General features: G+C 64.1%; 46 protein-coding genes (1 of these 46 running past the window's edge). 27 read left to right on the top strand and 19 right to left on the bottom strand.

Going from position 1 to position 57,671, the window contains the following annotated elements; genetic code table 11:
- Positions 1-130: 130 nt before the first annotated feature.
- The 15 genes from ENJ37_04895 to ENJ37_04965 all read right to left on the bottom strand — a co-directional run bounded on the left by ENJ37_04895 (position 131) and on the right by ENJ37_04965 (position 13,340).
- On the bottom strand, positions 131-343 hold the full coding sequence (locus ENJ37_04895) for a type II toxin-antitoxin system HicB family antitoxin (protein HHL39821.1): 213 nt from the start codon (positions 341-343) through the stop codon (positions 131-133).
- Positions 343-597, bottom strand: coding sequence for a type II toxin-antitoxin system HicA family toxin (locus tag ENJ37_04900; protein ID HHL39822.1), 255 nt, complete (start codon positions 595-597; stop codon positions 343-345). Before ENJ37_04900 ends, ENJ37_04895 begins: the two co-directional genes overlap by 1 nt.
- A gap of 961 nt (positions 598-1,558) precedes the next feature.
- The gene (locus ENJ37_04905) at positions 1,559-2,386 is read right to left on the bottom strand and encodes a hypothetical protein (protein ID HHL39823.1); all 828 of its coding nucleotides are present in this window, start codon (positions 2,384-2,386) and stop codon (positions 1,559-1,561) included.
- A 313-nt stretch (positions 2,387-2,699) separates the two neighbouring features.
- Positions 2,700-3,212, bottom strand: coding sequence for a DUF2127 domain-containing protein (locus ENJ37_04910; GenBank protein HHL39824.1), 513 nt, complete (start codon positions 3,210-3,212; stop codon positions 2,700-2,702).
- A complete protein-coding gene (hisF, locus tag ENJ37_04915) occupies positions 3,209-4,000 on the bottom strand; it encodes an imidazole glycerol phosphate synthase subunit HisF (protein ID HHL39825.1) in 792 nt (263 codons plus the stop codon). The genes ENJ37_04910 and hisF overlap by 4 nt, the downstream gene beginning before the upstream one ends.
- A gap of 4 nt (positions 4,001-4,004) precedes the next feature.
- Positions 4,005-4,727, bottom strand: coding sequence for a 1-(5-phosphoribosyl)-5-[(5-phosphoribosylamino)methylideneamino]imidazole-4-carboxamide isomerase (gene hisA / locus ENJ37_04920; GenBank protein ID HHL39826.1), 723 nt, complete (start codon positions 4,725-4,727; stop codon positions 4,005-4,007).
- A 103-nt stretch (positions 4,728-4,830) separates the two neighbouring features.
- The gene (gene hisH, locus ENJ37_04925; GenBank protein ID HHL39827.1) at positions 4,831-5,454 is read right to left on the bottom strand and encodes an imidazole glycerol phosphate synthase subunit HisH; all 624 of its coding nucleotides are present in this window, start codon (positions 5,452-5,454) and stop codon (positions 4,831-4,833) included.
- 1 nt (position 5,455) lies between these two features.
- The gene (hisB, locus tag ENJ37_04930; GenBank protein ID HHL39828.1) at positions 5,456-6,037 is read right to left on the bottom strand and encodes an imidazoleglycerol-phosphate dehydratase HisB; all 582 of its coding nucleotides are present in this window, start codon (positions 6,035-6,037) and stop codon (positions 5,456-5,458) included.
- A gap of 93 nt (positions 6,038-6,130) precedes the next feature.
- Complete coding sequence (gene hisD, locus ENJ37_04935) at positions 6,131-7,423, bottom strand: histidinol dehydrogenase (GenBank protein HHL39829.1); 1,293 nt, start codon at positions 7,421-7,423, stop codon at positions 6,131-6,133.
- 402 nt (positions 7,424-7,825) lie between these two features.
- The gene (locus ENJ37_04940) at positions 7,826-8,695 is read right to left on the bottom strand and encodes a hypothetical protein (protein HHL39830.1); all 870 of its coding nucleotides are present in this window, start codon (positions 8,693-8,695) and stop codon (positions 7,826-7,828) included.
- 358 nt (positions 8,696-9,053) lie between these two features.
- Positions 9,054-9,713, bottom strand: coding sequence for an ATP phosphoribosyltransferase (locus ENJ37_04945; GenBank protein HHL39831.1), 660 nt, complete (start codon positions 9,711-9,713; stop codon positions 9,054-9,056).
- A 265-nt stretch (positions 9,714-9,978) separates the two neighbouring features.
- A complete protein-coding gene (gene murA, locus ENJ37_04950; protein ID HHL39832.1) occupies positions 9,979-11,256 on the bottom strand; it encodes a UDP-N-acetylglucosamine 1-carboxyvinyltransferase in 1,278 nt (425 codons plus the stop codon).
- Positions 11,257-11,264: 8 nt separating this feature from the next.
- A complete protein-coding gene (gene prfA / locus ENJ37_04955) occupies positions 11,265-12,338 on the bottom strand; it encodes a peptide chain release factor 1 (protein ID HHL39833.1) in 1,074 nt (357 codons plus the stop codon).
- A 72-nt stretch (positions 12,339-12,410) separates the two neighbouring features.
- Entirely contained in the window at positions 12,411-13,115 is a 705-nt protein-coding gene (locus ENJ37_04960; GenBank protein ID HHL39834.1) for an FAD-dependent thymidylate synthase, read from the bottom strand.
- Positions 13,116-13,130: 15 nt separating this feature from the next.
- The gene (locus tag ENJ37_04965) at positions 13,131-13,340 is read right to left on the bottom strand and encodes a 50S ribosomal protein L31 (GenBank protein ID HHL39835.1); all 210 of its coding nucleotides are present in this window, start codon (positions 13,338-13,340) and stop codon (positions 13,131-13,133) included.
- A 473-nt stretch (positions 13,341-13,813) separates the two neighbouring features.
- On the opposite strand from ENJ37_04965, the gene ENJ37_04970 reads away from it, so the two are divergent.
- From ENJ37_04970 to ENJ37_05030, 13 genes are all read left to right on the top strand, one after another.
- Positions 13,814-14,572: an ABC transporter permease gene (locus ENJ37_04970; protein HHL39836.1), complete on the top strand. Its 759-nt coding sequence runs from the start codon at positions 13,814-13,816 to the stop codon at positions 14,570-14,572.
- Positions 14,569-15,339, top strand: coding sequence for an ABC transporter ATP-binding protein (locus ENJ37_04975; protein HHL39837.1), 771 nt, complete (start codon positions 14,569-14,571; stop codon positions 15,337-15,339). Before ENJ37_04970 ends, ENJ37_04975 begins: the two co-directional genes overlap by 4 nt.
- Positions 15,320-17,476, top strand: coding sequence for a glycosyltransferase (locus ENJ37_04980; protein ID HHL39838.1), 2,157 nt, complete (start codon positions 15,320-15,322; stop codon positions 17,474-17,476). Before ENJ37_04975 ends, ENJ37_04980 begins: the two co-directional genes overlap by 20 nt.
- Positions 17,458-19,182 carry a glycosyltransferase gene (locus tag ENJ37_04985; GenBank protein HHL39839.1) on the top strand — a complete coding sequence of 575 codons (1,725 nt, stop codon included), beginning with the start codon at positions 17,458-17,460 and terminating at the stop codon, positions 19,180-19,182. Before ENJ37_04980 ends, ENJ37_04985 begins: the two co-directional genes overlap by 19 nt.
- Positions 19,166-20,176: a glycosyltransferase gene (locus ENJ37_04990; GenBank protein HHL39840.1), complete on the top strand. Its 1,011-nt coding sequence runs from the start codon at positions 19,166-19,168 to the stop codon at positions 20,174-20,176. The genes ENJ37_04985 and ENJ37_04990 overlap by 17 nt, the downstream gene beginning before the upstream one ends.
- The gene (locus tag ENJ37_04995; GenBank protein ID HHL39841.1) at positions 20,170-24,267 is read left to right on the top strand and encodes a hypothetical protein; all 4,098 of its coding nucleotides are present in this window, start codon (positions 20,170-20,172) and stop codon (positions 24,265-24,267) included. The genes ENJ37_04990 and ENJ37_04995 overlap by 7 nt, the downstream gene beginning before the upstream one ends.
- On the top strand, positions 24,264-25,586 hold the full coding sequence (locus tag ENJ37_05000; GenBank protein ID HHL39842.1) for a class I SAM-dependent methyltransferase: 1,323 nt from the start codon (positions 24,264-24,266) through the stop codon (positions 25,584-25,586). Before ENJ37_04995 ends, ENJ37_05000 begins: the two co-directional genes overlap by 4 nt.
- Positions 25,587-25,625: 39 nt before the next feature.
- Positions 25,626-26,675, top strand: coding sequence for a hypothetical protein (locus ENJ37_05005; GenBank protein ID HHL39843.1), 1,050 nt, complete (start codon positions 25,626-25,628; stop codon positions 26,673-26,675).
- A 16-nt stretch (positions 26,676-26,691) separates the two neighbouring features.
- The gene (locus tag ENJ37_05010; protein ID HHL39844.1) at positions 26,692-27,738 is read left to right on the top strand and encodes a hypothetical protein; all 1,047 of its coding nucleotides are present in this window, start codon (positions 26,692-26,694) and stop codon (positions 27,736-27,738) included.
- 3 nt (positions 27,739-27,741) lie between these two features.
- Complete coding sequence (locus ENJ37_05015; protein HHL39845.1) at positions 27,742-29,334, top strand: hypothetical protein; 1,593 nt, start codon at positions 27,742-27,744, stop codon at positions 29,332-29,334.
- Positions 29,331-30,482, top strand: coding sequence for a glycosyltransferase family 1 protein (locus ENJ37_05020; GenBank protein HHL39846.1), 1,152 nt, complete (start codon positions 29,331-29,333; stop codon positions 30,480-30,482). The genes ENJ37_05015 and ENJ37_05020 overlap by 4 nt, the downstream gene beginning before the upstream one ends.
- A 399-nt stretch (positions 30,483-30,881) precedes the next feature.
- Positions 30,882-32,045 (top strand): glycosyltransferase family 4 protein, encoded by a 1,164-nt coding sequence (locus ENJ37_05025; GenBank protein HHL39847.1) that lies wholly within the window; start codon positions 30,882-30,884, stop codon positions 32,043-32,045.
- Entirely contained in the window at positions 31,891-33,453 is a 1,563-nt protein-coding gene (locus tag ENJ37_05030; GenBank protein ID HHL39848.1) for a sugar transferase, read from the top strand. Before ENJ37_05025 ends, ENJ37_05030 begins: the two co-directional genes overlap by 155 nt.
- 187 nt (positions 33,454-33,640) lie before the next feature.
- Here the strand turns inward: ENJ37_05030 and ENJ37_05035 are convergent, their stop codons facing one another.
- Genes ENJ37_05035 through ENJ37_05050 form a run of 4 tightly spaced genes read right to left on the bottom strand, consistent with a single transcriptional unit; the run spans position 33,641 to position 38,175 of the window.
- Positions 33,641-34,498 (bottom strand): class I SAM-dependent methyltransferase, encoded by an 858-nt coding sequence (locus tag ENJ37_05035; protein ID HHL39849.1) that lies wholly within the window; start codon positions 34,496-34,498, stop codon positions 33,641-33,643.
- Positions 34,499-34,512: 14 nt separating this feature from the next.
- Positions 34,513-35,175, bottom strand: a complete 663-nt coding sequence (locus ENJ37_05040; protein ID HHL39850.1) for a hypothetical protein — start codon at positions 35,173-35,175, stop codon at positions 34,513-34,515.
- Positions 35,172-36,125, bottom strand: coding sequence for a glycosyltransferase (locus ENJ37_05045; protein ID HHL39851.1), 954 nt, complete (start codon positions 36,123-36,125; stop codon positions 35,172-35,174). The genes ENJ37_05040 and ENJ37_05045 overlap by 4 nt, the downstream gene beginning before the upstream one ends.
- A gap of 43 nt (positions 36,126-36,168) precedes the next feature.
- Complete coding sequence (locus ENJ37_05050; protein ID HHL39852.1) at positions 36,169-38,175, bottom strand: hypothetical protein; 2,007 nt, start codon at positions 38,173-38,175, stop codon at positions 36,169-36,171.
- A gap of 301 nt (positions 38,176-38,476) precedes the next feature.
- On the opposite strand from ENJ37_05050, the gene ENJ37_05055 reads away from it, so the two are divergent.
- The 14 genes from ENJ37_05055 to ENJ37_05120 form a co-directional block, all read left to right on the top strand.
- Positions 38,477-39,523 carry a radical SAM protein gene (locus tag ENJ37_05055; GenBank protein HHL39853.1) on the top strand — a complete coding sequence of 349 codons (1,047 nt, stop codon included), beginning with the start codon at positions 38,477-38,479 and terminating at the stop codon, positions 39,521-39,523.
- A 53-nt stretch (positions 39,524-39,576) separates the two neighbouring features.
- Entirely contained in the window at positions 39,577-40,614 is a 1,038-nt protein-coding gene (locus ENJ37_05060) for a radical SAM protein (GenBank protein HHL39854.1), read from the top strand.
- Positions 40,506-41,657: a radical SAM protein gene (locus tag ENJ37_05065; GenBank protein ID HHL39855.1), complete on the top strand. Its 1,152-nt coding sequence runs from the start codon at positions 40,506-40,508 to the stop codon at positions 41,655-41,657. The genes ENJ37_05060 and ENJ37_05065 overlap by 109 nt, the downstream gene beginning before the upstream one ends.
- Before the next feature lie 6 nt (positions 41,658-41,663).
- Positions 41,664-42,698 carry a glycosyltransferase gene (locus ENJ37_05070; protein ID HHL39856.1) on the top strand — a complete coding sequence of 345 codons (1,035 nt, stop codon included), beginning with the start codon at positions 41,664-41,666 and terminating at the stop codon, positions 42,696-42,698.
- Positions 42,610-43,620, top strand: a complete 1,011-nt coding sequence (locus ENJ37_05075) for a glycosyltransferase (GenBank protein ID HHL39857.1) — start codon at positions 42,610-42,612, stop codon at positions 43,618-43,620. The genes ENJ37_05070 and ENJ37_05075 overlap by 89 nt, the downstream gene beginning before the upstream one ends.
- 10 nt (positions 43,621-43,630) lie before the next feature.
- On the top strand, positions 43,631-45,148 hold the full coding sequence (locus ENJ37_05080; protein ID HHL39858.1) for a radical SAM protein: 1,518 nt from the start codon (positions 43,631-43,633) through the stop codon (positions 45,146-45,148).
- A gap of 15 nt (positions 45,149-45,163) precedes the next feature.
- On the top strand, positions 45,164-47,593 hold the full coding sequence (locus ENJ37_05085; GenBank protein ID HHL39859.1) for a hypothetical protein: 2,430 nt from the start codon (positions 45,164-45,166) through the stop codon (positions 47,591-47,593).
- 316 nt (positions 47,594-47,909) lie between these two features.
- A complete protein-coding gene (locus ENJ37_05090; GenBank protein HHL39860.1) occupies positions 47,910-49,856 on the top strand; it encodes a PKD domain-containing protein in 1,947 nt (648 codons plus the stop codon).
- Positions 49,857-50,307: 451 nt separating this feature from the next.
- Positions 50,308-51,099, top strand: a complete 792-nt coding sequence (locus ENJ37_05095; protein HHL39861.1) for a hypothetical protein — start codon at positions 50,308-50,310, stop codon at positions 51,097-51,099.
- Between the two features lie 38 nt (positions 51,100-51,137).
- On the top strand, positions 51,138-53,318 hold the full coding sequence (locus ENJ37_05100; protein ID HHL39862.1) for a polysaccharide biosynthesis tyrosine autokinase: 2,181 nt from the start codon (positions 51,138-51,140) through the stop codon (positions 53,316-53,318).
- Between the two features lie 27 nt (positions 53,319-53,345).
- Positions 53,346-54,128: a glycosyltransferase family 2 protein gene (locus ENJ37_05105; GenBank protein ID HHL39863.1), complete on the top strand. Its 783-nt coding sequence runs from the start codon at positions 53,346-53,348 to the stop codon at positions 54,126-54,128.
- Between the two features lie 29 nt (positions 54,129-54,157).
- Positions 54,158-55,810, top strand: a complete 1,653-nt coding sequence (locus ENJ37_05110; protein ID HHL39864.1) for a hypothetical protein — start codon at positions 54,158-54,160, stop codon at positions 55,808-55,810.
- Positions 55,800-57,179, top strand: coding sequence for an O-antigen ligase domain-containing protein (locus tag ENJ37_05115; protein ID HHL39865.1), 1,380 nt, complete (start codon positions 55,800-55,802; stop codon positions 57,177-57,179). The genes ENJ37_05110 and ENJ37_05115 overlap by 11 nt, the downstream gene beginning before the upstream one ends.
- Positions 57,127-57,671: the start of a hypothetical protein gene (locus ENJ37_05120; GenBank protein HHL39866.1), read on the top strand. The gene runs 1,045 nt beyond the window's last position; the window shows 545 of its 1,590 coding nt (coding positions 1-545); it begins with the start codon at positions 57,127-57,129; the stop codon falls past the right edge of the window. Before ENJ37_05115 ends, ENJ37_05120 begins: the two co-directional genes overlap by 53 nt.

Raw genomic sequence — 57,671 nt, forward strand, 5'->3', positions numbered from 1 at the left:
CCAAGCAAAACAGGGGGAAACCAAGTCGCATTAAAAGTTTTTGGAGGGAGTCTGAGGGAACCTTTTTACAAAAAGGTTCCCTCAGTGCAATAAATCAGAGTTTCCTTAGGTATTGTGTCCCCAAAATTCTTCAGGCCAGCATGAGCCGTTGCCCTTTAGCTTCTGGTACTGGGTCGCCGAATTCCTTCGCCGTATCGATCCATAGTTGGATCGCTTCGTTGACATTCTTAAGTGCGACTTCCTGCGTGTTGCCATGGGCGATACACCCAGGCAATTCAGGGACTTCAGCTATGAACACCTGGTCCTCTTGGCTCCAGTAGATAATGATCTCATACTTATGCATTATCCCTCCCCTCCTAATTGGTATTTCAAGATCACATGACGTACTTGACGGACCTGGTAAACCTTGGCCTTATCGTCATCACGCTGAAGGTTGACCTTCTCTTCCACTCCCTGTTTCCTGAAGATGTGATGGCTGCCACGTATGCGTTCAGCAAACCCTAAGTGTCGCAGCAACTGACATAGGTCATCAAAGCGGATATTGGCATCGGATCTGCCCCGGAGTATCCGCTCCAAGAGTTTGTCACACCGACCCATGATGATAGTTTACCACATGTTGACGGAATATCCCACGGCCTAACTTATTATTCTACCCAAAATCTCCCTTTGCCCCGTTCCCAAACAAAAAATACGCCCAAATAACAACCTCACAAGAAGTCAACGAAACTTGGCTTTCACCGTCCATAACACTGATATTCCATGCTTCTGGAGATTTGTTTTCTATATGTACAGCTAATGAAAACGGTTTAAGCGGATACCCCCCAGGGGGCGGGACTGTCAGGTGAATACTATCTGTACAGCTAATCTTCTTCCGAAACAAGGAGAAAGGCGTTAAGATGGGACGGTTGGGACGGAGCGGAGGCGAAGCCGTAGCGGAGTTCTAACCGTCCCATCTTAACGCCTTTCTCCTTGTTTCGGAAGAAGATTAGCTGTACACACTAAGAGACGGCTGCTTGAGTTTTTCGTCCTTGGCGTACCTGTCTACAGGATGCGGTTTCGTGTAAAGGCTTCCAGGGCGTCCGTTGAAAGATTCTTCCGTCTCATAAGGGCAGTGCTCGCTCTTGAGGAAGAGTGCAGAGAGCCCTTTGATTCACCACTCTTTATGCTTTCCGAATCGTAGTAAATATATTTACCGGACAAAAACTGAGAAATGTGTTCCGCTTGGCGCTGGGCTATGGTATTAGAGCTGATACCAACATAATTCACCCAGTAACAATTCCTAAGGAAGCTCTGATTTATTACAGTGGGGGAAACTTTCTGTAGAAAGTTTCCCTCAGGGTAATTAATCAGAGTTTCCCTAAAGAAGAAAGTCCATAGATATACACCGGGAGACCACGACCGTTCATCTTCAAACAGTGAGGTGCCACTAGAAAAGAATGGGTGAAGGTCGTAGGGACCAATAAATTCCAGATTCAATTTCCTATCCTTATGGGTCTAACGACCAAGCTGTGCGGCGCAAACGGAGTGCAGCGTAGTTTGCGTCCGAACGAGCGCCTTGTTAGCGATTATATATGTGTGCCAAGTCGCTTGGGCCAAAGTGCCATTTATCGGCTATCTCTTTGCCAACCACATCAGCATTGAAAACTTTAGAAGCTGGCTCAAATAAAGCTGAATAAGTGAACGAGAAATGCGCCATTATTACTACACCAACACCTAAAGCAAATTGTGATAATTCTTGTTGTTCTTTTATATCTTGAGCTTGCCCTACTTGCAAAGCACTGATGTAGCTTGAATGAGAATACCCACACAGATAGCTATAAATATTATTGAAGTATGTTTCATGGAAGCCGGCATCCACTCCAAGGCTTGACCACCCGTTACCAATCTTCCAATTTCCATCAAGCAGTTGTTTGCGTTGTTTATTAGTAAAATATTTTATGTATGGCGATGCCTCTATTTCTGACTGCAATTTGTATATTTGTTGCTTTTCTTGGCTTAGTTTTTCTTTGTGTTCTTCGATTGTAGTATGCATTTTTTGACGGTCTTTTAATCCGCCTAACACCCACGTTTTATGCCTGAATTTTGATAACTCTTTATCACTTTGGCCATAGATATAGAAAAATACAAGATATGTTTCAAGGGCAGCTCTTGCAATCACTTTAATTGACGCATGATCAATGAACCATATTACAGGTTTTCCATCATGCTCTACTGTGGCACCACCTGAGCATGTTTGCATTGAAATAAGATGCCTGAGTAATTTTATTGATAATGTTTGCGCATCATTTAGCCATGCGTCCTCATTACAGATTTTCTGTCCCGCCGGAGAACCAACAAGACGTATCATCAGATCCAGTAATATTTGATAGTCTTTGCTGTAGGTCATTTTTATTCGCTAACTTATTATTCTACCCAAAATCTCCCTCTGCCCTCGTTCCCAAACAAAAGCACGCCAAAATTATACAACAACCTCACAAGAAGTCAACGAAACACGGCTTTCACCGTCCATAACACTGGTATTCCATGCTTCTGGAGACTTGTTTTCTATATAAGCCTGCAATTTGGATATTCGGGTCTCCTGGCGGCCGCTTGGCCACGGCCAGCCCGCGGGTGGCCGATGTGGTGTAATCTCGTATGTTTTGCTTTCAGCCCATGGCTCCCTCATTGGATTACGAAAGGACCGGCGCCGGGGAGCCGTCTTACAGCCTTGATGCTTCATCCCGCTCATCGACTCTTTTGCCCCCGTCCCCCCAGCTCCCCTCGCCGAAGAGCTCCTTGTGTCTGGCCAGGTAGTAGACGATGGCCGAGTTTATGAGCAGCACCGCAAGCTTCAGGAGCGTCGGTCTTCGCACGAGCTCGTAGAGCTCGTAGGGTATGAAGGCTCCGGTGGCCGCGACGGTGAGCCATTCGGCCCAGCGCCGACGCAGATGGAGCCCCCAGGCCTCGATGACGTTGAGAGAGCCGATGACGAGCACCGCCGCCGAGACGGCCATTATCGTGCCGTTTCCGAGCTTGGCGGCCTCCTCTATGAGGTAGGCCGCCACGGGACCGTCGATGTCGAGGTAGAGGGCCCTGGCCGCCGTGGTGGCGACGGCCCCGAGGTCGCGGTCCATGAGTTCGAGGAGAAGGACCGAGCCTATTATCTCGGCCGAGCCGAGTATGGACTTGTACAGGATTATGAGCTTGAGATAGGGTTGTCTCGGGGGTTTCATTGGGCGGGGTGGAAGGGGGGTCTGACGCTCACCCCCCGCTCTCTGAGGTAGTGCTTTACCTCCTCCATCGTGAACTCGCCGAAGTGGAAGATCGAGGCAGCGAGGGCCGCGTCGGCCCGTCCCGCGGTGAGGGCCTCGTAGATATGAGCGAGAGCGCCAGCGCCTCCCGAGGCTATGACGGGGACGCCCACCCTGTCGGCCACGGCCCTGGTGAGCTCTATGTCGTAGCCGTCCTTCGTGCCGTCGCGGTCCATGCTCGTAAGCAGTATCTCGCCTGCGCCGAGCTCCTCTACCCTTGCGGCCCACTCGACGGCGTCGAGCCCCGTCGGCCTGCGGCCGCCGTGGGTGTAGACCTCCCACGCCGGCGCCGTACCTTGCGGCGCCGGCCTTCGCTTGGCGTCCACGGCCACGACGATGCACTGGCTCCCGAAGCGCTCCGAGGCCCGGCGCACGAGGTCCGGGTCGCGCACGGCGGCCGTGTTGATCGACACCTTGTCGGCTCCGGCAAGCAGTATCTCGCGCATGTCCTCGAGCGTTGAGACGCCGCCGCCCACCGTCAGGGGCATGAAGACTTCCGAGGCCGTGCGCTCCACCACGTCCACTATGGTCTTTCGCGCCTCGTGGGAGGCCGTTATGTCGAGAAAGACGAGCTCGTCGGCGCCCTGGCCCTCGTAGGCCACGGCGCACTCCACCGGGTCGCCGGCGTCACGGAGGTCCACGAAGCTCACCCCCTTCACCACCCGGCCGTCCTTCACGTCGAGGCACGGTATTATGCGCTTTGCGAACATGGCTTCAGCCCCGGGCCGCCGCGGCCACGGCGTCGGCGAGCCTCACGTCGCCCGTGTAGAGGGCCTTCCCTATTATTATACCCTCGACGCCGACGCCGCGGTAGCTCTCGATGTCGGCGAGCGACGAGATGCCGCCCGATGCCACGACCGGTATGTCCACGGCCTCGACGATGCCGCGCGTGGCCTCCACGTTGGGCCCGCCGAGCATGCCGTCGCGCGCGATGTCGGTATAGATGATGCAGGCCGCGCCGGCGCCGTCGAGCCGGCGGGCGAGCTCGACGGCGCTCGTCCCGGTCACCTCGACCCACCCCTTCACGGCCACGCGCCCGTCCTTTGCGTCGATGCCCACGGCTATGCGGCCAGGATGCGCCCTTGCAAGCTCCTCGACGAAGCCGGGACGCTCGAGCGCCGCCGTGCCGATGATGATGCGCCCTACGCCGTCCAGCGAGAGGTAACGTTCGGCCGCGGCCCGGTCCCGTATCCCCCCGCCCACCTGCACGGGTATGTCCACGGCCTTCACTATGGCCTCTATGGTCTCGAAATTCCTCGCCCCGCCCTCGACGGCGCCGTCGAGGTCCACGATGTGGAGCATGGCGCCGCCCTCGCGCCGCCAGCGCAGGGCCACCTCCACGGGGTCGTCGGAGTAGACCGTCTCGGCGTCCATGCGACCCTGCACGAGCCTGACGCACCTGCCGCCCTTTATGTCTATGGCCGGATATATCTTCATCTCCCGAGGGCTCTCCTTGCTTGTTTGTTGACGGGAGTCTTTCGGCGGAAAGTTTCCCCACCAGACCCCTTCAAAGATTTTCAGTCCCGGCTGAGGAGAGGACTCACCCCATGCGGCTGAAGTTTTCGAGCACCCGCAGTCCCGCCTGCTGGCTCTTTTCGGGGTGGAACTGGCAGGCCGTTATGTTGTCCCGCGCAACGGCGCTGACGAACCTCACGCCGTAGTCGGTGGTGGCGAGGGTTATGTCCGGCTCGTCGGGCACGCAGTAGTAGGAGTGGACGAAGTAGAAGTACGTGCCGTCCGGTATGCCTTCGAGAAGGGGGTTCTCCCTGACCTTGCTGATGTCGTTCCAGCCCATGTGGGGGACCTTGAGTTCCGTCGAGTCCTCCATGAGGGGCGAGGGGAAGCGCGTGACCCGTCCCTTGAAGAGGCCCAGTCCCTTGTGGCGGCCGAATTCGAGGCTCTCCTCGAAGAGGAGCTGGAGCCCGAGGCATATGCCGAGAAAGGGCTTGCCCGACTCGATGGCGCGCAGCAGGGGGTCGATGAGGCCGTACTCGTCGAGCTTTCTCATGCAGTCGCGGAAGGCCCCCACGCCGGGGAGCACCAGGTGGCTCGCCTCGGCCATGACCCTGGGGTCCCTGGTTATGCGCGCCTGGGCGCCCACGCGCTCAAGGCCCTTGGCCACGCTCCGCAGGTTGCCCATGCTGTAGTCGATTACGGCTATCACCTCAGAGCTTCCCCTTGGTGCTGAGTACGCCCTCGATGCCGGGGTCGATGGAGGCGGCGGCGCGCAGCGCCCTGGCGAGGGCCTTGAAGACGGCCTCCACGCAGTGGTGGAGGTCGCGGCCGTACCAGAGCCGCACGTGGAGGTCTATGCCGGCCCTGTTGGAGAGGGCCTTGAGGAACTCTTCGACGAGGCTCAGGTCGAAGCCGCCGCGAAGCGAGCGCGTGGAGACGGACTCGGGCGCGTCGTAGACGAGGTTGGGCCTGCCGCTTAAGTCGAGCACCACCGTCGCCATGGCGTCCATCATGGGCACGTGGGCCGTCCCGTAGCGGGCGATGCCGGCCTTGTCGCCGAGGGCGCAGGCGAGCGCCTCGCCAAGGCACAGACCCACGTCCTCGACGGTGTGGTGGTAGTCCACCTCTATGTCGCCGCTTGCGCGCACCGTGAGGTCGAAGAGTCCGTGGCGGGCAAGGAGCGTGAGCATGTGGTCGAAGAAGGGTATGCCCGTCCCGATCTCGCCGCCGCCGCGGCCGTCTATGCGCAGTTCCACCGAGATGTCGGTCTCCGCGGTCCTGCGCTCCACCATGCCCGTTCTCTTCTTCAATACTCTTCTCCCCGCGGCAGAAGGCCGCTTCGTTGCAGGGATCCTTTGCCGGCGGCCGGCCGCCGGAGTCCGTTCTCAGGGTTTTTCAAGCCTCACCGTAACGCTGCGGCCGTGAGCGTCGAGGCCCTCTAATGCGGCAAAACGCTCTATGGAGGGACCGAGCCGCTCGAGGGCGGCCTGCGAAAAGGAGAGGACGCTTGAGCGTTTGACGAAGTCGTCGACGCCGAGGGGCGAGGAAAAACGCGCCGTGCCGCCGGTGGGCAGCGTGTGGTTCGGTCCGGCCAGGTAGTCGCCCGCCGCCTCCGGTGTCGTGCGGCCGAGGAAGACGGCGCCTGCGTTGCGTATCCTTCCGAGCAGGGCCCAGGGGTCGTCGACGAAGAGCTCGAGGTGCTCCGGGGCGATGCGGTTCGATATCTCCGCCGCCTCCTCGAGACTTGCGGCGACGATGACGACGCCGTAGCGCTCGATGGAGCTTGCGGCTATATCCTTGCGGCGCAGTTTTGCAAGCCCCCTCTTTACGGCGGCCGCCACCCGGCGGGCCGTCCTCTCCGACGTGGTGACGAGGATGCTCGAGGCCAGTTCGTCGTGCTCGGCCTGGCCGAGGAGATCGGCGGCGATCCATCGGGGGTCGCCGGTGCCGTCGTTTATGACCAGTATCTCGCTCGGACCGGCCACCATGTCGATGTCCACGGCGCCGAAGACGAGGCGCTTGGCCGTGGCCACGTAGATGTTGCCGGGCCCTACTATCTTGTCCACGGCGGCTATCGTCTCCGTGCCGAAGGCCATGGCCGCCACGGCCTGCGCCCCGCCTATGCGGTAGACCTCGTCCACGCCCGCAACGGCGGCGGCGGCGAGCACATAGGGGTTTATGTCCGATCCCGCGGCCGGTGTGGTCATGACGAGGCTCCCGACACCGGCGACACGGGCTGGCACGGCGTTCATGAGGACGGTCGATGGGTAGGCCGCCTTGCCGCCCGGCACGTAGAGGCCCGCCCGGGCGATGGGGGTCACCCTCTGGCCGAGCACCGTGCCGTCCTCCTCGGTCACGAACCACGAATTGCCGCGCTGGCGGGCGTGGAAGCGCTCGATACGCTCGGCCGCAAGTTCGAGGAGTCTTACGTCACCGCGCGGGATGCCCTTCAACGCCCCGTTCATCTCCCGGCGGCTCACCCTCATGGCCGACCGCTTCATGGCGACGCCGTCGAACCGGGCCGTGTAGTCGAGGACGGCCCGGTCGCCCCGGGCCTTTACGTCGTCGATTATCTCCCTTACCGCCGCCTCTACGCGCGAGGTGTCGGCCTCGCCGCGGCGCCGTATTTCTTCAAGGGCGGCGGAGAAGTCGCTGTCCGTGGTCCTTATGATCTTCATGTGCCGTTATGGAAGTTCTGATTAAGGAAACTCTGATTAATTACCCTGGGGGAAACTTTCTGTAGAAAGTTTCCCCCAGACCCCCTTCAAAGACCTTTAATTCCCTGCGGATCATCCCGATTTTGCTTGCAAAATCGGGATGATCCGCAGGGCGTTAAAAGTTTTTGGAGGGAGTCTGAGGGAACCTTTTTACAAAAAGGTTCCCTCAGTGCAATAAATCAGAGCTTCCTTATTTTATAGAAGAACCATGCGGCGTTCAAGAGGTTTGTCCCCCTGCGGCCGGGAGAAGGGGGGGATTGGCGGGGCATGGCGGGAAGGAGGCCCCTTGCGCCGGGCCGGGGGTCGCCCTGTGCGCGACGGCGGCGCTCACCTCGTCGTCGGGGCAGCGGCGCCGACGGCGGGTCAGTATCCGGGGCGGACCTTCCTGCGCGCGAGCGCGGCCGAGACAAGGCCAGCCGCGAGGACGAGCAGCGACGGCGGTTCGACGATCTTGGCCACCGAGCCCCAGTTCATCTCGTCGATGCCGAAGGCCGAGTGTGTGGGGGCGTTGATGACCACCTTGCTGAAGGAGGCGGTGGGATGGGTGTTCACGAAGCCGACGAAGCGGTAGCGCCTGTTGGCCGTCCCCTGGCCCGTCACCTGCTGGACGGTGCCGTCGGTGAAGTGGACGTAATAGGTGACCGGGTCTCCGTGGTCGATGTCGAATATCCAGAAGCCGAGGTAGTCGGCTCCGCCGGGACCGAAATAGACGGTCGAGTTGTTGGTCTGGTTGCCCCGCCACGACAGTATGCCGATGGCCGCCGCCCCTCCGAGCTGGCCGTAAACGCCCCTGAGCGCCTTGGCAGGGTAGTTGCGGTTTGGGCCTGCGTTGCTGAAGGTGACGCCGCCTCCGAAGACGGCCGTGGGCACCTCCACCACATCGAAGAGCTTGCCGCTGTACCAGGGCGTCCCGTCCCAGGCGTAGCCCTCCCAGTTCTGGTAGTAGTCCGGGGACTCGCCAACCGCCGCGAGCCAGGCGTTGCGGGTGGCGAGGTTGGCCGGGTCGTTCCAGGCGGAGTAGCCGTACTTGGACGGCGAGTCGAAGAAGGTGAAGCTCAGGGCATGAACATCGATGGCCGCTGCCAGCACGAGCCCGAGGGCCGCCAGGACCCGGGCAGCGGCCGATATCCCGCCGGATAGTCCGCTCGGGGAAACCCTGCAGCCGCAACGCCTCCCCTCCGCCGCCTCAAAGCCGGCAAGCCCAGCCTCACGTAGCCATGCCCTTCGTTCCATCCCGGCACCTCTCGTAGTTGGATACGTTGATTACCCTGGGGGAAACTTTCTGTAGAAAGGTTCCCCCAGACCCCCTTCAAAGACTTTCGATACGAGTTGGTTTCCCCCTGTTTTGCTTGGCAAAACAGGGGGAAACCAACTCGCGTCAAAAGTTTTTGGAGGGAGTCTGAGGGAACCTTTTTACAAAAAGGTTCCCTCAGTGCAATAAACCAGAACTTCCTTAGCATTATACTACATTTCTTTCGGATATTGGCGAAAATTTTCGGGCGAACAAGAAATTTGTCTGGGGGCGGGGAAGCTCCTTTCCTTGGGCCGGTCCGTGGATCCGGCGCTGCTCGAAGAGCAAGTAAAGAGACCGTCAGGCGCGGTCGACCGCCCCGGCCAGCCGCTCCACGAACTCCCGTATGCGCCGGGGCTTGGTCTTCAGGCTCGCCCTGTTGCAGACGAGCCGCGAGGTGACCTCCATTATCTCCTCCACCTCCACGAGACCGTTCTTTCGCAGCGTTTCGCCCGTCTGCACGAGGTCCACGATGCGCTCGGAGAGGCCGAGAAGCGGCGCGAGCTCGATGGAGCCGTAGAGCTTTATTATGTCGACCTGGATGCCGCGGGCGAGGAAATGCCCGAGCGTTATGTTGGGAAACTTGGTGGCCACCCTTATGTGGGTCCAGTGCATGGGGTTGTCGCGGCCCGAGAGCTCCGCCGGCTCGGCCACCACCATGCGGCAGTAGCCTATGCGAAGGTCCAGCGGCTCGTAGAGGTCCTTGTCCTGCTCGGTGAGCACGTCGCCGCCGGCTATGCCGAGGTCCGCCGCGCCGTGCTCCACGTAGGTCGGCACGTCCTGGCCGCGCACTATCATGAAACGGAGCCCCTCGCCGGGATACTCGTGGATGAGGCGGCGCTGATCGCTCACCGCCCCGCTCACGTCCACGCCGGCGCGCCTGAAGAGCCCGGCCGCCTCCTTCAGTATCCGCCCCTTGGGAAGCGCTATGGTCAAGTACCGCCCGTCGTTCTTTTTCATGATTTTTTTGGGGGGGACCCTTTTAGGGAAGCTCTGATTGATTACTCTGGGGGAAACTTTCTGTAGAAAGTTTCCCCCAGACCCCCTTCAAAGACTTTCGATACGAGTTGGTTTCCCCCTGTTTTGCCTGGCAAAACAGGGGGAAACCAACTCGCGTCAAAAGTTTTTGGAGGGAGTCTGAGGGAACCGGGGGTCTGTGACCCTTTTACAAAAAGGTTCCCTCAGTGCAATAAATCAGAGTTTCCTTAGAAAAAACTCCCTCAATTCACACCCCGACTTTCACGGCGGCTGGGACTCGCTTGATTGCGGCCCCTAGGCCCCTGAGTTTTTCTTCTATGTGTTCGTATCCGCGGTCGAGGTGGTAGATCCGCGATATCTCGGTCCTGCCGTCGGCCACCAGTCCCGCGAGCACGAGCGAGGCGCTGGCGCGCAGGTCCGTGGCCATGAGCTCCGCTCCGCCCAGGCGCGCCACTCCGCGCACTATGGCGTTTCTGCCCTCCACCCTGATGTCGGCCCCCATGCGCCGCAGCTCGCTTACGTGCATGAAGCGGTTTTCGAAGACGTTTTCCGTCACCACGCTCAGGCCGCTCGATACGGAGAGCATGGCCATCATCTGTGCCTGCATGTCGGTGGGGAAGCCCGGGTAGGGGTGGGTCCTTATATCGACGCCCCGGATCGGACGGGTCCCCACCACCCGCACGCCCTCTTCCTCGGCGGTGATCCTTGCTCCGGCCTCCGTGAGTTTCGTGCGCAGGGCGTCGAGGTGCTCGATGGGGCAGTCCCTCACCAGCACGTTGCCCCGCGTCATGGCGGCGGCCACCATGAAGGTGCCGGCCTCTATCCTGTCGGGCCGGACGCGGTGGCTCACGGGCCGCAGCCGCTCCACGCCCTCTACGGTGACGACGTCGGTGCCCGCGCCCTCGATGCTTGCGCCCATGGCGCGGAGGACCGAGGCCAGCTCGCTCACCTCGGGCTCCATGGCGGCGTTCTCTATCTTGGTGACGCCCCGGGCGTGCACGGCCGCGAGCATGAGGTTCTCCGTGCCCGTGACGGTCGGCGTGTCGAGACAGATGGTCGCTCCCCTGAGCCCGTCCGCCTCGACCACCACGTAGCCGTGGTCCATGGTGATGTCGGCGCCCATGAGCCTTAAGCCCTTGAGGTGCAGGTCTATGGGACGCGCTCCTATGGCGCATCCGCCGGGCAGGCTCACCCTCGCGCGCCGAAGCCTTGAGACCAGGGGGCCGAGCACGAGCACCGAGGCCCTCATGGTCTTCACCATCTCGTAGGGGGCCTCGGGGTTTTCGATCCTCCTGGTGCGAAGCCGCAGCGCGCCAGGAGGGCCGCTCTCGTCGATCTCGACGCCTATGTGGGAGAGGAGGGTCTTGAAGGTGTCGATGTCGCGCAGTCGCGGCACGTTGCGCAGCTCCATCCAGTCGTCGACGAGAAGGGAAGCGGCCATGAGCGGCAGGGCCGCGTTCTTGGCGCCGCTCACCTTCACCTCTCCCACGAGCCTCTCTCCCCCCTCTATGACGATCCTGTCCATGGGCCGCCTCAACCCTCGCCCGCCCCCTTGAGGGCCTCGGTCCGGTAGTAGGTTATGAGCGCGTCGGTTATCTCCGTGAGGTCGCCTTCCATGATCTCCGAGAGCCTGTGGAGGGTGAGCCCGATGCGGTGGTCGGTGACGCGGTTTTGCGGGAAGTTGTAGGTCCTGATCTTCTCGCTGCGCTCGCCGGTGCCGACCTGGGCCTTGCGCTGCGACGCGATCTCCGCCTGCTGCTCGCGGATCTTCCTGTCGAGCAGCCTGCTCATGAGTATCTTCATCGCCTTCTGGCGGTTCTTGTGCTGGCTCTTCTCGTCCTGGCAGCTCACGACCAGTCCCGTGGGCAGGTGTGTTATGCGCACCGCCGTCTCCACCTTGTTGACGTTCTGGCCGCCGTGGCCTCCCGCCCTGAAGGTGTCTATGCGCAGTTCGTCGTCCTTTATGTCTACCTCCACCTCTTCGGCCTCGGGCATGACGGCCACGGTGACGGTCGATGTGTGCCTGCGTCCCGAGGCCTCGGTCTCGGGCACGCGCTGGACGCGGTGGACGCCGCTCTCGTACTTGAGGCGCGAGTAGGCGCCGCGGCCCTTGACCATGGCGACCACCTCCTTGAGGCCGTTCAGCCCCGTGGGATTCGAGCTCATCACCTCCACCTTCCAGCCCTTCGTCTCGGCGTAGCGGCAGTACATCCTGAAGAGTTCGGCGGCGAAGAGCGCCGACTCCTCGCCGCCGGCGCCGGCCCTTATCTCGAGGATGACGTTCTTTTCGTCGTTGGGGTCCCTGGGCAGCAAGAGCAGCTTGAGCGTCCTTTCAAGCTCGTCCCGGCGCCGCTGGAGCGCGGCGAGCTCCTCCTTTGCAAGCTCCCGCAGCTCCTCGTCGCCCTCCTCCAGTATCTCGCGGTTGCCGGCGATCTCCTCGTCCACGCGCCTGAGCTCCCGGTAGGTCTCGACCGTCTCCTCCATGGCCGCCCTCTCCCTGGCGTACTCGCTGTAGAGCTCCGTGCGGCCTATGACACCGGGGTCGGCGAGCAGGCGTCCGAGCTCCTCGTAGCGCTTCTCTATGTCGCTGAGACGTTCGATGAACATTGTCGGATTGCGGGGAAAACCCCGATGGACTTTCCGGCGGGGTTTCTGGGGACCGGGGTGAGCTCGGGTCGGCTACGGGCGGTCTTCCCCCAGGGACCTGAATTTCCGTCTTATCTCGTCGGGCCTGCCGCAGCTCATGGCGCCCTCGCTGCAGGGGCCGCGCACGCAGGCCGGGCCCGCGTCGGCGAAGACCGTGGGCGCCAGTTCCTTTACGAGGGAGAGCATGGCGGTCGCCATGCGCCGGATCTCCCACTGGGCCCGCTCGCAGCAGCGCAGCCTGAAGAAGTGAAGCAGCTCGCGGGCGTTCATGGTGACTATGATCTTGGTGCAGGCCGCGTTGGGCAGCAGGTATCGGGCGTCCTCGGCCGGCACCCCGGCGTCGACGAGCTCGCCGTAGAGGGAGTAGAGGGCTGTCACGGCCCCGTCAAAACGCCTTTTGAGATCGCTTCGGGAGGCTATGGAATCGGGCGTGACGTACTCCGCGTCGCCTCCGGCCCTCACGTAACGCTGGCTCTGCTGCGAGTAGGAGGCGAGCCTGTGACGCACGAGCTGGTGGGACGTGGCCCTCGATATGCCTTCTATGCCGAAGGTGAAGCTCGCGTGCTCGAGGACCGAGTGGTGCCCCATGGCCACGATCCCCTCGATGAAGCGACCCGTCTCCTCCCCCGCGAGGCGCTCCTCCAGACCGCCGATGTCGCTGTCCGAATAGCAGAGCTTGGCGGCCAGCGCGATGGTCTTCTCCGGGTCGGGAGTGGACTTGAGAAGCCTTACGTTCATGCCGGCCGCCCGGTGTTACGACTTGCGGTAGTCGCCGTACTTGCGCTTGAACTTCTCGACACGGCCGGCCGTGTCCACGAGCCTCTGTTTGCCCGTGTAGAAGGGGTGGCAGCTTGAGCATATCTCGACGGCGATGTCCTGCTTCGTAGACCTCGTTACGATCTCGGTGCCGCAGGCGCAGTGGATCTTCGTCTCCCTGTACTCGGGATGGATGCCTTCCTTCATCTCCGTGAAACCTCCGTTGAAATTTAAGGAACTCTGATTTATTGCACTGGGGGAAACTTTCTGTAGAAAGTTTCCCCCAGACCCCCTTCAAAGACTTTAAATACGAGTTGGTTTCCCCCTGTTTTGCCTGGCAAAACAGGGGGAAACCAACTCGCGTTAAAAGTTTTTGGAGGGAGTCTGAGGGAACCGTGGGTCTGTGACCCTTTTACAAAAAGGTTCCATCGGCAAGTATTGAATAATAACAAGCGCCGGAGGCGGTTGCAAGGATTTCTTTTGATCCGCCCCGGGTCCCCTTCGGCCTAAGTCCTTGACAAGGCCCGCCGCCGCCTGCTAATATTTCCCGATACATTCGGGCGGCGAAGGCCCTTAGGGGCGCCGCCGGTGTCTTTCGTCTGGACGGACCCCTTCTGCGCCGGCTCCGCGTCCGGCCGGCATATCTCCGGCGCAGGGAGACTACCGCTCACCTCATGAAGATACGGCACACGATAGACCTCATTTTCGTCCTCACGCACAAGGAGATGAAGATACGCTACAAGAGCAGCGTCTTCGGCTATGTCTGGTCCATCGCCCAGCCCCTGGCCTTCGCCTTCGTCTTCTACGTGGCCTTCAAGATAGTGATGCGCATCGACATGGAGGACTACGCCCTCTTCCTCATCGCCGGGCTCTTTCCGTGGCAGTGGTTCAACAACTCGGTCACGGCGGCGCCAATGGTCTTTCTCGGCAACGCATCCATAATAAAGAAGGTCAACTTTCCGCGCAATGTCACTATTCTTGCTACGGTTTTGCAGGACATGATACACTTTGTGCTCTCCATACCGGTGCTCGTTCTCTTCATCTATATCTACGGGCACAGCCCGGCGTACCTGGCCTGGCTCTACGGGATACCGCTTCTGCTGGCCGTGCAGCTTCTCATGGTCTACGGCGTTGCCGTGCTCATCGCGTCGATAAACCTCTTCTTCCGCGACCTCGAGAGACTTACCATCATATTGATGACCTTCATGTTCTACTTTACGCCCGTGCTCTACTCGGTGGAGATGATCCCGCGGGAGTATCTCCACCTTGTGAACCTCAACCCTGTGGCCCCGCTCATGATAAGCTGGCGCGAGCTCATCCTCCACGGCGCCCTCGACCCGGCCTCGTTCTTCATAAGCCTCGGCTACGCCGTGCTCTTCTTCCTCATAGGCCACGGCGTCTACCGCAGCCTCGCCTGGAGATTCGCGGAGGTGCTGTGAGCGAGGCCGTAATCGTCTTCGACGACGTCTGCAAGAGCTATCCCCTTTACCACCACATCACGGGGGGGCTCAAGCGTTTCCTCTTCAGCCTGCCCTCCAGTCTTTCGCAGTTGAAGAAGACCCGCTACGAGGCGCTGCGCCACATAAGCTTCGAGGTGGCCCGCGGCGAGTCCTTCGGCATAATAGGGCGCAACGGAGCGGGCAAGAGCACGACCCTGGGGCTCATAGCCGGCGTGCTCAGGCCGACGAGCGGCACGGTGACCGTAAGGCTTCGCACCTCCCCCATGCTCGAGCTCGGCGCGGGCTTCCATCCCGAACTCACCGGCATCGAGAACATCGTGCTCAACGGGGTCCTCCTCGGGATGACCAGGGCGGCCGTCATGGAGAAGATGGAGGAGATAATCGAGTTCTCCGAGCTCGGCGAGTTCATCGACCAGCCCATACGGGTCTATTCCAGCGGCATGCTCGCAAAGCTCGGCTTCTCGGTCATAGCACACCTGGACCCGGAGATACTCTTGATAGACGAGATACTGGCCGTGGGGGACGTGAACTTCCAGAAAAAGTGCATCGACAAGATGTCGCAGTTCAGGCAAAAGGGTGTTACAATGTTTTTCGTCTCCCACTCCATGGCCGACGTGGAGAAAATATGCGACCGCGTACTGTGGCTCGAAGAGCGGACCATGCGCATGATCGGCCCGGCCGGCGAAGTGACCCGCGCCTACACCGAGTACTTCAACGCAGGTGAAGATGAGAAGAAAGAGGCTTGACATCGGCATAGTCATACCGGAACTCGCCAAGTACGGGGGGGCCGAGCGTCTGCTCATCGAGTGCGTAAGGAGGTGGCAGACGTGCCACGACATCACCATCTACGCCACCAGGTTCGACCGCGACATCCTGCGCGAGCACGGCGTAAGGCGCAGCGTGGAGCTCGTGCGCATCTCGCCCTACTACGAGGGGCCCCACTCCATACTCCTCAACTGCGTGCTCTTGCCCAAGATATGGGAGCAGGAGATAGGCGTCCACGACATCTACCATACCCACCTGTGGTCGACCCATCTCCTCGACCTCCATCCCTCGGTCTGGTATCCCCACGAGCCGCTGCGCATACTCCACGACCTGCGCTACAACCAGTCCATGGAGGGGCTCGTCAACAACCTGGTGCGCAACATCCACATCTACCCCAAGTACAACTACGACAAGGTGACCGACGTCCTCTTCGAGGCCTACCTCAACTCCATGGACGCCTACGACAAGCTCGGAAAGCCCGACAGGATAGTGGCCAACAGCCGCTACACGGCGTCGTACCTCGAGGAGGTCTACCAGAGGAAGGTCGACGACGTCGTGTATCCGGGCGTCAACGTCGACGACTTCATATACACGCCTCCCGAAGAGAACATCGTCCTCACCATAGGCCAGCTCTGGCCCCACAAGAGGATAAGGCTCATCATAGAGGCCGTCAAGCACGTGGAGGACGTGCAGCTCTATGTCGTGGGCAACGGTCCCGACGCGGCGAAGCTGAAGAAGACGGCCCGCAGCCTCGGTGTCTCGGACCGGGTCTTCTTCCTTCACGGCCTTACGAACCTGGAGGTGCAGATACTCTTCTCGCGGTGCATGGCCGTCGTCTTCACGCCCATCAAGGAGCCCTTCGGCATAGTGCCGCTCGAGGCCATGGCCGCGGGCAAGCCCCTCATCGGTGTGAACGAGGGCGGCTTCACCGAGGTCGTGGACGACAGTTGCGCCTTTCTCGTGCCTCCGCAGCCGCTGGCCATAGCCGAGAGGATCCGATACCTGCGCGACAACAAGGACGTGGCCGCGAAGATGGGCCTTGCGGGGCTTGAGAAGGTCAGGGCCTACAACTGGGACCGCACGGCCGAGGAGCTCATCGCCATAATAGAGGACACCCATGCCCGGTGGGAGAAGAGCCACAGGAAGCGGGCCTCCCGCAGGGGAGGAGACCGGACGCTCTTCGGCGCCCAGTACTACTGCTGGTACGGCGACGGCGTGGGGTCGGCCCACTGGAACGACAATCTCCAGTTCGGGGGGGTGACGGACATGCCCGAACTGGGCTACTACGCCTCGTCCCACGGCACCGTCATAGAAGAGCACCTGAGGACCCTCGAGGCAGCGGGCCTGGACTTCCTCATCCTCAACCTCCACCTCGACTCCGACGGCGTCAACGCATACGAGCTCGCCGTCATCGAAAACATCTTCAGCGTGGCCGAAGAGATCGGCTCGAAGCTGCGCCTGGCCGTGCAGCTCTGTTTCTACGACGCCAGGAAAAAGGACGCCGTGACGGTCCTCAAGCTCATCGGCAAGGTGCTCTCCCGCAGGGAGCACTACCTGCGCATGAGCGGCAAGCCCGTGCTCTTCTTCTTCTGGACGGGCGTGCTCGACGGCAACAAGTCCTTCATCTCCACGGTGGACGAGTACACGGAAGGGTTCATCCGCGTGGCCACATCCCTGCGGATGTATTCGAGGAAGACGGAGCACAAGAAGACCTTCGGCCTCTTCGACGGCTTTACGCTCTTTTCGCCCCTTGAGATGTGCGCGCCCGAGAAGTGGACGAAGCTGTGGCAGGAGGCCTACGACAACTGCGACGCCGGGGCCATGGGACTTCAGATCATCACCGTCTCTCCAGGCTACGACGATTCGCACCTCAAGGACCCCCAGCGCCAGGGCAACATCTACAGGACCGTGGACCGCGACGGCGGGGCGACCTACCGGAAGATGCTCGACTTCACGCTCTCGCAGCAGAGGCGTCCCCACATGGTGGTGGTCTCCACCTTCAACGAGTACCATGAGAACACGCATATCGAGGCGAGCGTGAACAACGGCTCCAGGTACATGGACATGACCAGGGCATTCATTTCCCAGGGAAGGAAACGATGGAGAAAAAGTCGATAAGGGGCCGCGGCGGGCCCGCACCGCTCTTTGCCAGGGTCGACAGGGAGAGGCTCGACCTGTCGAGGGCCAAGAGCGCTTCGTTCAATATCTCCTTTCCGGCGGCGGCGTCGGCGGTGGGCTGCGACGAGTACTTCGTGGTCGTCGACGTCTACTCGGCCCACAGCCACGTTCACCCCGAAGGACACGTAGGCTGGTGGCGCTACGACCTCGGCGGCTGGGACGACATAAACGTCAAGGTCTCGCGGGCGGGGCGGCGGCTTTCCGTCTCTTTCAAGGGCTCCGGCAGGAGCGTGGACCAGTGGATAAACGACGACTGTCCCCGCGCCGGCGACGACGTGCTCGCCGTATCCGTCGTCATCCGCAGCAGCGAAACGGACGCCATCGAGTTCGAGGACAGGATATTCCTATATACCGACAGGGCGGCGCTCAGGCGCTCCGAGCAGTTGAGGCGCGAGGCCGCGGCCGTACCCGCCTCAATAAAAAGGCTGCCGGCGCGGTGGTTCTGCTGGCCCAGGGACGTGAAGGTCCATATCGTCGCCTGCAACATAAGGAGCCTCGACGCCGTCGGCAACTTCACCTTCGACCTCTACCGCTTCTTCAGCAGCCAGGGCATAGGGTGCCGCATATACGCCCAGTCCTTCGACCCCGCGCTGCGCGGCCTCATAAGCCACGTCTGCGAGCTCCTCTACAGCGCCGGCGAGCGGGACCTGGTGATATTCAACTTCTCCATATACGACGAGTACCTGCGCGCCATAGCCGCTCTGCCGTGCCGCAAGATCGTCTACTACCACAACATCACGCCGCCTTCCATGTTCCAGATATACGACGCCGAGTACGCCCAGTACTGCTCGAAGGCTTACGGCCAGTTCAGGATATTGAAGGACTTCGACGTGGTAATGGTCAACTCGCTGATGTCGAAACGGGAGTTCCTCGAGCTCGTGGAGCGCGAGCCCGACGAGAGCGAAGCGTCCGGCGAGGCCGAAGGGTTCGAGGACGCCGATGGGCAAGACGACCCGGCAGGGACGCCGGCCGGGGGCAGCCGTGACGGCGCCCCGCCCGTGCTCGTCGCCCCGCCCTTCCTCGCCGGACCGCGCAAGTGGGAGACGGTGGAAGAGGAAGATGTGGAGATACCGCAGGCCTCGGAACTCCTGCTCTACGTGGGCAGGATAGCGCCCCACAAGAAGATCGAGGACCTGCTCCATCTCTACGACGAGTACAGGCGGCTCAGCCGCGCATCGAGGCTCCTCATCGTGGGCGCGGCCAGCTTCAAGGGCTACGGCAACTACATAAACTACCTCCTCGAAAAGGAGTTCCCGAGGATAAAGGAGAGGATACACATCTACAACGACGTGAGCGACGGCCAGCTCAAGCGTCTCTACTCGGCCGCCACGGCCTACGTCTCCATGAGCGAGCACGAGGGATACTGCATCCCCGTGGTCGAGGCCATGGCCTTCGGAAAGCCTGTCTTCGCCTACGCCCAGGAGGCGGTACGCGAGACGCTGGGGGGCACGGGCAGGGTCTTCCATGAGAAGGACTTTCCCGCCATAGCCCGGGACATACACGGCGTGCTGACAGACGGCTCCGAGCTTGAGAAGATGCTGGCGGCCCAGGGGCGGAGGCTTGCAAGGATAGAGCGGGAAGCAGACGGCACGACGCTGTGGCGCGCCGTGGAGGCGGCTCTCTTCGGCCATGCGGGTGATCTTTAACACCTACCCCGTCGCCTTCGACTGTCCCGGCGGCGGAGAGATACAGCTCTGCAGCACGAGGAGCGCCGTCGAGGCCGCGGGGGTGGAGGTGCTGCTCTACGACCAGTGGCGTCCCCGCCTCGACGACGCCGACCTGGTCCACTATTTCTCGGTCCAGGGCGGCTCCATGAACTTCTGCTCCCATGTGAAGCGCCGCGGGCTGCCTCTTGTCATCTCCCCCATCATATGGCTCGGCCGCGACAGGGACTCCTATCCCCTCGGCGAGATAAGGGACCTGCTCCACCTTGCGGACATGATCCTCCCGAACTCGGCGGCCGAGGCCGGGCTCCTGAGGGAGTTCTTTTCCCTGCCCGAGGAGAAGTTCACCGTAACGCACAACGGCGTTGACCGCTCCTTTGCCGCAGAGGTTGCGCCCGCGCTCTTCAGGGAGCGTTTCGGCATCGAAGGCCCCTTCGTCTTCAACGCAGCCAACGTGGAGCCCCGAAAAAACCAGCTCTCGCTGGTAAGGGCGCTCAAGGGCACGGGCATGAGGCTCGTAATCGCCGGGGGGGTGCGTGACCGCGCCTACTTCGAGGCATGCATGGCCGAGGGCGGGGGGTTCACCGCCTACGTGGGCCGCATCGCCCACGAAGACGACCTGCTCAAGAGCGCCTACGGGGGCTGCGAGCTCTTCGTGCTGCCGAGCCTCCTGGAGACGCCGGGGCTGTCGGCGCTCGAGGCGGCCGCCGCAGGGGCGAGGCTCGTTGTGACGGCCGTGGGGAGCGCAAGGGAGTACTTCGGCGACGAGGCCGTCTACGTGGACCCCTATGACGTGGACGATATAAGAAGAGGGATCGGGGAGGGGCTGGCGAGGGAGCGCGGCGGCGCTCTCAGGCGTCTCGTGACGGAGCGCTACACCTGGGAGAATACGGCCGCCGAGGTCGTCTCGGCCTATGAGGCCGTGCTGGGGCGCCGCCGCGAAGCGGGCGGCGGGGCTGGTGAGGCGGCGTGCTGAGGGAGTTCGTCGGTCCATATCTCGTCTATCCCCTCACCGAGCGCATCGAGGGCAGGCGCATCCGCCCGAAGCTCAGGGTGCTCGAGAGGGAGTGGGCGCTTCCCTTCGAGCAGAGGCTTGCGCTCCGGCGCCGGGCCCTCGGCAGGATCCTCGAGCTTGCGGGCCGCACGGTCCCCTACTACCGGGACCTCTTCAGGGCCAGGGGGTTCGACCCCTCGAAGGTCGAGAAGGACCCGGCCCGGCTCGAGGAGCTCCCGTACCTCACAAAGGAGATAATAGCCGAGCAGGGGGAGAGGCTCATAAGCGGGAACCACCGGCGTGAGGACCTCCACGAACGCAGGACCGGCGGCTCCACCGGCGCTTCCACAGTCGTCTACTATTCGCAGGAGGCGCTGGACTGGACGGCGGCGGCCAACCTCTTCGTGCTGCGCTGGACGGGCAGGGCCCCCCACATGCGCGAGGCCCGCCTGTCGAGCCGTTTTCCCGAGACCTTTCCCCTGCGGGACAGGGTGAGGGAGTGGATAAAGTGCCTGGCGCTCAACAGGGTGAACATAACGACCGACTCCTTTGACGACGACGCCATGGCGCGGCTCTGGGAGGAGCTCAGGGCGGCGAGGCCCTACCTCGTGCAGGGCCATCCGTCGACCTTCTACGCCCTTGCCCGCTACCTCGAGAGGGAGGGGATCGAGGGCGGGGGGGTGCTGGAGGTCTTCGAGTCCACCGGCGAAGTCCTTGACAGGAGGAAACGGCAGGCTATAGAATCGATCCTCGGCTGCCGCGTCTTCGACCGCTACGGCGACGCCGAGTTCGGTGTCGTGGCCTACGAGACGGGCGGCGGCCGGGGACTGAAGGTGCTCGACGCCATGGTCTGGCCCGAGACGGCGCCCGTGGAAGGGGGACGCCCCGGCAAGGACGCGCCGGGGGAAGAGCCGGGGGAAGAGATCGTCCTTACGGGCCTCACGAACGACGCCATGCCCCTTGTGAGGTATCGCACGGGGGACCTCGGCATACTCGAAGAGCGCGGGGACGGCTTCTATCTCGACTCCATAGCGGGCCGTGTGCACGACAGGGTGAGGATCGGCGCCAAAAGCTACCCGACCCACTACATACAGGACGTGCTCGACAGGCTCGGGCGGATCCACGACTTCCAGATCGAGCTCTGCGACGGCGGGGCGCCCCTTCTGCGGCTCGTGGTGCCCGACGAGGCGGCGAGACCGGCCATAGAGGAGCGCATCAGGAAGTGGTGGGGAAGGGCCGTGGAGATCGAGTTCTGCGACTTCGCGGGACTCAGGCGGGTGGGCTGGCGCGGCAAGTTCAGGTACGTGGTCGGCGGCGGGGCGGACGCAGCCTCCCCGCCTTGTCAAGGGGAAGAGGGTATCATGAGGCAAGAGGCAGCGATTGAAACGGACGCCCCGGAAGGGGGTGCAGGCTCCGGCCGCGGGCGGCGGCCCCTGTCCGTCTCCCACTCAAGCGGCTGGTACGCCCCTGAAAACGACGGCGTTCGGGAGTTCCGCTGGTCTTCTCTCGACGCCACCTTCACCATCGACCGGCTGCCGGCTCCCCGGCCTCCCTTCCTGATGATCTACGCCGGCTCGCCGCCGACAGGCTCCCGCCGAAGGCTCACCCTCTCTGGCGAGGGCGGAGAGGCCTCGCTCGAGGTGAAGCCTGGCTGGCGCTGGTACGTCTTCCCCCTCGACGGCACCATCGGGGCCGGCAGGAAGGGGCGCATCGCCGTGGACGTCCCCTTCAGGGCGCCGGGCGACGACAGGACCCTGGGCCTGATGGTCTCGCGCATCGAGTGGTGCGACGACTTCCACATGCTCTTTGTAAACGACGAGATATCATCGGCCGTAAGACCGGACGTGGAGCTCGTCGAGGGATGGCACGGGCTCGAGGACAGCGGCGAGAGGCCTTTCCGCTGGTGCGCCGCCGAGGCGACCGTGAGGATAAACCGTCCGCTCGATGGCTGCAAGCCTTTCGTCGTGGTGCGCGCCGGTCTTCCCGAAGGGTCGGCGCCGAGGCGTATGAGCTTCAGGGGGCGGGCCGGAGAGATGTCCTTCCAGTGCCGGCCGGGCTGGCGCTACTATATCTTTCCCCTGCGGGATGTCATGGGCGGCGACAACCTCGTGACCCTGACGGTCGACGGCGCGCAGGTCGACGGGGCCGACGGGCGCACCCTCGGCGTGATGGTGAGCTCCGTGGAGCTCGCTTCGAGTTACGGCATGCTCCACGTAAACGACGAGGCCTCGGCCGCCGGGCCGCCGGAGGTGGAGCTCCTCGACGGCTGGCGCGCGCTCGAAGAGACCGGCCCGTTCCGCTTCCGCTGGTGCGCCGCCGAGGCGACGGGCCGCATAAACGGCCGGTCCGGCGGGGAGGGAGGGCGTCTCGTCGTGCGCTGCGCGCTTCCCCGTGGAGCCGCTTCGGCCCGCCTCGTCCTCTCCGGCGCCCGCGGGAGCCGCGGTGCGGAACTTCTCGACGGCTGGCGCTTCTATTCCTTCCCCCTCAAAGAGACGGTGGGAGACGACGGCCGCTTCACCCTCACTGTCGATGGCGGCTGCGTCGTCGGAGACGACGGCGCAAGGCTCGGCGTCATGGTCAGCTCCGTCGAGCTCGCCGACGATGGGGCCATGGAGGTCTACGACGAGCGCAGGGAGTTCAAAGACGCCGTCCTCTACGAGCTGCGAACGGAAGAGGGGGTTAAGGGGGCCGTAACCGTCGGCGGCGCGCCGGGCGGAGGGAAGAAGGTCTACCTCGACGTCACCTACGTGGCCGACCCGAGGCGGGGGGGACGCGCGGCCTTCAAGGCCGGGGGCTTCCACTGCTCGCCGAGGGTGCTCGGCGGGGGGCTGCGCTCCTTTTCCATCGAGGTGCCCGGCGCCGCGCTCGCCGAAGACCGCGCGCTGGCCTTCGAGAGCGAAGAGCCCCTTCGAGTGCGCGACATAGTGGTAAGGGCCGACTACTACGACTACATGGGGCTTCGCTCCGGCGAGCACTACGACCGGGAGGCGAGGGAGGCCGAGGCCCGCTCCATGGAGCGGGCCGGGAGGATCGGGCTCTCCATACAGTGGTTCGTCACATGGAAGTGCACGCTCAAGTGCCCCTACTGCTGGCAGGAGATAGAGAAGGGCATATACCGGTCCGAGTCGCTCAACCGCATCCCTCCGCAGCGGTGGGCCGAGGGCTTCAACGCCCTGAGACCCGCCATGCTCTACTTCACGGGGGGCGAGCCCTCGCTCTACAAGCGCCTGCCCGAGCTCGTGAACCTGCTCGACGGGGATATAAGCCTCATGATGACCTCCAACCTCGGCCCCTCCTTCGACGTGGAGAGGTTCGCGTCGGTCGTGCCGGCCGACAGGTTCCACGAACTCACCTTCAGCTTCCACCCCACCCAGCAGGACTACGACGGCTTCTTCGCAAAGCTCGGCTATCTCGCCGAAAAGAAGGTGAAGAACCTGCAGGTGGAGATGGTCCTCTACCCGGAGAACCTGCCCTGGGCCGCCCGGGTGCTCGATGAGTGCCGCAGGCTCGGCGTGGCGCTCCGCTACGACCCCTGCGTGAGCTCGGAGACCGAGCGCATCGACCTCTCGGGGCTCGACAGGGAGGAGGTGAGGGACTGGGTCCGCCGGGCCGTGGAGCACACGGCGACGGTGAAGGAGCTCGACCCGGCCTCGGACAGGGACCGCTACTACGACTTCGACAAGAGCCAGTTCTGGGACGAGTGCGCCGAACCGGACCCCACAGCCCACACCGTAGAGGATGAAGAGCTCCGGTGTGGGGGGGCGGAGGCGGAGAAGCCCCCGGTGGGACGCTTCCCCATATTCTGCCCGGCCGGCATGAGGCGCATAAACGTGGACGGCAACGGAAACGCCTTCGTCTGCATGAGCGCCGTGGGCAGGGGCAAGGTCTTCGGGGCCGAGGCCCTGCCCCACTACGGCTCCATAGGCAACATATTCTCCGAAGACTTCAGGCTCCTCGAGCGTCCCGTCATCTGCTGGGAGTCGTTCCGCTGCTCGGCCTGCGACTTCCAGCTCCTCGACAGGGCCTGGACCGCCATGGCCCCCCGGCTCAAGGGGCTCCCCATACCGGAATGAGCGGCGGCGCGGGAGAGGACGGCATCATGTTCGTACTGCAGGACCTCAAGAGAGCAAGACCCATCGAGTTCGACGGCCACGTCCACTTCACCTGGCTCGGCGAGGAGTCGGTCTTCGACATCGAGTGGCCCGCAGGAGCGGTGACGGGCACCCCCTTCCTCGAACTGCGGCTCGGCTACCCCGAAAAGGACCGGGACAAGCGGATAACGGCCTCCGGCGCGGTCGTGGAGGGCGGAGCGGTCAGCCTGCCCGTGGAGCGCGGATGGACGAGCTACTTCATCCCCCTCAGGGGGGGCAGGGGGGGAGGCGGGGGGCCGGTTACGCTTACGGTGAATAAGCCCCTCGACGCGCCCGGTGACGACCGTTTTCTCGGCGTGATGCTCTCCTACGGCGCCGTCACCGACGATGTGCGGCGCATAGATGAGATACGCCGGGTGAGCCGCGCCGTGAACGAAGGGCTCGATGCCTGCCGGGACGTGGAGCATGAGAGGTGGAACGAAAGGCTCCGGGAGCGCTTCATCGCCGACGGCGACGACTTCTATACCGCCAACGTCCAGCCCTCTCCGACGGCCCGCGTCCTGGAGGACCCGGTGGAGAGCCTCTCGGTGCGCTACAAGCGGGAGCGCTGGATAGCCGGGAAGGTCGAGGGGCCCGGCGTGCTCCTCGACGTGGGCTGCGGCCACGGCGGGCTCACGGCCCTGAAGAAGAAGGGGGTGGACCTCATAGGGCTGGACCTCTCGTTCGAGAACTGCGCGACGGCGAGAGGGCGCGGCTACGACCTCTGCATAAAGGGCTCGGCCGTTGAGCTCCCCCTGAGGGACTCGTCGGTCGACTACCTGGTCTCGCTCGACGTGCTCGGCCACATACCGGCGGAGCTCAAGGGCCGCATGATCGACGAGTTCCACCGCGTGCTGCGGCCCGGCGGCCTCTGTCTCCACCTCATAGAGACCGACAGGTTCGTCCCCTCGGAGATGGACCCGGCCGACTACATGCGCATGGTCGTGGTGGACGGCCACGTGGGCATAGAGGAGAGGGCGAAGAGCGAAGCGCTCTTCGCCGCGCGCTTCGAGATCGTCGAGAGCTTTCTGGTCGGCAACGTCTGCATGTCCCTCGAGCACTGGGTGAGGGCCCACGACCTCTACGGCGCCAACCTGCCGGGCGAGCTCGTCGCCTTCTTCCTCAACGCCTCGGAGCGCGAGCGCCGGTTCTTCGACATCGGCGCGGGCTGGACCTTCTGGAAACTGGTGGACGAGGGCTATGACTCGAAGTCGTCGGGCGGACTGCTCTTCCTTCACGCAAGGAAGCCTTTCGAGGGGTAGGGTGGGGCGGTGCCCGGCAGTGGATGCAGGGAAGACGGCTTGAAGAGAAGGAGCTGCATACTCGCGGCCGCGGTCCTGGGAGTTCTCGCAGCCGCGGCCCTGGCCTTTTCACTGTGGTGGTGCGAGCCGTCGCGCCGGCTCGTCCGCGCCGTAGACCTCCACGCCACGGCCCCGGACGTGCGCTTCGGCGTCTACTTCTATCCCTGGTACGACAAGGGCCGCTGGGCCGTGCCCCGCCGCCACACCCCCCTTCGTGGCGAGTACGACTCGACCGACCCCGGGCTCATAGCCGCCCAGATGGACGAGATACGCTCGGCGGGCTTCGACTACGTAATCATCGAGATGGTCCCGCCCGACGACCACGCCTTCGGGGTGGTGGAGAAGGGCATCGAGGCGGCCGTTGCGAGGCTGCGCGAGATCGGCATGGAGTGGACCTTCCTCATCGACGCGGCCTTCCTGCTCGCCCCGGAGCGGACCGCGAAGATCCACGACATGATGGCATACATCGAAAAGCGGGGCTGGACCGACGGACTGACCGACGGGCCGACCGGCAGGGACCTGCTTCTGGTCTTCGCGCCCGACGCCCACGAGGCCGACCTGCTGCTCGACCGCTACGGCGGGCGCTACGAGCTGCGCTTTCCGAACTTCCATCCCCGCTGGTCCATGGCCGTTGACGAGGAGATCATCATACCGGGCCCGAGGACCGGGCGCCTGAGGGAGAAGGCCCGCACGGGGCGGGTCTCCATATACGAGTATCTCAAGGCCCTCGGTTTCATCGCCTTCTGGACGGAGACGGGGCAGATGCGCCTTTTCGACGGCTTCGTGTCGGTGGTGCCTGGCTATGACGACACGCTCCTGGAGCGCACTCCCCAGGTGGCCCCCATAGTGGGACGGCGCGAGGGACGCACCTACGCCGAACAGCTCGAAAGGGCCATGGCGCTGGGCCCCGAGCACGTGCTCGTCTACAGCTGGAACGAGTACCTCGAGGCCACGGCCATAGAGCCCACAAGGGAGTTCGGCCGTCTCTACGTGGATATGACCCGCCGGTTCATCGAGCGGGTGCGCTCGGCGCGGGCCCAGGCCCACTGAGCGGGCGGGGGTGCAGATGAGGTTGCGGGTCCTCGCCGCCGTCTTCGCCGTCCCCGCCGCGGCGGCTCTCATGCTCTGGTACGCCTGTCCGGAGCGCCGCGTAGCGGCGCTCTTCGATCCGCCCCGGGGCCTGGGGGACGTGAAGGTGGGCATATACTTCTATCCCTGGTACGACGACTCGCGCTGGCGCATCCCCCGCAGGCACACCCCCCTTGCCGGCGAGTACCGCTCTGCCGACGGCTCCGTCATAGCCGGCCAGATGGAGCTTATTGCCTCCACCGGCGTGGACTACGTGATCTTCGAGCTCGTCGCCCCCGAGGACCACGCCTTCGCCCTCGTCGAAGAGGCGATAGCCGCGGCGATCCCCCACCTTCGGAGGCTGGGGCTGCGCTGGAGCTTCCTCTTCGACGCCGCGCCCTTCAGGCGGCGCGACCGCGACAGGCTCCTGCCGCGGCTCTTCCGGCTCATCGAGGAGCGGGGCTGGACCGACGGGCTCGTGGATGGGCCGAGCGGCAGGGAGCTCGTCTTCGTCTTCTCGCCCGCCCCGAGCGAGGCGGCGGCGCTCCTGGAACGCTACGGCGGCCGCTACGAGCTCCGCTTCCCCATCTTCCTTCCCTCGTGGGACGCGACGCTGGAGCCCTCCAAGTTCGTCGACACGCCCTGGACGGCCGCCCTGCGCGATGAGGCCGCTTCCGGCGCCCTCACGCTCCACCGCTACTTCGAGGCCCTCCGCTACGTGGCCTTCTGGACCGGGACGGGGCAGATGCGCTCCTTCGACGGCTTCGTGGCGGTTGTGCCAGGCTACGACGACACGCTCTTAAGGCGCACGCCACAGCTTGCGCCGGTCCTTGCGAGGCGGGAAGGCATGACGTACCTCGAGCAGTTCCAGGCGGCCGCGCGGCTTGGCCCCAGCCATATCCTCATCTACGGCTGGAACGAGTACCTCGAGGCCACGACAATCGAGCCGGCCGTGGAGTACGGCTTCTTCTATACCGATCTTACACGGGAGTTCATAGGGCGACTGAAGGACGGCGGCCGGCACACGAGCGCCGCCGCGCACTGAGAGATGGAGATAGCGGTCCTGCATCACGAGGGGGAGGAGGTGGCAGGCGCCGTCGTGGAGGCGGCGATGGTCCGCTCCTTCACCGCCGGACAGGTGCGCCGCCGCACCTACGACACCATGGGGGAGCTCCCGGCCGGGGCCGTGCTCGTCGCCCCCGGCGACGGCGAGAGGGCCCTCGTGGAGAGGCTTTCAAGGGGAGGGCGCAAGGTCCTGGTCCTCGGCGAGCCCGGCCGTGAGGTCGCGCCGCTTCTCGGGCTCCGCACCGGCGCCCTGCCCGGCGAGGCGAAGGCGTGGCACCACGTGCGTCTCGACGGGAGTGAGCCCTTCAACGCTTCCCCGGTCTCGGTCCGTTACGACCGATCCCACGGCCTCGGCGCGGCGGCGGTCCTCGAGGAGCGGCCCCTTGCGCGATACGACTTCACCGACGAGTGGAACAACCTCGGCTACGGCCGCATGGGGCCATGGCCGGAAGAGGAGGGCGGCGGTCTCTGGGCCGTGGCCTGCCTGGCCGACGCCGACGGCGCGCGTCCCCTGGCGGCGCTCACCGGCGGCGGCCGCCGCCTCTCGCTCTACGCAGCGGTCCTCGACCTGCCCCATGCCTCGCTCCTGTGGTTCAACAGGGCCGCCGGGCCCGTGGACAGCGTGGAATGGCGGCTCGTCGAGACCTTCTTCTGCGACTACAGGGCCGGAGAGCTTCCGACCTTCCCGCTTCTGTGCGAGGTGCCCTACGGCCTCGACGGTCTGGTGACCATGCGCCTGGACTGCGACCAGGCCGTCTCGTCGGCCCGTTGCCTCTTCGAGCTCTACAGTGACGAGGGCGTACCCTTTTCCATGGCCGTGACGCCGGGGATCGGGCTCGACGGCGAGGACATGAGACTCCTGAGGGACGTTGCGCGAAGCGGAGGGTCGCTGCTCACGCACTCCATGAGCCATCGGCCCGACTGGGGCGGCTGTTACGAGGCGGCCGTCGATGAGGTGAGGCGCTCGGTCTCCTGGCTGGAAGGCCATATCGAGGGGGCCGCGCCGGTGCGTTACGCCGTCTCGCCCTTCCACCGCAACCCCCCTTTCGCCGTGAGGGCCATGGCCGATGCCGGCATCGCCGCCTTCGTGGGCGGCATAATACACAACGACCCCCAGTATCTACTGGGCCGCGCAGGCCGCGTCCCGGCCCTGCCGGAGTGCGCCGGACCCATGGTCTCGCTGAGCCAGCAGTGCATGCTCCACGGCGACTGCTTCCACCGCTACGGCGACAGCGTCGAGCCCTACATCGAGTCCTTCTTCAACCACCTCGCCGCGGGCTCGATCTTCGGGTACCTGGACCATCCCTTCTCCGAGGCCTACAGCTACGGCTGGCGCGACGAGGAGGAGCGGGCCGGGGCCCACAGGGCCCTGATGGATGCGGTTAAGGGCGCGGGGAACATCGGGTTTTCTTCGCTCGGCGAGTGTCTCGACTTCCTCGTCATGCGAGACCGCGTGGTGCTGAGAAGCGATGGGGGCCGCCTCGTCGCCGAGGGGGCGACGGAGCAGGCGGGCCTGGAGCTCGCCGTGCGCCGCGACGGCGAGGTGCGACGGGCCGTCGAGGTGAGAAGGCCGTGAAACGCGACATCATATTCTTCTCCACCGCCGACTGGGACAATCCTTTCTGGACCAACAAGCAGCACCTCGCCTCGGCGCTGGCCGACGAGGGCTTCAGGGTCCTCTACATCGAGTCGGCGGGGCTGCGGCGTCCCACGGCGCGGGCCGCCGACCTGCGCCGCATGTGGCGCAGGCTCGTAAAGGGCCTTTCCGGGCTCAAGAGGCCGAGAGAGGGGCTCTGGGTCTGGTCGCCCCTCGTCGTCCCGCTCCAGTCCAACCCCCTTGTCAAGGCCGTAAACGACGGCGTCATGACGGCGGCGCTGCGGCGACACATCCTGCGGCTTCGTTTCCGGGACCCGCTCTTCTGGACCTACAACCCCATGTCGCTTCCCCTTGCTCGAAGCCTCGGCCTCGACGATATAGTCTACCACTGCGTCGACGACCTCTCGGCCATACCGGGCGCGGCGGCCGACGCCGTGCTTCGGGCCGAGAGCGAGCTTGCGGGGGCGGCCCGCATGGTCTTCACCACGAGCCCGACCCTCCAGCGGCGCTGCGAGGCGGCGGCTCCCGGAAGGTGCCGCTGCCTGCCCAACGTGGTGGACTTCGACCACTTCTCAAGGGCCATGGAGCCCGGGGACGAGCCCGCAGAGCTCGCCTCGGTAGAACGGCCGAGGATAGGCTTTGTGGGCGCCCTGAGCGAGTACAAGGTGGACTTCGACCTCATCGCCGCCCTCGCCGCCCGAAGACCGCAGTGGCAGTGGGTCCTGGTGGGCAAGGTCGGCGAGGGCCAGCCCGGCACTTCGGCGCAACGGCTCAGGGCCCCCAATATCCACCTCGTCGGTCCCAGGCCCTACGCTCTTGTGCCGCGCTGGCTCGCCGCCTTCGACGCGGCCGTCATACCTGCGCCGCTCAACGACTACACGCGCTCCATGTTCCCCATGAAGTTCTTCGAGTACCTGGCCGCCGGCAGGCCGGTCGTCGCCACCAGGCTCCCGGCCCTCGTCCCCTACGCCTCCGTGTGCCGGCTCGCATCTTCGGCCGACGAGTTCCTGGCCGGCATCGAAGACGCCCTCTCCGGCAGGATCGACACGGCGGGGGGAGTGGAACTCGCCCGGCGTCACACCTGGAAGTGGAGGACAGGCGAAATGCTCAGACTCCTCGACCTGTGAGGGCACAGCCCCCCCGACTGCGCTCCTCCGTCTTTTTGCTGTATTTTCAAATCCTTGCACAGAGCCGCCCGTAACTTTCCACTTGAACCCTCGACCTCTCTGTCCTAAAATATGAGGAAACTCTGATTTATTACGCTGGGGGAAACTTTCTGTAGAAAGTTTCCCCCAGACCCCCTTCAAAGACTTTCAATACGAGGTGGTTTCCCCCTGTTTTGCCAAGCAAAACAGGGGGAAACCACCTCGCATTAAAAGTTTTTGGAGGGAGTCTGAGGGAACCTTTTTACAAAAAGGTTCCCTCAGTGCAATAAATCGGAGTCTCCATAACACCGGACGAAGCATATCTTCCGGCCGGCGGTCTTTCCGGTACGGCGCATGGGGATCGTCTGAAAGGATGTCATCGTGGGTCTCGAGGGCCTCAGGATAGCTATAGTCCACGACTATCTCAATCAGAGGGGCGGGGCCGAACGGGTCGTGGCCGCGCTCCACGAGCTCTTTCCCCGGGCCCCCATCTATACGTCCATCGTCGATTACGACAACCTTCTGCCCGAGCTTGCCGGCGCCGACATCAGGCCCTCGTGGATGCAGCGTCTTCCCGGGGTTCTGCGCCACTTCAAGAAGTATGTCATGCTCTATCCGCGGGTCTTCGATTCGTTGATGCTCGATGGCTACGACATCATCGTGAGCTCGAGCAGCGCCTTCGGCAAGGGGGCCACAAAGGCCGACCCCTCCACCTTTCACGTCTGCTACTGTCACACGCCCATGCGTTTTGTCTGGGACTACGAAAGCTACGTGGAGCGCGAGGGAATGGGGCCGCTCACAAGGGCCGTGCTCCCCCGGTTCATCGAGGGACTCAGGCGGTGGGACCTGGCCACGAAGGACCGTCCCGACCGCTACGTTGCCAATTCGTCGAAGACGAGGGAGAGGATAGCCCGCTTTTACGGCCGCCACAGCACCGTCATCTTTCCGCCGGTGGAGACCTCCAAGTTCACGCCTTCGGCCGGCGCCGGCGATTATTACCTGATAGTGTCGCGCCTCAACTCCTACAAGTCCATAGACCTGGCCGTCGAGGCCTTCAACACCCTTGGTCTGCCGCTCAAGGTCGTGGGCGACGGCCCCTACGCTCCTGCGCTGCGGGCCATGGCGGCGCGCAACGTGGAGTTTCCCGGTCCCTGCGGCGACGACGAGCTCGCCCGCTGGTACGCTGGGTGCCGGGCGCTCGTCTTTCCGGGCGAGGAGGACTTCGGCATAGCGCCGCTCGAGGCGAACGCGGCGGGCCGCCCGGTCATCGCCTTCCGCGGCGGCGGGGCCCTCGATACCGTGAAGGAAGGGGTAAGCGGCATATTCTTCGACGAGAGGACGCCGGAGTCGATAGCCGACGCCGTAAGGCGCTTCGAGGAGGGCGCCATGGATGTGGACCCCGCGGCCATACGGGCCCACGCCCTGCGCTTCGACAGCCGGGTCTTCAAGGAGAGGTTCCTGGGTTTTATCGAGGAGAAGTTCGAGGAGTTCGCGGGCGGCGGGCGGACCAGGGCCGCCGCCGGGACGGGAGGGCGCCGTGGTTAAGAAGAAGGCCCAGGTGCTGGCCGCCGCGGCCTACGGCATCGACATGGCGGCGACCGTCGCGTCCTTCTATCTCGCCTACTGGATAAGGGATACGTGGTTCACCTCCTTCGACAAGCTCTTCGGACTCGCCCAGTACCACTGGCTGCTGCTCTTCATCATCCCGATCTGGACGGCCGCCCTCTTCTACGCCGGCGCCTACAGGTTCTCGCTCACCTCGTCGCTCGTAAGGGACCTCGTGCGCGCCTGGACGGCCGTGCTCGTCGGGGCGCTCGCGCTCGCGGCCCTCATCTTCCTGTACAAGACCCTCTACTTCAGCCGGCTCTTCCTCGCCGTATTCGTCGCATCGAACCTGTTGACGCTGACCGTGACGCGGCTCGTCTTCTACAAGGTGGTGGCCTGGGGTCTGCGAAGCGAGCAAAACAGGAGAAACGTCATAATCGTCGGCACCGGCGGGACGGCACGCAACATCGGGAGGCTCGTGGCCGAGCACAGGGGCTGGGGCTTCAACCTCCTGGGCTACATAAGGGAGGACGATACCGGCGGGGAGGCGGGCGGGCTCGGCGCTCCCGTCATAGGGACCATAGGGGACATACCCGAGCTCGTGCGAAAGAGCGTGGTCGACGAGGTCATCTTCGCCGTCTCGCGCGAGCGTGTCGAGGAGCTGGAAAACATCTTCCTCTTCCTCGAGGACCACGGCATAAACGCCCGCCTTGCGCTCGACATCTTCCCCCACATGATAGCGAGGGTCCACATCGAGGAGATAGGCGATACGCCGCTTCTCACCTTCACCACCATACCGACCAACGAGGTGGCGCTGCTCGTCAAGCGCCTCGTCGACATAGTCCTCTCGGCGGCCGCTCTGGTGCTCCTCTCCCCGCTCTTCGCCGTCATACCGGTCCTCATAAAGCTCACCTCGCCGGGGCCGGTCCTCTTCGTGCAGAAACGCTGCGGGCTGAACGGCAGGGTCTTCGACTTCTACAAGTTCCGCTCCATGTACGTCGGCTCCGAGAAGATGAAGCCACGGCTTGCTTCCCTCAACGAGAACGACGGTCCGGCCTTCAAGATGCGCAACGACCCGAGGATAACGCCCGTGGGCAGGTTCCTGCGTAAGACGAGTCTCGACGAGCTGCCCCAGTTCTGGAACGTCCTCAAGGGGGACATGAGCATCGTCGGCCCGCGGCCGCCGATCCCCTCCGAGGTGGCCCGTTACGAGCGCTGGCAGAGGCGAAGGCTCTCCATGAAGCCGGGACTCACCTGCCTGTGGCAGGTGAGCGGGCGCAGCCTGCTCCACTTCCACGACTGGATGCGCCTGGACCTCCAGTACATAGACAACTGGAGCCTCTGGCTCGACATAAAGATAATGTTCAAGACCATCCCCGCCGTCTTCTCCGGCAAGGGCGCCTATTGAACTGAGGGAACCTTTTTGTAAAAAAGGTTCCCTCAGACTCCCTCCAAAAACTTTTAACGCCCTGCGGACCATCCCGATTCTGCTTGCAGAATCGGGATGGTCCGCAGGGGATTAAAAGTCTTTGAAGGGGGTCTGGGGGAAACGTGGGCCTGTGGCCCTTCTGCGGAAAGTTTCCCCCGGTGAAGGCTCAGCGGCGGCGGCCCACGGCGAGCAGGCTCGTGCCGTGGCCCATGCGCGAGCCGTCGATGACGGCGAGTTCTCTCTTGAAGAGCGCCTCCATGAGCATGCCGGCAGGGCCCTTTTTGGGCGCGTGGTCGGCCCTGGTCTCCGACAGGCGCGTCTTTTCATCGGCGTCCGTGCGGCCGAGCCCGAGCCGGTGGGGGAGGGTCCGCATGATGAAGAGGGGGGCGGCCATGAAGGAGAAGAAGAAGGTGTGGTACTCGGTCTCGAGGCCGGCCCCGTCGAGGGCGCGGCGGAGGGCGGCCGGGCCGTAGCGCCTGAAGTGACCGGCCCGCACGTCGGCGTGGCTCCAGAGCCAGTCGTGGGCCGGCACGGTCACGTAGAGCCTTCCGCCGTCACAGAGCGTCCTCGCCGCCTCGCGGAGCAGCCCTTCCGGCCTGCGCAGGTGCTCGATGACATCGAAGAGCCCTATGCCTCCGACCGTGCCTTCCGCAATGGAGAGCTCCTCGAGGCGGGCGTTTACCACCGTCTCCACGCCCCGCTCCACGGCGTTTAGGCAGCCGCCGTAGCCGGGCTCCACGAGCCAGGCGTCGAAGCCGGCCTTGCCGAGCGCCATGGTGACGAAGCCGTTTCCCCCTCCCACGTCGAGCATGGCGCCGGCCGGCGGGAATCGCCTGACCACGGTCGTGATGACGCTGTTTCTGTGGCTGAACCAGAAGGACGACTCTTCGACGGCGTAGCAGCGGTCGTGGCCGTCTTCGGGGTAGGAGATCTCCCTGTCCCGCTCCTGCGGCAGCCGCCATACCCCCCTTTCGTCGCGCCTCAGGCCCGCCGCCGGGAAGGGCCTGCCTTCACGGTCTTTCATGGCGCCGGGAGCGGTCACGGCCCGGTCCCGCCGCCCCGCAGGGGCCTGGCCGGCACGCCGGCCACGACCGCACCGTCGGCAACGTCCCCCACCACCACGGCTCCGGCCCCCACAACGCTCCCGGCTCCGATCCTCACCCGCTCCTTCACGACCGCGCCGGCGCCGATGTAGGCGCCATCGCCCACCGTCACGTGGCCGCAGAGCGTAACCCCCGGACCTATGAAGGCGAACTCTCCTATGCGGTTATTGTGGTTCACCACGGCGCCCATCCTCACGGCCGCCTGCCTCCCGACGACGACGTCCGCGCCGAAGAGCACGCCCGCCATGACCACGGCGCCCGTGCCCACCTCGACGCCGGCGAGGTCGCAGGCCGGGTGGACGAGGGTTGCGCAGCGCGCCCCGGCGGCCTCGATCCTCGCCGCCACGGCGCGCCTTGCCGCCGTGGTGGAGAAGACGTTGTTTACCAGCAGGCAGCCACGCTTCACGTACTCCTCTATGGCCTCGCCGCCGCCGAGTATGGGAAGGCCCATGAAGGATGTCTCCCTGCCGGCCTTCAGGTCGTCGAGGTAGCCCGCCACGCGGAAGGCAGGGGCCTCGGCGTTGACGGCGCCGATGAGCTTGAGAGTGTCGGGGTACGACGCCCCGTATATCAAGAGGTCTTCGACGGCGGCCTTCACGTCCTCTCCCTTATTATGTAGCGCGGCGAGTGGTTGACCTCCTCGATGATCCTTATGAGGTACTCGCCGATGAGACCCATGGAAAGGAGTATGAGGCCGCTGAAGAAGGTGATGAGCAGCACGAGCGTTATGAATCCCGGGGCGCTCACCTTGCCCTGCGCGTACCAGAAGGCGTAGAGGGCGGTGAGCAGCAGGCTCAGCGACGCCGCCGCGAGTCCCACGAGACTCACCACCTTGAGCGGCAGGGTGGAGAAGTTGAGGACGTTGTCGAGCGTGATCTTCACAAGCCTTGCAAGGCTGTAGCCCGAGCGCCCGTGCCTGCGCTCGTCGTGCTCGACCTCCACGTTGACTATGGAGCGGGCGTTCCTGAGAAGCAGCGGCGTGAGCACGGGATTGCGCGTCCTGTACTGGACGAGGGCGTCGCGCACGCCGGCCGTGAAGATACGGAAGCTCGACGTGGTGAGATCGCGGGGCTTGTTGAATATGACGCGGTATATCCACGACACGAAGGCCGTGCCCATGTTGCGGTAGAGGCTGTGGCGCTTGGTGCGGGGGGCGCCGATTACGCATTCCACCTCGTCGTCCGACTCTATCCTTGCGATGAGTTTCGGTATCTCTTCGGGCGGGTTCTGGAGGTCGTCGTCGAGGGTTATGACGTAACGGCCCCTGGCGTGATCGAGGGCGCAGAGCAGGGCCTTGTACTGGCCCACGTTGCTCATCATGCGAAATCCCCTTATGGCCGGATAGCGCTTCTTCAGCCTCTTTATCTCCCGCCACGAGCCGTCGCGCGATGCGTCGTCCACCAGTATGACCTCGTAGGGCCGCCCCGTGGCGTCCATTACGGCCGTGAGGCGCTCCATGAGCTCGGCGAGCGTGGCCTGCGAGTTGTAGACGGGGATGGTCACCGAGTAGACCGTCTCTTCTTCGTCCATGGAAAGGTGCTCAGCCATCGGGTATCCTCCGGGCAGCGCCGGCCGGGGCGGCGGGGCCTCGCTATGAGCGGCCCCCGCCCTCTTCCACGTAGAGGTCGAGGGTCGCCGTCTTCGCCCCCTTCTGGGCGAACCAGGCGACGTTCTCCTGGACAAGGTCGATCTCCACCGTGTAGCGGCCGGGCCTGCGCGGGGCGATGAAGCGCGCGCCGTTGACCGACGTCGTGCCCGGCGTCACGCAGTAGAGCGGCGTGCGCGAGAAATCCCGGTCGATCATGGCGCCGTCGCCGTCGCGCAGCTGCGCGCCGACGCGCACGGGAAAGAACCTCGTGGAGCAGAGCGTGTGGGTGCCCCTGTTCGTTATCTCCACCGGGACCACCACGATCTCGCCGGGCAGGGCGCGCACCTGCTCCACGGCGGCGCGCAGCTCCACCCGGAAGGCGCTCTCCGGGAGCCTGAAGTCGAGTGGCCGGGTGAGGGCGCGGTAGTCGCGCCAGGCCGGCAGGCGCTCGGTTATGTTGTAGTCGAAGGCGAGGATGCGGTACGGGCCGTGGGCGAGCTCGCGGGCCGGGCGGCCGAGCCGCGTAAAGAGGATTTCGTTGTCGATCTCCTCGCCCGGCGAGAGCATGATGAAGCTCGGTCCCCGGTGGTTCTCGGCCGCGTACCAGCGCCGCGACGACAGCCAGTAGTAGGGCTCCAGGAGTCCTTCGGCGTTTATGAGAATCTGGTTCGTCTGCACTCTCCAGTCCGAGAGGGCCGTTATGACGCCGGCGTTCCAGAAGGTGGCGTAGCCGTAACTCGCGCCTTCGGCCTCTAAGAAGGCCGTGACGTCGGAGAAGTGGTTCCTCTGACGACCGAGCTCGATGGAGCCGTCCGGGCGGACCTTCAGCAGCGCCGGTGCGTTGAGCAGGAGCATGGAGCTCAAGCAGAAGGGGAGCAGCGCCGCCGTCAGCGCCGCGGCGGACTTCTCGCCGAGGCGCAGGCCGTCGACGGACATGCCGAGGACGACGGTCGAGAGGAAGAGCGGATAGACGAGGTAGCGCGACGAGAACCTGTCTATGGTGACGGTGGTGAGGAGCAGCGAGAGCAGCGCCACCGTGAGGCAAAGGCCGTAGTAGGCCACCATCATCCGCAGGCGGCGGTCCCCGCCGCCTCTTGCGGCGACCAGCATCCACAGCGGCACCAGGAAGACGACGGCGGCGAGAAAGGCGCCGCGCAGCCAGTTGAGCGGCGCAAAGGGGATGTAGAAGGGGGCGCGTCCCGTGAAGACGCCGTTGAAGAGAAAGCCGAGGCCCTCCAGCACTATCCTTGCGTTTTCGGGGATCCTCTCGTAGGGGACGAGTCTTATGGGCGCGCCCGCGGCCGTGCCCTTGGAGGCCGCGAAGGCCCAGTAGCTCATGATTCCGCCGAGAGAGGCGAGCACCCATATGCCGGCGACAACGAGGTAGCGGTAGTCGCGCTCCCCGTGGCGCCTGTCCATGACCCATGCGCCGAGAAGCACGGCGACGAAGGGGAGGATGTTTCGCGCGAGGTTGGATAGGCCGGTGAGGGCGTTGAAGAAGACGAGAAAGAAGAGCAGGGCCGTCAGCGCCGCGGCCCGGCTCTCCCGGAGAAGGTCGCTATTGAGCAGGGAAAAAGAGACGGCCACGGCGGCCAGCGCCACGAGTGTGCCGTCGAGATAGGACGCCTGGCCGTACATGTACTCGGCGAAAAAGGACGATACCCCCGTTCCAAGGAGCGACGCCGTCACCAGGAAGCCTATGGAGGTGCGGCCTCCCATGACGGCCCTGACCGTCCACAGGAGGGCCGCGATGAAGGCGAGGACCGCAAGGCCCCGGCAGGCGATGGAGTAGCCCAGGAAGGGGGAGAAGAGGTGCATCAGGAGCGTGGGCTTGAGGAGCATTATGCCCGTGCCGTAGTTCCACAGCGCCGGAAGCAGCGACCACGAGTCGCGCTGTTCCCTGGCAAGCCCCATGTAGGCCGCCGAGTCGGAGTGGAATATGACCGGATATGTGACGAATATATAGAAGAGCAGCGACAGCGCGCCTGCTACGGCGGTCGCCTGGAGCATGAGTGCCGCAGGGCGGTTAAAGCTCAACGGTATTTTCCTCGATATTAATGTTGTCGTCCCGTGCGGGGCCGCAGGCCCCGCCGTGACGGCGCCATGTGTGCATTATAATATACAGTATGAGCCGGAAGCAGGGCAATACAAATCTCGACGGCGGCCATAGCGCTTGAAGGAGGTTCGGCGTAGTGGTAAGATCAGCGGAACAGACCGTTTCTTCCTGCAGTGTTCACGTCGAGGGCGCCGGACGGGCCGCCTCGGCCCTCACCGGCGGCTTCGAGCCGGCCCGCGACTCCGGGACCCCGTAATGTCTCTGTCAGCCAAATCGTCGTTTCTTCTCAGTCTCCTCTACGCCAGGGCAGCGGGCAGGAGGATACCGCTCACCGTCATATTCAACGTAACGGACCGGTGCAACCTCAAGTGCGCCTACTGCTACGCCGGGTACCACAGGCGCCGGAAACCGGAGCTCACGACCGGCCAGATAAGGCGCGCAATCGACGAGCTCGCGGAGATGGGCTGCCGCCGCGTGAGCATAAGCGGCGGCGAGCCGCTTCTCAGAAAGGACATAGGCGAAATAATAGGGCACGTCAGGTCGCTGGGGCTCATGTGCACGGTCAACAGCAACGGCGCGCTCGTGCCCCGCAGGATCGACGACCTCCGGGGCATAGACGCCCTCGCCCTGAGCCTCGACGGCGACAGGGAGGCCCACGACGCATACCGCGGCGAGGGGAGTTTTGATCGGGTCATCGAGGCCATAGAGGCGGCCAGGGCCGCGGGCATAAGGGTCCACACCAACACGGTCCTTACGAAAAAGAACCTCCATACCGTCAAGTTCGTCCTCGATCTGGCCGATGAATATGAAATAATGGCCGAGTTCAACCTCTGCATCGCCTATCTCTTCGACAGGGACAAGGCGGCCGACTACAAGAGCGACGACGAGAAGATAAGGGATGTGCTAAGAGAGATCATAAGGTACAAGGACGAGGGCAGACGCATTCTCTTTTCGCGGCAGGCCTACGAGCTGAGCCTCAAGTGGCCGAGCTACGACATGGAGTCGGTCTTCGGCGAGGAGCCGGACTTTCCCCACGCCCGCTGCGCCGCGGGCCGCTACTTCTGCTTCTTCGACACCGACGGCACGCTCTACGCCTGCCCCCATCTCATGGGTCTGCAGAAAGGGCGCAGCGTCGTGGCCGACGGCCTTGCAAGGGCCTTCGACGGCCTCGACGACCACGACTGCAGGGCCTGCTACCAGGTATACCACAACGAGTTCAACCTGCTCTTCGGCCTCGACTGGAGGGTGCTGGCCAATCAGATACGGAACAACCTCTTTTCCTTTCACCGCGAACGAGAATGAGGGGCCGTCTCCCTCGTGCGGAAGGCTTCCCCGGCAACGGAGGGTTATGACCAATGAGCCTTGCTGACAGGGCCGTATTCTTCGGGAGGGTCATAAAGTCGCGGCTCACCGGCGCGCGCGCGCCGCTCGTGGTTGTGCTCAACGTCATCAACCGCTGCAACCTGCGGTGCATATACTGTTACGGCGAGTACTACGACAGGAAGGTCGCCGACTTCACCACCGGCGAGCTGAAGGACCTCATAGACGAACTCGCCGCCATGGGCACCAAGTCCATAACCATAGGCGGCGGCGAGCCGCTGCTCAGAGGCGACATAGGCGAGATAATAGCCCACGTCAAGAGCCGCCGCATCGAGTGCGGCATGAACACCAACGGCACTCTCATACCGAAGAAGATCGACGCCGTCTCGCAGCTCGACTCGGTCTGCGTGAGCCTCGACGGCGACGAGGTGCCCAACGACCTCAACCGCGGCGACGGCACCTACCGCCGCATCGTGGAGGGCATAAAGGCCGCCAGGGCCGCCGGCGTCCACGTCCACACCAACACGGTGCTCACGAGGAACAGCATAGGGTCCATAGACCATATCATGAGGCTCGCCCGCAAGCTCGGCTTCATGACGGAGTTCAACCTGCCCTTCTACCTCGGCGAGAGGGACTCGAAGAACGACGAGCTCTATCCAGACGACGAGCAGTGCCGCCGGGCGTGGCGCAAGATACTGGACTACAAGGCCAGGGGCTATCCCGTGCTCTTTTCGAGGGCCTCGCACCTCTACGCCCTGCGCTGGCCCGACTACCGCCGGCGCGTCTACTACGACGAGGACCCCGACTTCGATTACATACGCTGTTACGCCGGCAGGCTCATGTGCTTCATAGACAGCGACGGGTCGGTCTACCCCTGCGCGCAGCTTATCGGCACCTTCGAGGCCCGCAACATACGCGACGAGGGCGGCTTCGCCGCCGCCTGGGAGCACCTGGCGTCAAACCCATGCAGGACCTGTTACTTCACGTGCTTCAACCACTTCAACCTCATCTTCAGGCTCGACGCCTCCACCATCGCCGAGACCGTGAAGAACACCTTCAGGGAAGCGCTCTGATGTCAGCCGTGTGGGAGAAGGCCGCTTTCTTTCTGAAACTCCTTCGCCTCAGGGCCACCGGCGCCAGGGCGCCCCTCTTCGTCTTCTTCAACGTCACCAACAGGTGCAACGCCCGCTGCTCCTACTGCTTCGGCGCCTACTACGAACGTTACGCAAGCGAGCGCCGCAGGGAGCTCACGACGGGGCAGATACTCTCCGTCATAGACGGGCTCTCGGATATGGGCACGCGCCGCATAGGCATCACGGGCGGAGAGCCCCTTCTGAGAGAGGACATAGCCGAGATCATAGCCCGCATAAGGGAGCGGGGCATGAGCTGCGGGCTCAACACCAACGGCTTTCTCGTGCCCGCGAGGCTCGACGACATCAGGGGCGTGGACAACGTGACCATAAGCCTCGACGGCGACAGGGACGCCCACGACGCCAACAGGGGAAAGGGGAGCTTCGACAGGGTCATGGCCGCCGTGGAGGCCGTGAGGGCCGCCGCCATACCGCTCCACCTGAGCACGGTCGTGACCGCGCGCAACAGGGACTCGCTCGATTTCGTAATGGAGTTCGCCAGGCAAAGGGGCGTACCCGTCCAGGTGAGCCCCCTCTACGAACGCTTCTGGGGCGAGAAGGACGAGGGCTTCCCGGCAAAGCTCGATCAGGGGGAGCTGCGCGAGACCATCGGGCGCGTCATGGAGTACAAGCGCCGGGGATACCCGGTCTTCTTCTCGCTCAGGACCTACGAGAAGATACTGGCCTGGCCCTACGGCGACCGCGACAGGGTGGTGGGCGAGGAGCCGGACTTTCCCCACGCCCGCTGCTACATGGGCCGCCTGCTCTGCACCATCGACGCCAGCGGCGACGTCTACCCCTGCGCCCAGCTCGAGGGCTTCAGGGTGAAGAACGCCGTGGAGGACGGCCTGCGCGATGCCTTCGACAACATAGCGGACCACGACTGCCGGGCATGCCTCTGGGCCTGCTACAACGAGTACAACCTCCTCTTCGCCCTCGACCCCGCCGTCCTGTGGAACACGGTGAGGAACGCATTGACGCACTGAGGGGCCATGGACAACGGTACGGACATATCGGTCGTAGTGCCCGTCTACAACGAGCGCGAGGTGCTGCCCCACCTCTACGAGCGGCTCGCCTCGGTGCTCGAGGGCCTGGGGATGAGCTACGAGATAATCTTCGTCAACGACGCGAGCACCGACGACTCGCTCCATATCCTGCGGGGCCTTCACGAGCGCGACGGCCGCGTGAAGATACTCTCCTTTTCGCGCAACTTCGGCCACCAGACGGCCGTCACCGCCGGGCTCAACTTCAGCCGCGGCCGCGCCGTCGTCGTCATGGACGGCGATCTCCAGGACCCGCCCGAGTGCATACCGGCCTTTGTCGCCAGATGGAGGGAGGGCAACGAGGTCGTCTACGGCGTCAGGAGAAAGCGCAAGGAGAGCCTCATGAAGAGGGCGCTCTACAAGGTCTACTACCGGGTGCTGCGCCTCCTCTCCAAGGTGGACATACCGCTCGACAGCGGGGACTTCTGCCTCATGGACCGCAAGGTGGTCGAGCTCCTGAACCACATGCCCGAGCGCAACCGCTTCGTGCGGGGGCTGCGCCGCTGGGTGGGCTTCAGGCAGGCGGGCGTGCCCTACGAACGCGACGCCCGCTACGCCGGCGAGTCGAAGTACACCTTCTTCAAGCTCGTAAAGCTCGCGCTCGACGGCATCGTGAGCTTCTCGGAGCTGCCGCTCAAGGCCTCGGTGCTCATAGGCTTCGCCATATCGATAATGACGGTCGTATACTCCTTCTATCTCATAGTCAACAGGATCGTCCACCCCGCAAACCAGATACCGGGCTGGACGTCCATCATCGTGGCCGTCACCTTTCTCGGCGGCATAGAGCTCATGGTCATGGGTTTCCTCGGCGAGTACCTGCTGAGGATATACGACGAGGTCAAGGACCGTCCCCAGTACATACTCAACGGGGTCATAGGATTCGAGGAGAAGGGCGATGCCGAGGGTGTCGGTGGTGATTCCGGCCTACAACGCGGAGAAGTACATAGAGAAGTGCCTGGCCTCTCTCAGGGCCCAGAGCTATGACGACTACGAAGTGATAGTCGTCGACGACGGCTCCACGGACCGCACGGCCGAGCTGGCCGCCGCATACGCCCGTGTCGTGAAGGCGCCGCGAAACCTCGGCGAGGGGGGCGCCCGGAACCTCGGCGCCCGCGAGGCCGAGGGCGAGATACTGGCCTTCACCGACGCCGACGTGGTCGTGCCCGAGGACTGGCTCGAAAAGATCGTCGCCACCATGGACAAAGAAGGGGTCGAGTGCGTGGGAGGCGGCTACTGCGGCTCCATGGGCGACGGCTTCATCGAGCGCTTCGCCTTCCACGAGCTCGCCTACAGGCGAAAGGACCTCGCCGGAGAGGTCAACACCATAGTCTCCAACAACTTCGCCTGCCGCCGCGACGTCTTCTGGGAGTTCGGCGGCTTCCCGGAGCGCTACAAGGTCGAGGACCTGCGGCTCTCCTACCTCATAAGCAGGAAGTACAGGATCCTGTGGGACAGGACGAACGGCGTCTACCATCACTTCCGTCCCGACCTCTACGGCTACCTGCGCCAGATGTACTACTTCAGCAGGGACACGGTCTGGACCTACTACAGCTACCCGGAGCTCGTCTTCCACAGGACCCACCAGGGCAGGCTCATATACGTCGAGATAATGAGCGTGCTCGCCGCCCTGGCGGCCGCTCCCCTCTGGCCGGCGGCGCTGCTCTTTGCGCCCATGGCCGTGGGGGCCCTCAACTACGGGTTCCTCAGCCACCTCGCCCGAAACCGTCTGTCCGTGGCCCGGTCCATGGGCGTTATCATAGCGAGAGACCTTGTCGTCTCCCTCGGCATCGTCACGGGCGCGGCGCTCTGCGCCGGCGACGCATGGTCGCGGCGCTTCGGCTCCGCCAGGGGATGCGCGGAAGCGGGGAGCGACACCGATGAAGAGAGAAAGGACTTCGTGAAGTGAGGAGACCGTTATGAAGATACTTCTTGTAAACCCTCCGTGGTACAGGCTCCAGGGCGCCTCTCTGGTGCACTATCCGCCGGGTCCCTGCTTCGTGGCCGGGGCGCTCGAGAAGGCGGGCTACGAGCCGGTGGTCTGGAACGCCGACTTCGACCCGGCCGTCAGGTCCGTCATAGGGGGCACCAACGTGCTCGACACCGACGAGCTCACGCAAAAGCACAGCATCTACCAGAAGAACCTCAACGACCTCTCGGCGCCCGTGTGGCGCGAGGTGGCCTCCATGATCGAGCGCTTCGCACCCGACGTGCTCGGCGTCTCGGTCTACAGCGCAACATACAAGGCGGCCCTCAACGTGGCCCGCATAGCAAAGGAGGTGAACCCCGCCGTAACGACCGTCTTCGGAGGCATACACCCCACCATAGCCACCGAGGAGGTGGCCTCGCAGCGCGACGTGGACTTCGTCGTCTTCGGCGAGGGCGAGCGCACGGTGGTGGAGCTCGTGGGGGCCCTGGAGGCGAGAGACGGCGCTGGCCGCGACTTCTCCTCCATAAAGGGCATCGCCTTCAAGGACGGGGACGGCAACGTGGTCAGGACCGAGCGGCGCGAGTACATAGAGGACCTCGACGCCGAGGTCTACCCGGCCCGCCACCTCATCCACGACGTGGAGAGCTACCCGCCAACGGCCTTCCAGGGCATATACGGCTCGCGGGGCTGTCCCTTCAAGTGCATATTCTGCGGCTCCTTCAACCTCTGGGGCTACAGCGTGAGGACCAGGAGCGCCGAGACCCTGGTGGCCGAGATCGAGGAGACACACCGCCGCTTCGGCACCCGCTACTTCTACCTCTGCGACGACATATTCTTCATAAACCGCGAGCGGGCGCGCCGCTTCTGCGAGCTGCTCATCGAAAAGGACCTGGGCGTCATGTGGTCGGCCCAGACGAGGGCCGAGATGGTGACCGACGAACTCCTTGCGCTCATGAAGAAGGCCGGCGGCCAGCACGTGGCCATTGGGGTCGAGACCGGCGACGAGAGGATAAGAAAGCTCATAAAGAAGGGCAACACGCTCGAGCAGATGCGCCGCGCCGCAAGGCTCGTCCACAAGCACGGCCTGACGCTCGTCGGCTTCTTCATGTTCGGCTTCCCCTGGGAGTCGCGCGAAGAGATAAGGCGCACCGTCGAGTTCATGAAGGAGATAAACCCGACAATCGCCTTCCCCTACATAGTCACGCCCGCCCCGGGCACGGAGTTATCGCAGATATCGCACGAGATGGGCCTTGTGGGACCCGACCGGGAGCTCGAGAACTTCTACCACGAGAGCCCGGAGATGTGCCTGAGCGTCAACATCCCCGAGGAGGAGAGAAAGGGCATAATCGACGAAACGCTCAAGGTCTTCGCCGAGCACAACAAGAAGCGCTTCAGGCTCGACGTGCTGAAGAGGCCGCGCTTCTACTACACGCTCTTCCACGACTTCGGGTTCTTCAGAAACCCCATGCAGTTCGTCCAGGTCCTGAGGGACGTGGTCGCGGGCTGAATAGAGGCCGCGGCTATGGAGCAGCACAAAGCAGCGCAGCGCCGCAGCGCCGCCCCTGTGCTCGTCGGCGCGGCGGCGCTCGCCGCCTTCGCGCTCCTCAGCCGCGGGCTCATCACGGGCGACGAGATATTCACCCACGACTCGCTCCTCTCCTACGGCCCCTTCCACTACGCCCTCGACGCCATGAGCGAGGGAATAGTGCCGCTCTGGGACCCCTACAGCATAACGGGGCTGCCCTTCTATCCCAACCTCAACTTCTCGTCCCTCATAGACCCGCTCATACTGCCCTTCATCCCCCTTGCGCGGCTTTCCGGTCCCGACTTCGTGCTCTGGTACGTCCACTTCTGGCTCGTAAAGCTCCTCGTCTTCGCCCTGGGCGCCTATCTTCTCTTCTCCCGTGTGGCCGGGAGCAGGGCCGCCGGGGCCGCCGGAGCGGGCGTTCTCCTTCTGGCCGTCGCGCCCGTCTCCTTCAGGCAGCTCGGCGTCATATGCGCGGTCTACCTGACGCCCATGGTCATGTATCTTCTGCTGCGGCTCTTCGACCCTGGCACGAGACGGCAGACGAGGCTTCGCCTCGCGCTCTTCGTCCTTACGGCAGGCGTCTCCCTGAACCTCTTCATCCCCGTCTACTTCCTCTTCAACATCGTCTTCTACGCCGCCGCCCTTGTGGTCGCCGGGGCCGTGAAGTGGAGGGAGGGGCTCGCGAGGTTCCGGGGCGAAGACGGCCCCGGCCTCCTATTCCTGCTGTTCGTGCTCGCCGCGGCCGTCATGATCTGTGGTCCGCTCCTCGCCCTCTACATCGACTCATCGGGCGGCGAGATATTCCCCCACATACGGATACTCCAGAAGAACGGCTGGGTCTACAAGCAGATGATGGCCTCGGAACTGGCCGGCGACGTGCTCTCCCACAAGTTCACCAGGTCCCTGGGCGTGTACAGCTCGCTGGGCAACCTCGTAAACCTCGTCTATCCCGACATGTTCCGCTCCTACTTCGCAAGGGCCGACTACTTCAGGATGAACGACCTGACGAGCGAGGTCTTCCAGTACATGGGCATCGTGCCCTTCGTGCTGGCCCTGGCGGCCCTTGTGCGCTCGCGCTCGCCCCATCGCCTCGCGGCCCTTCTCATGGTCGTGATCACAGGGGTGAACATGATAAGCCTCGAGGGCGTGCACGACAGGGCGCCCAACGTGGTGCAGAGGCTCTTTTCCGCCGTATTTCCGCCCCTTGAGATGATAGACGTGAAGGAGCAGTTCGGGGGGTTCTTCCTCCTCTACCTCTCCATGCTCTTCTCGCTCGGCGTAAGGCCGCTCTTCGAGGGCCGGGACTTGGGGGCGGCGGCGCGCTCGCTCCTGCGTCCCGTGCTCGTCGCCTCGGCGGCCGTGCTCGCCTTCAAGCTCGCCGTCTCGTGGGCCTGCTTCGGGCGCCTGCTCTTCGTCTCGGGCCTCGATCTCCTCTGCCTCGCCGTGCTCGCCGCCTTCTGCGCCCTCCTCGTCCTCTTTGCGGGGACCGGCAAGGAGAGACGGCGGCCTCTGTTCACGGTCCTTCTCACGGCCTTCCTCTTCATCGACCTAACGGCCGCGGGCGCCGCCATGAAGCGTTACGTGGTCCAGCCCAACACCCTCTCCCCCGTCCTGAAAAAGCACGCCCGCAAGGGCTCTTTCGGCGAAGACTTCGAGCTCTACCGCATCCCCTTCATGGACGTGAGCCTCGTCTACGCCGAGGCGGTCTTCAAGCGGAAGAGCTCCATCGCCCCCGGCGGCGTCCACAGGCAGATGTTCACCACCAAGCGCTACTACGACCTCCTCACAAACGTCCCTCTCGAAAAACACTTCGCCCTCACCGGCATCGTCTATCCCCTGTTGCGGTTCGTCCCCGCCGGTGACGCCGAGCTCGTCCCGGGCAGACGGGAGGCCTTCTCGGCCGTAAGGGAGGCGACCATCGAGGAACTGGGCCGCAAGGTCTTCATAGAGAAGGACGGCGCCGCCGGGGGGCCTGCGGCGGACTTCAAGAGCCTGGACGAGTTTCCCGACGCCCCCTGGCTCATGGCGGTCAACGTAAAGCGCGCCTACCGCCGTTTCCTCGAAAGGGAGAAGGCCCTTGTGGAAGGGGCGAGGAGACGGGCCGGCGACTATATCGAGACCGACCGCTTCGGGGTGCGGCTCCTGGAGTTCACGCCCAACACGGCGGTCTTCGGCGTCCGAAGCCGCGTCGACGGCTATCTCTACTACAACGACGGCTGGAGCCGGTACTGGAGGGCGACGGTCGACGGCCGCGAGGCGGAGCTTCTCGTGGCGGACTACAATTCCAAGGCCGTCGCGCTGTCGGCCGGCGAGCACACCGTAAGGCTCGTCTACGACCCCCTGCACTACAGGCTCGGTCTCTTCGCCTACCTCGCGGCAATCGCCGCGCTGCTGGGGGTCGTGCTCCTCAACACACGCCGTTGAAGGTCCTGCGCCTCCTCTCCGGGACCGGCTTGAGAAAAAGACGCGGCGGGGTGTTTTTTGTCTTGAGGCCGGCGGCACCCCGTGTTAAGGTCGCAGAGATGACCTTTCCCGCCTCTGCCTTGCCTCCCAAGTGCTTGATTTTAATAGCAGTTCCATTTCCGTTACACTTTCCGGCGCCACGGCGCCAGCCTCTCCCCTGAAAGACGAGGGACGAAAAAAAGCTGCCTGTGACCGGCGTCACATACCGTCTTACGCCCCTTTGCTATCATGGAGACAGGATAAAGAAGAAGAGCTTGCAGTGCATACACTTACAAATATGAGAGAACGGGGGCTTGAGATGAATAGGGGAACGGCAAAGACAAGGACGGCGGCGGCGGTGCTCATCTTCGCACTGTTTTTCCCTGTGGCGTCGTCGTATGGGGCCGATGCTACACTCACGTGGAACCCTCCGACCACGAACACCGACGGCTCTCCGCTCACTGATCTCGACGGTTACTACGTCTACTACGGCACCACGTCCGGCAGCTACGACCAGAAGGTCGACGTGGGCAACATAACGGAGTACAAGGTCACGGGACTCACCTCCGGCACCCGCTACTACTTCGCCGTGACGGCCTACAACACGGCCGGCAGGGAGAGCTCCTATTCGGCGGAGAAGAGCAAGGTCGTCTTCGACGCCGACACCACGGCTCCCTCCATATCGGGCGTATACGTATCCAACATCGGCCAGACGAGCGCCGAGATAAACTGGACGACCGACGAGGACGCCGATTCGCTTGTCCGTTACGGCGTCACCGCCTCCTACGGTTCCAACGTCTTCGACTCGTCCATGGGCAAGGCCCACACCATGGTCATAAGCGGGCTCAGCCCCTCGACGACCTACAACTTCCAGGTGCTCAGCACCGACGCCTCGGGCAACCAGGCCTCTTCGGGCAACTACACGTTCACCACCGCCGACGTGCCCGACACGACGGCCCCCGCCATCTCGGACATCAGGTTCACCGACATCACCTCTTCGTCGGTGACCGTCACGTGGAAGACCGACGAGCCCTCCACCTCGCAGGTCGAGTACGGCCTCGACACTTCCTACGCAAGCGCGAGCGCCCTGGACTCGACGCTCACCACGTCACACCGGGTCGTGATCACCGGGCTGTCGGCCTACACGACCTACCACGCGCGCGTCATCTCGGCCGACGCCGCCGGCAACAGCGCGGTTTCGAGCGATCACTACTTCATAACCTCCAACACGGCGCCTTCCATAACGTCGCTTGACGCCAGCCCCTCGTCGGGCTATGCGCCGCTGTATGTGAGCTTCACGGCGGCGGCCTCCGACGCCGACGGCTTCGTGGCGAGCTACGAGTGGGACTTCGACGGCGACGGCGCCTACGACGACGACACGGGCACGGTGGCCGCGGCCTCCCACACCTACACGTCGCCCGGCACCTACACGGCCGTCCTCAAGGTGACCGACAACGGCGGCGCCTCGACGACGGCCCAGGTTACGGTGACGGTCAAGGACGTGGTCAACACCCTGCCCGTAATATCGTCCTTCACGGCCGATCCCCTCTCGGGCACGGCCCCCCTCGATGTGACCTTCAGCGTGTCGGCCTCCGACGCCGACGGCTCCATAGCGGGCTACGAGTGGGACTTCGACGGCAACGGCACCTACGAGGCCTCGACCTCCACCGTGCCGGTCTCCCACACCTACACGGCCCCGGGGACCTACAAGGCTGTGGTGAGGGTCACCGACGACGACGGCGCCTCGGTGACGGCCTCGGTGACCATAGAGGTGGCCGACGCGTCGTCCAAGGGCGCCGACACGACGGGGTCGACGACGACGACCACCACCTCGGCGGACAACACCACCACCTCGTCGCTCGCCGCATCGACGACGGCCCAGGGGCCGGTGACCTCCGACGGCGGCAACTGCTTCATCGCCACGGCCGCCTTCGGCAGCTACCTGGACCCCCATGTGAACGTCCTCAGGCAGTTCAGGGACGAGTACCTGCTGACCAACGCCGCGGGCAGGGCGTTCGTGGACTTCTACTACGCCGTATCTCCTCCGCTCGCGGCCTTCATAGCCGACCACGACTGGCTGCGGGCCGCTGTCAGGGTCGCTCTCACCCCCCTCATCTTCGCCGTGATGTACCCCGCGGCGGCGTTCATCGCGATGGCCGTCTTTGCGGCCGCCGCGGCCGTGAGCGTCTCGCTCTACCGTGACCACCGCCGCCGCCGCGCTCTCAGGAAAAAGTACTCCTTCTGAGCCACGTCCTCTCATCCTCGCCGCCGCGTCCCGGCCTGCCCGGTCCACGGGGGGCCGGGCGCGGCCACTCCCTCCCTCCCCGCCGCCGCAGCGGCGGCCCCCGCGGACCCAAAGATTGACTTGCTAAGCGGCCGTCGCTGTGGTATAAATTCGTATTCAGCGCCTGCGGTCTTCATCCACTGTGAAGGGCCGCGCGAGGGCGGGAAAGGGGCGGACCCGTGCGGCTCGCGGCCGCCAGCGCCCCCTGCGGGCAGAGGCGAAGCCCTTCCCCGACCCATCTCTCTCCCCGGCGGGCCGGAAACGGCCGCCCGCCGGAAATCCCCGTGCGCAGCGCCGGAGAGCGGGTGATGAAGAGTCGGCCCCCTGCCGGCGCCGACGGTGTCCTGCGACCTCCCCACAAGAGGGGCGCGCGCAGACCCACCGACATTCTCCAAGCTCTGACGGAGTACAGATGACAAAGAGCAGGCTCCTGAGGCTTCTCATCGTCCTCACAACGGTCTCTTCCCTTGCGGCCGGCTGCTCGGGCCGCGGCCGGGTGAGGGAAGGGCAGATACCCTTTGTGGTGGCCGACGACGACAGGACCATAGCCGACTACAGGGTGAAGGAAGATGCGTACAGGCTCGTGCCCGGCGACGTGGTGCAGGTGCTCGTCTACAACCAGAAGGAGCTGTCCATGAAGATACGGATACCTCCTTCCGGCGTCATCACCTACCCCTTCATAGGAGACATAGAGGCCCGGGGGCTCACCGTCCAGGAGCTGAGGGACCGCATAGCCGAGGGACTGGCCTCGGGTTACGTGAAGAGACCCCAGGTGGCCGTCAACCTCGATACCGTAAAGGGCCGCAAGGTGTACATCCTCGGGGAGGTGACGACCCCCAAGGTCCTGCCCCTTACCGACGAGATGGACGTCGTTGAGGCCCTGTCGCTGGCGGGAGGGTTCACTCCGTCGGCCGACCGCGAAAACGTCTTCATAATCAGGAAGATCGCCGACGGCAGGAGGGTCATGGATGTGGTCAACATTCAGGCCTTCCTCAAGGAGCTCGATTTCTCGCAGAACGTGATGCTCCAGGGCGGCGACGTCGTCTACGTATCGAGGTCGCTCATCGGTGACGTGGCGGTCTTCATGCGCCACCTCTACACCATAACCATGCCCGTCATGCCCAACCTGATGGAAGGTATCATCCTTACTCCAAGGGTTTACGATACGCTCCAGGGCAAGAGAGAGCGCGTCTTTATCGACTGACGCCGCGAGGGGCCGCAGCGGCGGGGGATCTTGAATAGATGGAGCTGAGGGAATACCTTCGAACCATACTGGCCAGGGCGCGGCTCATCCTGCTCACAACCCTGGTGACCGTGGTGGTCGCCACGGCGGGCGGCTTCATGAAGACGCCGCGCTACGAGGCGACGACGACGGTCCTCATAAAGTCGGCGCTCACCCAGTCGCAGGTCAACATCCCCGGCATCCAGCTCTCGGCCACCCAGGACATCCAGAGAAAGGGCGAGACCTTCGGCAGGATACTGAAGAGCCGTGTCATAGCCGAGAAGACGGTCGATATCCTCGGGCTCGACAGGAAGGTCGCCGCCGGTTCCAAGACCGACCCCCGGCTCGCCGCCGTAAAGACCATCCAGAACTCCATCTCGGCCCGGCTGCTCTCCAAGACCTCCATAATGGAGATATCGGTGCTCTATCCCGACCGCGAGCTCGCCGCCGACATAGCCAACACGGCGGCCAGGGTCTTCGTCGACCACATAGGCGAGATGAACTCGGCCGAGGCGAGGGCGGCCAAGGAGTTCATCATGGAGCGCGTCAGTGTGGCCGAGGCCGACCTCAAGGCGGCCCAGGACAGGCTCCGCGAGTTCATCGCCGTCGAGGGCGCCATCTATCCCGAGAGCAAGGCCAACCTCGTGCTCGCCGAGTTCGTGAGCTTCGAGACGGCGCTCAAGAACACGCAGACCGAGATCGAGCAGGCCAGGAAGAAGATCGAGGAGATCCGCAGGCGGCTGAGCGAGGCCGACAGGACGCTCAAGACGTCGACCACCACCATAATCAACCCCGTGATCCACAACCTCAAGACAAAGCTCGTGGACGTGGAGGTGCGCAAGGCCAACCTCGCAAGCGAGCTCGGCCCCAGGCACCCCCGCATACTGGCGCTCACCGAAGAGGCGGCGAGCATACGGCGCGCCATAGACGGCGAGGTCAAGCGCATAGTGGAGAACGAGGTGACGTCGATCAACCCCGTCTACCAGCAGCTCATGCAGGAACTGGTGACAAAGGAGATCGACTACGGCGTGTTCGTGGAGAAAGAGCGGGCCATACGCGACATCATCTCGACCTTCCCCGTGGAGCTGCGCCTCTCGGCCGAGAAGCAGATAGAGTGGGACACGCTGACCAACTCCGTCAAGTTCGCCCAGAAGAACCTCGACTCCCTCAAAAGCCAGCTCGAGACGGCCCGCATAAGCGAGGCCAGGAAGATAAGCGAGATAAAGGTCATAGACCCGGCCATCCCGCCCACTTCCCCCAAGGGCATCCCGCCGCTCGGCTATACGCTCATAGGCCTTGTCGTGGGGCTGCTGGGCGGCGCCTCGCTCGCCTTCCTCATCGAGTACCTCGACGACTCCATAAAGACCATAGAGGCCGTCGAGGAAGACCTCCAGCTTCCGGTCTACGGCGTCATCCCCCGGATCGGCTCTTCCAGGAAGAGGAGACGCCGGAGAAAGAAGGAGGAGGGCGAGGCCGTGGAGGTGACGATGCTCGAGGAGAGGCTCATCACCCACCTCGAGCCCAAGAGTCCCATAGCCGAGGCCTACCGCTCCTTCAGGACCAACATCCAGTTCACCGATATCGATGAGCGCACCAAGATACTGCTCTTCACGAGCTCGGTGAAGGGCGAGGGCAAGACGACGACGTCGGCGAACCTTGCCATAACCATGGCCCAGCTCGGCAACCGGACCCTCCTCGTCGACGCCGACATGAGAAACCCCATGGTCCACGCCGTCTTCGGGCTCGAGCGCGAGCCCGGCCTCTCCAACATAATAGGCGGGTTCGGCGATCTCAAGAGCGTCGTCAAGCCCTCCGGCATACGCAACCTCGACATCATAACCTCCGGCCCCATTCCGCCCAACCCCTCGGAGCTGCTGAACTCGAAGAGGCTCGACATGATGATCGAGCGCCTCAGGGACCGTTACGACTTCATCATATTCGACACGCCGCCCATCATCGCCGTCACCGACGCGGCCGTGCTCTGCTCCAAGGTTCACGGCGCGTTCCTGGTCATACGGGGCGGGCAGACGAGCCGGCGGCTCTGTGAAAGGGCAAAGGGGCTTCTGGAGAAGGTCAACGCAAACCTGCTCGGCGCCGTCATCAACAACGTAAGGATGTCGAGCCGTTACGGATATGAATACTATTACCAGTACTACTATGGCGAGCAGAAGGGATCGCGGAAAAAGAGACGCCGCAAGTAGGGTCGCTTGCCGGGCGGGGCGGCTGCGTTGAACTCCGCCGAAGCTCAGCGGCGGGCGTCCGTTGCCGACCTCTCGGTGGTCGTGCCGGCCTTCAACGAGCAGGAGCGCATAGCGACGACGCTGGAGCGCATGGTCTCCTATCTCGAGTCCCGGGGCATGGACTTCGAGGTCGTGGTGGTGAACGACGGGAGCACGGACGCCACGGCCGACATCGTCTCCCGCGCGGCGGACGACAACGGCTCCATAAGGCTCATCGACAACGAGGGCAACCGGGGCAAGGGCTTTTCGGTGAGGCGCGGGGTGCTCGAGGCCAGGGCCCCCTTCATCCTCTTCTCCGACGCCGACCTCTCAACGCCCATCGAGGAGATCGAGAAGCTCATGCCCTGCTTCGACGAAGGCTACGACGTGGTCATAGGTTCGCGCAGCCTGCCGGAGTCGAGGATAGTGGTCCATCAGCCCTTCTACCGCGAGACCATGGGCCGCGTCTTCAACCTCATAGTCCGCCTGCTGCTGCTCGGCGGCTACAGCGACACCCAGTGCGGCTTCAAGTGCTTCAGGCGCGAGGCCGCCCGCGAGATATTCGGGCGCTCGGTGCTCGACGGCTTCGCCTTCGACGTGGAGGTCCTCTACCTTGCCGAAAGACTCGGCTACAGCGTGAAGGAGGTCCCCATAGACTGGTACAACTCGCCCAACACGAGGGTGAGCGCCCTGACCGACTCGGTCAAGATGTTCATGGAAGTGGTCAAGATAAGACTGCGCGACTACGACGTCGGGGCCGGCCAGGGTCCGGGGCGCCGGCGCGCCCGATAGTCCAGCACAGGGTCGAAAGGGAGGAGAGTATGATGGGATGGGTCCCGGCCGGGGGACGGCGGCTGACGCAGGTCCTCATGGCTCTTCTGGCGGCGGGCGGGCTCTTCGTCTCTTCCTGCACCACCGCCGACGTGGGTGACGAGGGCGAGGGCGGCCGCCTCGCCGCCGGTTCGGCGGCGGAGATGGAGCGCCGCGAGCGCAGGGCCCTCGGCCTCGACGACGGCCGCCGGGTCGCGGACGAGGGTGAGGCGGACCGCGGGGGGGCAGGCGGGCGGAAGAGCCGCACCGCCGCTCCCCGGAGGCCGGCGCCGCCCTTCAGGGGGGTGGAGACCTCGGGCGAGTATCGGGGCCACAGGTGGTTCATCGACAAGGACCACATGCTCTGGTGGGACGGCCGCCCCTACGTCCCCTTCGGAGTCAACCTCTTCGCCAGGACGAGGCGCGAGGTCGACATCGCCATGGAGCTGGGGCTCAGGGAGTTCGCCATCTGGATAGGCGACTTCCCGGCCGCAGGCTACGAGCGAAGGGCCGCCGCCATGCTGCGCACCGTCGACGACCTGACAAGCTACATAACCGAGAGGGGCGGCACCTACGTCGTCATCCTCGAGCAGGTCTTCACCAGCGACTATACGGGCAGCCGCGGCGACGAGATGACCTTCGTCACCATGAGCGAACTCACCGGCAGGCCCCGCTACTTCAGGAAAAAGGCCTTCGGCGGAGGCCCCATACCCCCGCTCCACAAGGAGAATATCCGCCGCATGACCTTCGACTACTTCAGGATGTTCGGCAAGGCCGTGGCAAAGGACGGGCTCAGGGGCCTGTGTTACCTCAACGAGCTTTCCACAAACATAGGGCTCGGCGGCGAGTGCCTCGAGTCCTCGGCCAGGGCCGGCGAGATGAAGGACGAGGGTTATCCCGACCTGCGCGACGAGCCGGTCCTGCTCGAAGCCTACCGCCGCTGGCTGGCCGGGCGCTTCGGCTCCGTCGGGGAGCTCAACGCGCGGCTCGGCACGGACTACGGCGGCTTCGACGAGGTGGAGTGGGTGACGCCCGCCGACATCACCTATTCGCGCCATCCCTGCCGCAGCCTCCGGGTGCGCGACGACATACAGAACCGCTTCTGGGTCGACTTCTGGGCCGGCCAGTACGTCTCCTACGCCCGCAAGGCGAGGGAGCTCATCGGCGATGTGCCCTTCTTCTCGAAGGCCCTGGACTACGAGTTCCACCGCTACTCGCTGGAAGAGGCCATAGTGACGGCCGGCACCGACGGCATCGGCCACGACATCTACAGGGTCGTCAACACCACGGAGATCGCCGAGCGCGAGGAACTCGGCCTCCCGGCCTCTCTCGACCTCGACTTCGAGGCCATGCTCGCCGCGGCGCAGAACGCCTCGGGCCGCACAAAGCTCTTCTGGGTGCCCGAGCACGGCTCGGGCGATGCCGAGAGGATGCTCGTCTTCGGCAGCCGCAGGGAGCTGGAGGAGTTTCTACTCGACATGGTGGAACGGGGGGCCAAGGGCTTTTTCACATACCAGCCCGTGGACCCGGCCACGGTTCGCGGCGGGGAGCTCAAGGAGCTCGTGGCGAGGTCCCTTCGCTGGCACGCCGAACTCCGCGGGTCGGTGATCGGCGAGGCGACGAGGCGCTCGGAGAAGGCGGGGGCGGCAGGTCGTGAGAAGTGACCTCCTCCACGACGGCGGGCTCGTGAGAAGCCTTGCGCTCACCTCGGCGGCCGGGGTGGTCCTCGGGGGGATCGTGCTGGCGGCCGGCCCGCTTGCGCCTTTCGTGGTCATCGGCGGCGCGCTGGCGGCGGCCTCGTTCCTCGTGCCGCAGCTCTGGCTCTTCATCACCGTCGTCTTCTCGCTCGGCGTGCCGGGGCTGCCGCTCAAGAAACCGCTCTTCGCCGTGCTGCTCGTCGTCGCCGCCCCGGCGCTCGTCTCGCGCATCAGGCCCTACACGGGCGAAGGCCGCGTCGTCTATGCCGCCGGCTTCCTCGCGGCCCTTCTCGTTTCGTTCGTGGCCGGCACGCACGGAAGAGACGTGGTGGTCACGGCCGAGTCCGTGGCCCCGGTGGTGCTCTTCTTCGTGGTCCTCACCTGCATCGACTCGCTCGAGCGCGTCTACAGGCTCGTGGGCGCCGTAATCTTAAGCGGTGTCCTCCTCACTCTGTTCCGCTTGACCAACTCGCCGCTGCTGCTCGGCTGGGCCGTGGACCACGTGGCCCTCGGCGCCGTCCTCCTCAAGAGCTTCATCCTGAGCTCCTTTCTGCTGCTGAGCGGCGCCACCGGGCGCAGGGAGGCGCTCTTTGCCGCGAGCTTCTTCATATGCGTGGGCCTCATGCTGGCGCTCAGCAAGACCATGTTCATCACCCTGGCCATCCTCCTCGCCGTGGGACTCTTTTTCACGGAGCTGCGCCGCAAGTTCCTCTACTTCATCGTCATACTCTCCTTCGTCATGCTCGTGCTCCCTCTTTTCATAAGCCCCAGGTTCTTCCTCATCCCCCTCGACGTGGCGCCCACGGGACACCCGGTGCTCTACATGCTCACCGACGCCATGTCGAATATAGAGAATCCCGAGGGCACGACCCTTGGCGGCAGGCTCACGGACCTCAAGCGCGGCTTGAACTACCTGGAGGAGCATCCAGGCACGCTCCTTACCGGTGTGGGCGTAGGCATGGCGACCAAGGCCGTCTACTACTCGCACCTGGCCATAGGGGAGACGGTCTCCCACGGTTTCTTCACGAGCGGCTACCTGACCATGCTCATCGAGATCGGGACGATGGGGCTTGTCTTCTTTCTGCTGCTGATAGTGACGTCGCTTCGCGATCTCCTGAAACTCATGGCCCGTTACAGGCGCACGGGACGCACAAGGGAGCTCTATCTCTGCCTCGCCCTCTTCATGATCGTCGTGGGCGTACTCATCGAGGCCCTCGTGGGACACGCGGTCATAGATTACATCCTGTGGATATCCTTCGCCCTTACGTCCATACTCAAGCGGCTTGACGAGGGGGGTGGAGAGGGCGGCCCCGAGGCCGCCGGCCGTCATGGATAGCCTGCGCGTCGACGAAAGGGAGCCGCCCCTGGCCGTCGCGGTTGTCGCGGCGGCCTCTATGCTCTGCGCGGTCCTCATCCTCCGGGACCTGCCGGCAAGGAGCCTCTGGACCGACGAGTTCACGAGCATCGATGTCGCCTCGCTTCCGCTGCGCGAGATCGCGGCCTGGGCGGCCGGCGACGTCCATCCCCCGCTCTATTACGTCCTCCTCCACTTCTGGAGGGAGCTCGCAGGAGCGGGCGAGACTGCGGCCCGCATATTCTCGGTGCTGCCGGCCGCGGCCACGGTCCCCCTCGTCTACCTCTCGGCGCGGCATGTGGCGGGCTGGAGGGTGGGGCTTCTGACCGCCGTGATGCTGGCCGTCTCGCCGCTTCTCGTGCTGCGCGGCGGCATGGTGCGCTGGTACACACTGGCCCTCGCTCTCTCGTGGGCGTCCATACTCTTTTTCCTGCGGGCCGTCGAGGGGGGAGGGCTGCGCCGCTGGGCGCTCTA

It is taken from the genome of Deltaproteobacteria bacterium, assembly GCA_011375175.1.
Lineage (GTDB): Bacteria > Desulfobacterota > GWC2-55-46 > GWC2-55-46 > DRME01 > DRME01.

Excerpts from the sequence above, each read along its gene's own strand:
- ENJ37_04895 (HHL39821.1), bottom strand. The coding sequence starts at position 343 with ATGCATAAGTATGAGATCATTATCTACTGGAGCCAAGAGGACCAGGTG.
- ENJ37_04900 (HHL39822.1), bottom strand. The coding sequence starts at position 597 with ATGGGTCGGTGTGACAAACTCTTGGAGCGGATACTCCGGGGCAGATCC.
- ENJ37_04905 (HHL39823.1), bottom strand. The coding sequence starts at position 2,386 with ATGACCTACAGCAAAGACTATCAAATATTACTGGATCTGATGATACGT.
- ENJ37_04910 (HHL39824.1), bottom strand. The coding sequence starts at position 3,212 with ATGAAACCCCCGAGACAACCCTATCTCAAGCTCATAATCCTGTACAAG.
- hisF (HHL39825.1), bottom strand. The coding sequence starts at position 4,000 with ATGTTCGCAAAGCGCATAATACCGTGCCTCGACGTGAAGGACGGCCGG.
- hisA (HHL39826.1), bottom strand. The coding sequence starts at position 4,727 with ATGAAGATATATCCGGCCATAGACATAAAGGGCGGCAGGTGCGTCAGG.
- hisB (HHL39828.1), bottom strand. The coding sequence starts at position 6,037 with ATGGTGGAGCGCAGGACCGCGGAGACCGACATCTCGGTGGAACTGCGC.
- hisD (HHL39829.1), bottom strand. The coding sequence starts at position 7,423 with ATGAAGATCATAAGGACCACGGACAGCGACTTCTCCGCCGCCCTTGAA.
- ENJ37_04940 (HHL39830.1), bottom strand. The coding sequence starts at position 8,695 with ATGGAACGAAGGGCATGGCTACGTGAGGCTGGGCTTGCCGGCTTTGAG.
- ENJ37_04945 (HHL39831.1), bottom strand. The coding sequence starts at position 9,713 with ATGAAAAAGAACGACGGGCGGTACTTGACCATAGCGCTTCCCAAGGGG.
- murA (HHL39832.1), bottom strand. The coding sequence starts at position 11,256 with ATGGACAGGATCGTCATAGAGGGGGGAGAGAGGCTCGTGGGAGAGGTG.
- prfA (HHL39833.1), bottom strand. The coding sequence starts at position 12,338 with ATGTTCATCGAACGTCTCAGCGACATAGAGAAGCGCTACGAGGAGCTC.
- ENJ37_04960 (HHL39834.1), bottom strand. The coding sequence starts at position 13,115 with ATGAACGTAAGGCTTCTCAAGTCCACTCCCGACCCGGAGAAGACCATC.
- ENJ37_04965 (HHL39835.1), bottom strand. The coding sequence starts at position 13,340 with ATGAAGGAAGGCATCCATCCCGAGTACAGGGAGACGAAGATCCACTGC.
- ENJ37_04980 (HHL39838.1), top strand. The coding sequence starts at position 15,320 with ATGAGAAGAAAGAGGCTTGACATCGGCATAGTCATACCGGAACTCGCC.
- ENJ37_04985 (HHL39839.1), top strand. The coding sequence starts at position 17,458 with ATGGAGAAAAAGTCGATAAGGGGCCGCGGCGGGCCCGCACCGCTCTTT.
- ENJ37_04990 (HHL39840.1), top strand. The coding sequence starts at position 19,166 with ATGCGGGTGATCTTTAACACCTACCCCGTCGCCTTCGACTGTCCCGGC.
- ENJ37_05000 (HHL39842.1), top strand. The coding sequence starts at position 24,264 with ATGAGCGGCGGCGCGGGAGAGGACGGCATCATGTTCGTACTGCAGGAC.
- ENJ37_05010 (HHL39844.1), top strand. The coding sequence starts at position 26,692 with ATGAGGTTGCGGGTCCTCGCCGCCGTCTTCGCCGTCCCCGCCGCGGCG.
- ENJ37_05015 (HHL39845.1), top strand. The coding sequence starts at position 27,742 with ATGGAGATAGCGGTCCTGCATCACGAGGGGGAGGAGGTGGCAGGCGCC.
- ENJ37_05030 (HHL39848.1), top strand. The coding sequence starts at position 31,891 with ATGTGGACCCCGCGGCCATACGGGCCCACGCCCTGCGCTTCGACAGCC.
- ENJ37_05035 (HHL39849.1), bottom strand. The coding sequence starts at position 34,498 with ATGAAAGACCGTGAAGGCAGGCCCTTCCCGGCGGCGGGCCTGAGGCGC.
- ENJ37_05045 (HHL39851.1), bottom strand. The coding sequence starts at position 36,125 with ATGGCTGAGCACCTTTCCATGGACGAAGAAGAGACGGTCTACTCGGTG.
- ENJ37_05050 (HHL39852.1), bottom strand. The coding sequence starts at position 38,175 with ATGCTCCAGGCGACCGCCGTAGCAGGCGCGCTGTCGCTGCTCTTCTAT.
- ENJ37_05055 (HHL39853.1), top strand. The coding sequence starts at position 38,477 with ATGTCTCTGTCAGCCAAATCGTCGTTTCTTCTCAGTCTCCTCTACGCC.
- ENJ37_05060 (HHL39854.1), top strand. The coding sequence starts at position 39,577 with ATGAGCCTTGCTGACAGGGCCGTATTCTTCGGGAGGGTCATAAAGTCG.
- ENJ37_05065 (HHL39855.1), top strand. The coding sequence starts at position 40,506 with ATGCAGGACCTGTTACTTCACGTGCTTCAACCACTTCAACCTCATCTT.
- ENJ37_05070 (HHL39856.1), top strand. The coding sequence starts at position 41,664 with ATGGACAACGGTACGGACATATCGGTCGTAGTGCCCGTCTACAACGAG.
- ENJ37_05075 (HHL39857.1), top strand. The coding sequence starts at position 42,610 with ATGCCGAGGGTGTCGGTGGTGATTCCGGCCTACAACGCGGAGAAGTAC.
- ENJ37_05080 (HHL39858.1), top strand. The coding sequence starts at position 43,631 with ATGAAGATACTTCTTGTAAACCCTCCGTGGTACAGGCTCCAGGGCGCC.
- ENJ37_05085 (HHL39859.1), top strand. The coding sequence starts at position 45,164 with ATGGAGCAGCACAAAGCAGCGCAGCGCCGCAGCGCCGCCCCTGTGCTC.
- ENJ37_05090 (HHL39860.1), top strand. The coding sequence starts at position 47,910 with ATGAGAGAACGGGGGCTTGAGATGAATAGGGGAACGGCAAAGACAAGG.
- ENJ37_05095 (HHL39861.1), top strand. The coding sequence starts at position 50,308 with ATGACAAAGAGCAGGCTCCTGAGGCTTCTCATCGTCCTCACAACGGTC.
- ENJ37_05100 (HHL39862.1), top strand. The coding sequence starts at position 51,138 with ATGGAGCTGAGGGAATACCTTCGAACCATACTGGCCAGGGCGCGGCTC.
- ENJ37_05110 (HHL39864.1), top strand. The coding sequence starts at position 54,158 with ATGATGGGATGGGTCCCGGCCGGGGGACGGCGGCTGACGCAGGTCCTC.